Consider the following 54,415-nt stretch of genomic DNA (forward strand, 5'->3'; position numbering starts at 1 on the left):
CACCGACCGCTCACGCCGCTGCCGCCGCCACGACGACAACGCAGTCAGAGCCTCACTCCACGAAGCATCACGATCGATCGCCAGATCCCCAGCCAGGGTGTCCAGATCTCCGCCTTCTACCGCCTCCCAGAAGAGCGCATCCGCCGCGTCCGGGGCGCCGGCAGCACCGCCGGCCTCAGGCCCCGATGACTCCAGCCAGTAACGCTCGCGCTGGAAGGCGAACGTCGGCAGATCCACCCGCCGAGCCCCGGGGAAGAGCGCCCGCCAACGCACGTCCCCACCATGGACAAACGCTCCGCCGACTGCAGTCACCAGCGCTTCGGCCTCCGGGCGGTCCTTGCGCTGGGTGGGTACCAGGAGATGGCCGGGATCGTCCACGCACCCCTGTGCCATGGCGGTCAGCGTGCCGTCGGGGCCGATCTCCAGGAACCGGGTGACGCCGTGCTCCTCCAGCCGACGGATACCGTCGGCGAACCGGACAGCCTCCCGTACATGCCGCACCCAGTACTCGGGAGAGGCCAGATCCTCTGCGGTGGCCAACTCGCCCGTGACATTGGAAACGACCGGGATACGCGGCTGCTCGTACGTCACGCTCTCCGCGACCGTACGGAACTCGGCCAGCATGGGCTCCATCCACGGCGAGTGGAACGCATGACTCACCCGCAGCCGCTTCACTTTCCGACCCTCAGCCTCGAAATGCTTCGCCAGCCGAGTGACCGTGTCCTCATAACCCGAGACAACGACCGACTGCGGCCCGTTCACCGCCGCGATACTCACCCGCTCTACATCCAGAAGCGGCAGCACCTCGGCCTCCGACGCCTGGAGCGAGACCATCACCCCACCCGCCGGCAACGCCTCCATCAACCGGCCACGCGCCGCCACCAGACGACACGCATCCTCCAGCGACCACACCCCCGCCACATGCGCAGCCGCCAACTCACCGATCGAATGCCCCACCACATAGTCCGGCCTGACACCGAACGACTCCACCAGCCGGAACAACGCCACTTCGACCGCGAACAACGCAGGCTGTGTAAAGCCCGTCCGATTCAACGCATCCGCGTCATCACCGAAGACGACATCCCGCAGCGGCAACTCCAACTCACCATCAAAATACGCACACACCGCATCAAACGCCTCCGCGAAAACCGGGAACGCGTCATACAACTCCCGCCCCATGCCTGCCCGCTGCGCACCCTGCCCCGCGAACAGAAACGCCATCCGCCCACTCAGGGCACGGCCCCGCACAACAGCCGCGCTTGGCTCACCCTCGGCGAGAGCGCTCAGTCCCCGCACGGCGGACTCGTGATCGTGTGCTAGGACCACCGCACGGTGCTGAAAAGTCGCCCTCGTAGTGGACAGCGAGAAACCCACGTCATAGGGCTCGTATTGGTCACCGTCCATGCGTGTCAACAGTTGGACCGCCTGTGCTCGCAAGGCAGCCTCGCTGGTCCCTGACACCACCCACGGCACTACAGGCAGCGAGAAGCGCCCCGCCTCCTGCGCCGCATCATCAGCCACCGGAGCCTGCTCGATGATCGTGTGCGCGTTGGTGCCACTGATCCCGAACGACGACACACCCGCCCGACGAAGCCGATCGCTCTCCGGCCACTCCACGGCCTCGGTCAGCAGCCGGACATTCCCCGCCGACCAGTCCACATGCGACGACGGCTCATCCACATGCAACGTCCGCGGCAGCACACCATGCTGAAGCGCCAGCACCATCTTGATCACACCAGCCACACCCGCAGCCGCCTGCGTATGACCAATGTTCGACTTCACCGACCCCAGCCACAACGGCCGGTCCCCATCCCGGTCCTGCCCGTACGTCGCCAGCAGCGCCTGCGCCTCGATCGGATCACCCAACGACGTACCCGTACCGTGCGCCTCCACCACATCAACATCCGAGGCCGAAAGCCCCGCCCCCGCCAACGCCTGCCGGATCACCCGCTGCTGCGACGGACCATTGGGCGCCGTCAAACCATTCGACGCACCATCGGAGTTGATGGCCGTCCCCCGGATGACAGCAAGCACCGGGTGCCCGTTCCTCCGAGCATCGGACAGCCGTTCGACAAGCAGCATCCCGGCACCCTCCGACCACCCCGTGCCGTCCGCGTCCTCCGAGAACGCCTTGCACCGGCCGTCGGCGGAGAGTCCACGCTGGCGGCTGAACTCGTAGAACATCGAAGGTGTGCACATGACGGCGACGCCTCCCGCCAACGCGAGATCGCACTCGCCCGACCGGAGTGCCTGAGCCGCCCAGTGCAAGGCCACCAGGGACGACGAGCACGCCGTGTCCACTGTGACGGTGGGCCCCTCGAAGCCCAGCGTGTAGGCGATACGGCCCGAGGCCACCGAGGTGGCGTTACCGGCCAGCAGCAGCCCTTGGACACCGTCGGGGATCTCACCGGCGCCCACCCCGTAGCCCGAGGTCGCCGCGCCCACGAACACGCCCGTGCTGCTGCCGCGCACCGAAGCCGGCTCGATGCCGGCCCGCTCGAGCGCCTCCCACGAGATCTCGAGGAGCAACCGCTGCTGCGGGTCGGTGGCCAACGCCTCCCGCGGGCTCATCCCGAAGAACGCCGGGTCGAAATACCCCGCGTCATGCAGGAAGCCGCCTCCACGAGCGTAGAAAGTCCCCCGGCTCTCGGGGTCGGGGTTGTAGCCGCCCTCGATGTCCCAGCCCCGGTCGGTGGGGAGGGCGGAGATCGCGTCGCCCGCTCCCCTGAGCAACTGCCAGAAGTCTTCGGGTGTACGTATGTCGCCGGGAAAGCGGCAGCTCATCGCAACGATGGCAATGGGGTCGTCAGCGGTGTCCCGCCCTGAGACGGCTCCTCTCACCTCCGCCTCCGACTCGCCCTCACCGAACAGCTCGCTCTGCAGATGGTGAGCCAGCACCACCGGTGACGGGTGATCGAACACGAGGGTCGCGGAGAGCCGCATCCCAGTGGCCGCGTTGAGGCGGTTGCGCAGCTCGACAGCGGTGAGCGAGTCGACGCCGAGCCCCCGGAAGTCGCGTGCGGCCTCGATCGACTCTGGGCCGGGGTGTCCCAGTACGAGCGCCGCCTGGGTGCGTACGAGCTCCAGGAGCGAAGCTTCCCGCTCGCCCTGCGGCAACGCGGCAAGGCGGGCTCGAAGGGCATCGCCCGCGTTCTCGCCCGACGCTCTGGAGGCCGCCGTGCGCCGTGCCGGGATGCCCAACAGACCACGCATTATCGCTGGGAGGACTGCTCCCGACTGCTGGGAGCGCAGCACCGCGTGATTCAGCTGGACCGGGACGACCAGGGGTACGGCGGAGCGGCAAGCGGCATCGAACGCTGCCATACCCCGTTCCATGTTGAAGGGGATCATGCCGCCGCGTTCCATACGCTGAAGGTCCGCCTCGCTGAGCTCGCCCGTCATCCCCGCGCCCGATGCCCACGGACCCCAGGCCAGCGAAGTCGCCGGAAGACCAAGATCCGCACGTCGGCACGCCAAGGCATCCAAGTAGGCGTTCGCCGCCGCATAGTTGCCCTGCCCGGCACTGCCGAGCGTCCCCGCCACCGACGAGAACGCCACAAACGCAGACAGATCTGCACCCACCGTCAACTCATGCAGATTCAGCGCACCATCCACCTTCGGCGCCAGCACCGCATCCATCCGCTCCGCCGTCAACGACGACAACACCCCGTCGTCCAGCACCCCAGCGGTGTGCACCACCGCGGTCAGCGGATGCTCAGCAGGAATCCCCTCCAGCACAGAGGCCAGCGCTTCGCGGTCGGCCGCGTCGCAGGCGGCGACGGTGACTTCGGCACCGAGCGCGGCCAGTTCCTCGCGCAGTTCGTCGGCGCCCGGCGCTTCCGGGCCCCGACGACTCGCCAGCAGAAGATGCCGCATGCCGTGCTCGGCCACCAGATGCCGGGCCACCAGCGCGCCCAGACCCCCCGTACCGCCCGTGACCAGTACCGTTCCCTCGGGATCGAGAGCCATCGGCACGGTCAGCACGACCTTGCCCACATGCCGAGCCTGGCTCAGGAACCGGAAGGCCTCCGGTGCCCGGCGCACATCCCACGCCGTCAACGGCAACGGCCGCAGCACGCCCCGCTCGAACAGGTCGAGCAACTCGACCAGTATCTCCCCGATCCGCTCAGGACCGGCTTCGATCAGGTCGAACGCCTGGTAGCGCACGCCCGCGTGCTCGTCCGCCACCTGTTGCGATTCACGGATGTCGGTCTTGCCCATCTCCAGGAACCGCCCGCCACGCGGCAGCAACCGCAGCGATGCGTCAACGAACTCCCCCGCAAGGGAGTCCAGCACCACGTCCACACCTCGGCCGCCGGTCACGCCCAGGAAGGACCCTTCAAAGTCCAGGTCACGTGACGACGCGATATGCGCCTCGTCCAGTCCCGACCCGCGCAGCCTTCCCCACTTCCCCGGGCTTGCCGTACCGAATACCTCAGCACCCAGATGCCGCGCCAACTGCACCGCGGCCATCCCCACACCGCCCGCGGCCGCATGCACCAACACCGACTCCCCGGCCCGGAGCCCACCCAGATCCACCAGCGCGTAATACGCCGTCAAGAACACGACTGGCACAGAGGCCGCCTGCGCGAACGACCAGCCTTCCGGCATCCGGACGACGGTCCGGGCGTCGGCCACAGCCGTCGGGCCGAATGCCTGGGGGAACAGCCCCATGACCCGGTCGCCGGGGGCAAGACCGTGGACGCCGGCGCCGATCTCGGTGATGACTCCGGCGCCCTCCAGGCCGAAAGCACCCGCATCCCCCGGGTACATCCCCAGCGCGTTCAGCACATCGCGGAAGTTCACCCCGGCAGCACGCACAGCGATCCGGACTTCGCCGGGCTCGAGGGGCCGCTGGTCGATCGGTACGAGCGCCAGCTGATCCAGTGTGCCCTTGGCCGTGATGTCGAGCCGCCACCCGTTGCCGGCCTCTGCAGGAACGGGCAGCTCATCTCGCTGCACGTTGCTGCTCAGCCTCGGCACGTAGGCCGTGCCTGCCCGCACTGCGAGCTCCGGTTCACCGGACGCCAACGCCGCGGGCAGCGCGGCCAGCGATTCCTCTGTGCCGTCCACATCCACGAGCACGAACCGGTCGGGGTGCTCAAGCCGGGCGGCCCGCACGAGGCCCCAGACCGCGGCCTGCGCCGGGTCGGACTGCCGCTGCTCTGCCGACACGGCGTTCCGGGTCACCACGACGAGCCGGGAGTCGGCAAAGCGCTCCGCCTTCGACCACTCCTGTACGCGGGCCAGGGTCTGGTACGTCGCGGCACGCACCGCCGCGGCGGGATCGGCGGGCTCGTCACTTGCCTCGTCCAGCCGCAGGACGACGAACGAGGGAACGTCCTTTGGCAGAACGGAGCCAAGCGTCTCCATATCGACGCTCGCTTCTGCCGCCGCCTCAGGCGCCGGGATCCAGTCGATGCGGTGCAGCGCGTCCGAGTACGAACCCGCCGTCGTGGCGCCGCCGAGCAGCTGCGCGGACACCGGCCTCAGCGTGAGCGACGAGATCGCCGCCACGGGTCGCCCCTCCGCGTCAGCCAGCTCGAGCGACAGGCTGCTGCTCCCGGTTGTCGACACACGGGCGCGCAACAGGGACGCCTCGGATGCATACAGCTCCGCCCCTTCCCAGGAGAACGGCAGGCGTCCCCCGGCAAGGTCCTCGCCGGCTCCCAGGCCCAGCACATGCAGGACCGCGTCCAGCAGCGCGGGGTGCAGGCCGTAGCGCGACGTCTCGATGTCTTCGGGGAGCTCCACCGTGGCGAAGAGATCGCCACCCCGCCGCCATGCGGCTCGTAGGCCGCGGAAGGCAGGACCGTACTCGAACCCGGTGGCTGCCAGCGTCTCGTACAGGCCCTCTACCTCGACCGGTTGGGCTCCTGCCGGTGGCCAGACCGCGAAGTCGAACTTCTCCCGGCGCTCCCGGCGGTCGCTCGCTCCGAGTACACCGATGGCGTGCCGGGTCCATTGTTCGTCGGTGGAACCGGGGCTCCGGTCGCGGCGGGAATGGAGGGTGAGCGCCCGGTCGCCGGAGTGGTCGGGTTCCTCAATGCGCATTTGCAGCTGGACCGCGCCATGTTCAGGGAGCACCAGAGGTGCTTCGAGAGTCAGTTCACCAACGTGGTCGCAGCCGACCTGGTCGGCGGCGCGCAGGGCGAGTTCGAGGAAGGCTGTGCCGGGAAACAGGATCGAGCCCTCGACGACGTGATCCGCCAACCACTGCTGGGTCTTCGCGGAGACCCGCCCGGTGAACACCACAGTAGTGGAATCGGCGAGGGTCATGGCGGCCGCGAGCAGAGGGTGTCCGGCTGCCTCCAACCCGGCCGAGCCGAGGTTGCCGACGTCCGTGTGCGCGAGCAGCAGCCAGAAACGCTGGTGCTGGAAGGCATATGTCGGGAGGTCGACGTGCTGAGCGCCGGTACCGGCAAAGAGCGGGGCCCATTCGACGGTGACACCGTGAGCATAGGCGTGGCTGATGGCGGTGAGGAGGTTGGTCGTCTCCGGGCGGTCCTTGCGCAGGGCGGGTACGAGGAGATGGTCAGTCCGCTCCAGACATCCCTGTGCCATGGCGGTCAGCGTGCCATCGGGGCCGATCTCCAGGAACCGGGTCGCGCCGTGCTCTTCCAGCCGACGGATACCGTCGGCGAACCGGACGGCTTCCCGCACATGCCGCACCCAGTAGTCCGGGGACGTCAGATCCTCTGTGGTGGCCAACATGCCCGTGACATTGGAAACGACCGGGATACGCGGCTGCTCGTAGTTCACGCTCTCCGCGACCGTACGGAACTCGGCCAGCATCGGCTCCATCAACGGCGAGTGGAACGCATGACTCACCCGCAGCCGCTTCACCTTCCGGCCCTCGGCCTCGAAATACGCGGCGACCTGCGCAACGGCAGATTCCTCACCGGAGACGACAACCGACTGCGGCCCGTTCACTGCCCCGATACTCACCCGCTCCGGGTCGAGGAGCGGCAGTACTTCCGCCTCCGACGCCTGGAGCGACACCATCACCCCACCCGCCGGCAACGCCTGCATCAACCGGCCACGCGCCGCCACCAGACGACACGCATCCCCAAGACCCATCACACCGGCCACATGCGCGGCCGCCAACTCGCCAATCGAATGCCCGAGCAGGAAGTCGGGCCTGACACCGAACGACTCCACCAGCCGGTAAAGCGCGATCTCAACCGCGAACAGCGCAGGCTGCGTAAACCCCGTCCGATTCAACGCATCTGCATCATCACCGAAGACGACATCCCGCAGCGGCAACTCCAACTCGCCATCGAAATACGCACACACGGCATCAAACGCTTCCGCGAAAACCGGGAACGCGTCGTACAACTCCCGCCCCACACCTACCCGCTGCGCACCCTGCCCCGCGAACAGCAGAGCCAGGCCCCCTTCCGGGCGCGCCTCGCCGGTGGCGACATTCGCATGAGCCTCGCCCCGGCTGAGTGCGCGCAAGCCGTCAAGCAGTGTTTCCGCGTCACCCCCAAGTACGACGGCACGGTGTTCAAACACCGAACGAGTGGCGGCCAGTGACAAGCCCACGTCGAGAGTGTCCAGCTCCGTACGGGCCTCCGCGTACGCAAGCAGCCGCTTGGCCTGTGCTCCCAGCGCCGCCTCGCTTCGCCCGGACAGCACCCAGGGCACCAGCGGAAGGCCTGCCGTGTCAGCTACCTGGGCCGCTTGGTCGGCCACCGGAGCCTGCTCGATGATCGTGTGCGCGTTGGTGCCACTGATCCCGAACGACGACACACCCGCCCGACGAAGCCGATCGCTCTCCGGCCACTCCACGGCCTCGGACAGCAACCGGACATTCCCCGCCGACCAGTCCACATGCGACGACGGCTCCTCCGCATGCAACGTCCGCGGCAGCACACCATGCTGAAGCGCCAGCACCATCTTGATCACACCAGCCACACCCGCAGCCGCCTGCGTATGACCAATGTTCGACTTCACCGACCCCAGCCACAACGGCCGGTCCCCATCCCGGTCCTGCCCGTACGTCGCCAGCAGCGCCTGCGCCTCGATCGGATCACCCAACGACGTACCCGTACCGTGCGCCTCCACCACATCCACATCGGAGGTGGACAGCCCCGCGCCCGCCAACGCCTGCCGGATCACCCGCTGCTGCGACGGACCATTCGGCGCGGTCAGACCATTCGACGCGCCGTCCTGGTTCACCGCAGAGCCGCGTACGACCGCCAGCACCCGATGACCGTTCCGCCGCGCATCCGACAACCGCTCCACCACCAGCACACCGACACCCTCGCCCCAGCCCGTGCCATCCGCACCCGCACCGAACGCCTTGCACCGGCCATCCACAGCCAGCCCACGCTGACGGCTGAACTCCACGAACGCCCCCGGCGTGGACATGATCGTGACACCACCGGCCAGGGCGAGATCACACTCCCCCGAACGCAGTGACTGCGCGGCCAAATGAAGCGCGACGAGCGAGGACGAGCACGCTGTATCCAACGTCACCGCCGGTCCCTCCAGGCCCAGCGCATAAGCCACCCGGCCCGACACGACGGCGCCCGAGCTGCCGGTGAGGAGGTGCCCCTGGATGTCCTCGGGCATATCACCGGCGCCCGACCCGTAGCCCTGATAGCCGCAGCCCACGAAGAGACCACTTCGGCTGCCCCGCAGCGAGACCGGGTCGATCCCCGCCCGCTCGACGGCCTCCCAGGACACCTCGAGAAGCATCCGCTGCTGCGGATCCATGGCCAGCGCCTCGCGCGGTGATATCCCGAAGAATCCGGGGTCGAACTCGCCCGCGTCGTCGACGAATCCGCCCTCGCGGACATAGCTGGTGCCCGGCAGGCCAGATACGGGGTCGTAGAGCGCGTCGATGTCCCAGCCGCGGTCCTCCGGGAAAGGCGTGATGCCGTCGCCGCCCTCGGTGACCAGCTTCCAGAGGTCTTCCGGCGAGCGTACGTGTCCCGGGTAGCGGCAGCTCATCGCCACGATCGCGATCGGCTCCCCGTCCCCCTGAACCGGGTGGGCGAGCGCCGCTTCGTGCCGCTCCCGGCTCTCTCCCAGCAGTTCGGCACGCAGATGGCCCGCAAGCGCCGACGGGGTCGGATAATCGAACACGAGCGTCGGCGAGAGGGAGAGAGCGGTCGCCGCGGCCAGGGCGTTGCGCAGTTCCACGGCGGTGAGCGAGTCGACGCCGAGGTCCTGGAACGTGCGTGCTATCTCAACGGATTCGGGGCCCGGATATCCAAGTACAGTCGCGGCGTGCTCGCGTACGAGGCGGAGTAGCCGCTGTTCCTGCTCGGCCGGGGTGCGCAGCCCGGCGAGAAGGCTGCGGATGCCCTCGGTCGCGGTATGTCCCGGGGGGCGTTCCGCTGTCGCTTCGGGCAGCTTGCTGAACAGAGCGCTACGGCCGGCGGGAAACCGGGTCCAGTCGATGTCGGAGACGACCAGATGCGTCTCCTCGTCGTCGAGTGCCTGGCGCAGCGCGACAAGCGCGGGCTCCGGGTCCATGGGCGGCAGTCCTGCCCGGATGAGCCTGGCGCGTACGGCAGCGTCTTCGGCCATGCCACTGTGCGCCCAGGGGCCCCAGGCGATGCTGGTGGCGGGCAGACCGTGGGCGCGACGGTGCCTGGCGAGCGCATCCAGGTAGGCGTTGCCCGCCGCGTAGTTGGCCTGGGCGACGGATCCGAGGGTGCCTGCGATGGAGGAGAAGAGCACGAACGCGGACAGGTTGTGCTCACGGGTCAGGTCGTGGAGGTTCGCCGCGGCTTCGGCCTTGGGGCGCATCACATTGGCGAAGCGCTCGGCGTCCATCGCGGAGAACGCGCCGTCGTCAAGGACGCCCGCCGCATGGAAGACGCTGCTCAGCGGGTGTTCCTCGGGGATGGAGGCAAGCAGTTCCGCGAGTGCGGCGCGGTCGGCGACGTCGCACGCGGCGATGGTGGTCCGGGTGCCGTACTCGGCCAGTTCGGCGAGGAGTTCCTGGGTGCCCGGCGCGTCGGGGCCTCGCCTGCTGGTGAGCAGCAGGTACTCGGCACCTTCGCGGGCAAGCCGGCGAGCGACGTGGGCGCCGATGGTGCCGGTGCCCCCGGTGATCAGGGTGGTGCCGCGGGGGGTCCAGGCGCGCGCGGTCTTGTCAGGCTGTGGGGCACGTACCAGCCTGCGGGCGAACAGGCCGGAGGCGCGGATGGCGTATTCGTTGCCGCTTCCGACGTTGCGGTCGGGGTCCGTGAGGAGAGAGCAGAGGCGGGTGAGGGCCCGGTCGTCGAGCTGTTCCGGCAGGTCCACGAGGCCGGTCCAGTGGTCGGGGTGTTCGAGGGCCGCAACGCGCCCGAGGCCCCAGAGAGTGGCCTGCTGGGGGGTGCCGAGCGGGTCGGAGCGGCCAATGGTCACAGCGCCTCGGGTGGCGGCCCACACCCTTGCGGGTGCACTCTCGCGGGCGAGAGCCTGAACGAGTGCGGTGGTCAGTGCGAGCCCGGAGGGGACTTCGGGGTGGTGGGGGTGGCGTCCCTCGCTGAGGGCAAGCAGCGACAGGATGTTGGCGCCGTCTTGTTCTCGTGCCTTGCTGACCACCTGGGCGATGTGCTCGCGGTCGGCACCCGGTGGGAGGGATACGGTCACGACGGTGGCGCCATGGCTGGTGAGTGCGGCCTTGATGGCGTGTACGGGCCGGTGGTCGTCCAGCTCTTCGGGCATGACCAGCGTCCAGGTGGCGGGCGTGACCGCGGCGGAACGGTGGTCCGCCGGTTCCGCGGCGGGACGGTGGTATACCGGTTCTGCGGCGGGACGGTGGTCCACCGGTTCCCACTGCTCGTGGTAGCGCCATGACCGCGCGGTGGAGTGCTGCTGCTGGTCGCGGTGGTACGCGGCGAGCGCGGGTACGACAGGTTCGAGGAGGGAGCGGTCGAGGCTGAGGCCGGCGGCGAGTTCCGGCACGTTCTCCTGTTCGACGGCGGTCCAGAACGCGGAGTGTGCGGGCTGACGGCCGGGCGCGTCCGCGGCTGGCTGCGCGGTGAGCCAGTATCGAGTGCGCTGGAATGCGTACGTGGGCAGGTCGACACGGCGCGCGCCGGGCAGGATGGCGGCCCAGTCGAGGCGGGCACCGGCCACATGGAGCTTGCCGATCGCGGTGAGGAGGCTCGCGTCTTCAGGCGTGTCCTTGCGGAGTACGGGGGTCCGCAGGCTGTCGCCGTCGGGAAGACAGGCAGCCGCCATCGCGGTCAGGGTGGCATCGGGGCCGATCTCCAGGAACCGGGTGACGTTGCGCTCGGCGAGAGTGCGGACGCCGTCGGCGAAGCGTACGACTTCCCGCACATGCCGCACCCAGTACTCGGGAGAGGCCAGATCCGTGGCGAGCTCACCGGTCACATTCGAGACCACCGGAATACGCGGCTGCTCGTACGTCACGCTCTCCGCGACCGTACGGAACTCGGTCAGCATCGGCTCCATCAACGGCGAGTGGAACGCATGACTCACCCGCAGCCGCTTCACCTTCCGACCCTCAGCCTCGAAATACGCGGCGACCTCCGCAACGGCAGAATCCTCACCCGCAATGACCGTCGCCGAAGGCCCGTTCACCGCCGCAACGCTCACCCGCTCCTCGTCCAGGAGCGGCAGCACCTCGGCCTCCGACGCCTGGAGCGAGACCATCACCCCACCCGCCGGCAACGCCTCCATCAACCGACCGCGAGCCGCCACCAGCCGGCACGCGTCGTCAAGGGTCAGTACCCCGGCCACATGAGCTGCCGCCAGCTCGCCGATCGAATGGCCCATGAGGAAGTCGGCTTTGACGCCCAGCCGTTCGAGGAGCCGGAACAGGGCCACCTCGAAGGCGAAGAGCGCGGGCTGGGTGTGCGCCGTCCGGTTCAGCAGCTCGGCGTCGTCGCCGAAGACGGTCTCGCGGAGCGGCGGGTCGAGTTCGCGGTCGATGAGCGCGCAAGCGGCATCGAAAGCTTCGGTGAACGCGGGGAACGTTTCGTACAGCTCGCGCCCCATGCCGAGGCGCTGCGAACCCTGGCCGGTGAAAAGGAACGCGGTCTTGCCGCGTACGGGTGAGCCGGTGACCGCACTCGCGGAGGCCCCCTTCCCGTCGGCGAGTAGGGCCAGTCGATTGCGCAGCTCGGCCGGATCGGCGCCGAGTACGACCGCGCGGTGCTCGAAGCCCGACCGGGTGGTGGCCAGCGAGTACGCCACATCCCGCGGGTCCAGGCCAGGGTGTGCGTCCACATGGGAGAGCAGGCGCCTGGCCTGAGCCCGCAGCGCGGGCTCGCCGCGGGCGGAGAGCACCCAGGGGATACGCGGGAGGGGTGCGGCAGTCCGGTCGGGGGCCTCCTCCCTTGCGTCCTGCTCATCGGCGACCGGGGCCTGTTCGAGGATGGTGTGGGCGTTGGTGCCACTGATGCTGAAGGAGGAGATGGCTGCGCGACGCGGCCGTTCGCTCTCCGGCCAGGCCACAGGCTCGGTCAACAGCCGTACGTTGCCTGCCGACCAGTCCACGTGGGTGGAGGGCTGCTCCGCGTGCAGGGACTGCGGCAGTACGCCGTGCTGGAGGGCGAGCACCATCTTGATCACACCGGCCACACCGGCGGCCGCCTGTGTGTGTCCGATGTTCGACTTCACGGAGCCGAGCCAGAGCGGCCGGTCCTCGTCCCGGTCCTGCCCGTAGGTGGCAAGGAGTGCCTGCGCCTCGATGGGGTCGCCGAGCGTCGTCCCCGTGCCGTGTGCCTCGACCGCGTCGATGTCGGACGCGGACAGACCGGCCCCCGCAAGCGCGGAGCGGATCACGCGCTGCTGGGCAGGGCCGTTGGGGGCGGTGAGGCCGTTGGACGCGCCGTCCTGGTTCAGGGCGCTGCCGCGTACGACGGCCAGCACCGGGTGCCCGTTGCGGCGCGCGTCGGACAACCGCTCGACGAGGAGCATCCCGGCGCCTTCACCCCAACCGGTGCCGTCCGCGCGGTCGGAGAACGGCTTGCACCGGCCGTCGCCGGCGAGGCCGCCCTGACGGTCGAACTCCACGAAAGCGGCGGGGGTGGACATGACCGCGACACCGCCCGCGAGCGCGAGGTCGCACTCGCCCGCCCGGAGGGCCTGCGCGGCCAGGTGCAGCGTCACCAGGGAGGACGAGCAGGCTGTGTCAACAGTGACGGCCGGGCCTTCGAGACCGAGGGCGTAGGCGACGCGGCCTGAGACGACGCTCCCCGTGTTGCCGGTGAGGATGTGCCCTTCGATGCCCTCGGGTACGTCCCCGCGCAGGCCGGAGCCGTACTCCTGGTTGCTGCACCCCGCGAAGACCGCGGTCCTGCTGCCGCGCAGCGTCGCCGGGTCGATACCCGCCCGTTCGAGTGCCTCCCAGGAGATTTCGAGGAGCAGCCGCTGCTGCGGGTCAGTGGCCAGCGCCTCGCGTGGGCTCATGCCGAAGAACTGCGGATCGAACTCGTCAGCCGTGTGGACGAAGCCACCCCGCGTTGTGGCCACGTCGAGTGCGTCCAGGTCCCAGCCCCTGTTGGCGGGGAACTCGGACAGGGCATCCACGCCCCCGGCAAGCAGCTCCCAGTACTTCTCAGGCGTGTGCACCGCGCCAGGGAAGCGGCAGCTCATGGCGACGACGGCGATGGGTTCCCCGGCGGCGGCGACGAGTTGCTGGTTCTGTTTGCGCAGCCGATCGTTCTCCCGGAGCGATGCCCGGAGGGCTTCGACGATCTGATCCGCGGACGTGGCCATTGGTCAGCTCCGTAATTCTGGCTTCGTCGTTTGTGGCTTCGTCGGGACGGGTGGTGCTCAGCCGTCGTTCGTGCCGAACGCCAGGCGCACGAGGTCGTCGACCTCCATGCCGGCTATGGCGTCGGAGGTGGCGTCGGCCTCGGCGGAAGATGGTCCGGTGCGTGCCAGCGCCAGCAGGGCGTCGAGCAGGCCGGCTTGCCGCAGCCGCGCGACAGGGACCGTGGCCAGTGCCTCGCGTACCGCCGCCTCTTCCTGCGGTGTCTCGTCCTTCGGTATCTGTTGGCCGGGGATGAGTTCGGCGCACAGGCGGTCGGCGAGGGCCAGTGGGGTGGGGTGGTCGAACACGAGCGTGGCCGGCAGCGGGGTTCCGGTCGCGGTGCCGAGCCGGTTGCGCAGCTCGACCGCGGTCAACGAGTCGAAGCCGAGGTCCTTGAACGACTGCTCGTCGCCGACCTCTGCCGCGGAGGCATGGCCGAGTACGGCGGCGACCTGGGTGCGCACCACGTCGAGTACGGCCTGGTGTGCGTCGTCGCGCTCCAACGCCGCGAGCGTACGGGCCAGCATGTCGGCCGAGCCCGGCCCGGCCGATGCTGCCGGGCCCGCCGCCGTACGACGGTTGGCAGTCCGGACGAGGCCGCTCAGCAGTTGCGGTACGGGTCCGCCGGAGCTCAGAGCACGGGTGTCGACCACCATCGGCAGCAGGACCGCCTCGGGTCGGCCGAGCGCCGCGTCGAACAGGGCCAGCCCGCGGTCCGTGGGCAGCGCGGGCAGGCCCGCGCGTGCCATCCGGCGCAGGTCTGTTTCGGTGAGCCCGCTGGTCATGCCGGTCGTCTGGGACCACGGACCCCAGGCGAGCGACGTGGCGGGCAACCCGGCAGCCCTGCGCTCTGCGGCGAAGGTGTCGCAGAAGGCATTGGCGGCGGCGTAGTTGGCCTGGCCGGGAGCGCCGAACACGCCGGCGGTCGAGGAGAAGATGATGAACGCGGCCAGGTCCGCGTGGCGGGTGAGGTCGTGCAGGTGGGTGGTGGCGTCGGTCTTGGGCCTCAGGACCGCGCGCAGCCGCCGCGGTGTGAGCGACGCGACGACGGTGTCGTCGAGCACGCCCGCCGTGTGTACGACCGCGGTGAGCGGATGCTGCTTCGGTACGGAGTCGAGCAGGCTTCGCAGGGCGTCCCGGTCCGCGGTGTCGCACGCGGTGACAGTGGTGTCGGCGCCGAGGGCGGCCAGCTCGTCCAGCAGTTCGTCGGCGCCGGGCGCCTGCGGGCCCCGACGGCTGGCGAGCATGAGATGGCGTACCCCGTGCTCGGCCACCAGGTGCCGGGCCACCAGAGCACCCAGACCGCCCGTACCGCCGGTGATCAGTACCGTCCCCTCCGGGTCGAGCGCGACCGGCATCGTGAGGACGACCTTGCCCACATGCCTGGCCTGACTCAGGAATCGGAACGCATCCGGAGCCTTCCGCACATCCCACGCCGTCACCGGCAACGGCTCCAGCACACCCCGCTCGAACAGATCGCGTACCTGGGCGAACATCTCCTTGATCCGGTCGGGCCCCGCCTCGATCAGGTCGAACGCCTGGTAGCGCACGCCCGCGTGATCAGCGGCCACCTGCCCGGGCTCACGGATGTCGGTCTTGCCCATCTCCACAAACCGGCCGCCCCGCGGCAGCAATCGCAGTGACGCGTCAACGAACTCCCGCGCCAGGGAGTCCAGCACCACATCCACACCCCGGCCACCGGTCGATTCCAGGAACGACCGCTCGAAGCCCAGATCACGCGAGGACGCGATATGCGCCTCATCCAGACCCGACCCGCGCAATGTTCCCCACTTGCCGGGACTCGCCGTACCGAACACCTCAGCACCCAGATGCCGCGCCAACTGCACCGCAGCCATACCAACCCCACCCGCGGCAGCATGAATCAGCACCGACTCGCCCGCCTGCAACCCGCCCAGATCCACCAGCGCGTAATACGCCGTCAGGAACACCACCGGCGCGGCCGCCGCCTGCGCGAACGACCACCCCTCCGGGATACGGATGACGGTGCGTTCGTCGGCCACCGCCACCGGCCCGAACGCATGCGGGAACAACCCCATCACCCGATCCCCCGGGGCAAACCCGACGACACCGGGGCCCGTCTCGGTGACCACGCCCGCACCTTCCAGACCGAAGGCCCCCGCGTCACCCGGATACATGCCGAGGACGTTCAGCACATCACGGAAGTTCACCCCGGCAGCCCGCACAGCGATCCGTACCTCACCCCGCTCCAGCGGCCTCGCCGCTTCCTCGTGCGGAACGAGAGCGAGGTGATCGAGCGTGCCCCTCCCGGTCATGCCGAGACACCAGAATGCCCCTTCGCCGGGTCCGCGCAGCCCGCTGCCGGAAGGGATCGCGGCGACGCGCGGCAGGTGCACGGTGCCGCCACGGACGGCGAATTGGGGCTCCTCCGTCGCGAGCGCCGCAGGAAGCACGGCGTACGAGGCGTCCTGGTCGTCGATGTCGGCGAGGACGAAGCGGCCGGGGTGCTCGGACTGCGCGGAGCGCACCAGGCCCCAGATCGAGGCGGCCGCGGGATCGTGGTGGGTCGTGCCGGGGGCGTTCACGGCCCCCCGGGTGAGGAGGACGAGCCGGGCCGAGGCGGGTCGGTCCGCCAGCCATCCCTGGATCAGTTCCAGTGCGCCGGTCGCCGCCTCATGGGGGTCGGAGGCGGAAAGCTCCACGAGGACGGTGCCGCTGTTCTGGTCGAGGTCGGCCGGACTGGTCAGCCGGGTCATGGGCACGCCCGCGGCGTCCAGGTCGGCGGCGAGTCCCTCGCTGTCCAGAACGAGGATCCGCGTCGGCTTCCCGGCAGACGTCGCGTCCACCGGGGCCGAGAGCCAGTCGAGTTGATAGAGGGAGTCGGAGGCCTGCGCGGAGACGGCGATGCGGTCGGGCGAGACCTCACGCAGTGTCAGCGCCTCGACTTCGGCCACGGACCGGCCGTCGGCGTCGGCGAGAACCAGGGACACGGTGTCGGTTGCGGACAGGTCGAGGCGGATCCGCAGCTGAGTCGCCCCGGTTGCGTGGATCTCCACCCCGCGCCAGGAGAACGGAAGCCGTCCGGCGGCTGTGTCCTGCATCGGCAGGAACGTGGTCGCATGCAGGGCGGCGTCGAGCAACGCCGGGTGCATCGCGAAGCGGCTCGCGTCCTGCCGTGCCTCCTCGGGCAGGGCCACCTCGGCGTGGACCTGGTCGCCGTGCCGCCAGGCGGCACGCAGCCCTTGGAAGAGGGGCCCGTAGTCGAATCCGCCCGCGCTCAGCCGCTCGTAGACGTCCTCCACCACAAGCGGTACGGAGCCGGTGGGCGGCCATATGGGCAGGACGGGCTCGGCGGCCTCGGCGGGCTCGGGAGTGGCGGCGGTGAGCATTCCGGTTGCGTGCAGCGTCCACGGCTCGTGGGGGTCCGTCTTGGCGTTGCGTGCGTGGACGGTGAACGGCCGGCGGCCCGAGCCGTCGTCGGCGCCGAGAACTGCCTGCAGGGCCATCGCGCCCTGCGCGGGAAGGATCAGGGGGCTGACCAGGGTCAGGTCCTCGACGCGGCGGCAGCCCGCACTGTCTCCTGCCAGGACGGCGAGTTCGAGAAAGGCCGTGCCGGGGACGACGACGGTGCCTGCCAGGGCGTGGTCGGCGAGCCACGGCTGGTCGCGAACCGAGAGCCGACTGGTGAACAGATGGCGCCCGTCGGTGAGTTCGACGGTGGCACCGAGCAACGGGTGATCTGCCGGGGCGAGTCCCGCAGCGCCGAGGCCCGAGGCGGCGCCGGGAGTCGGCCAGTAGCGCTGCCGCTGGAAGGGGTAGGTGGGCAGGTCGACCGGCGTATGTCCCGGGTGCGCGTTGGCGACGGCGGACCAGTCGAGGTCCGCGCCGTGCACGTACGCGCGGGCGAAGCCGTCAAGCAGCGAGCGGGACTCGGACGCCCGGTCGCGGACGAGCGGGATGACCGCCGTGCCGGTGGTATCGGAGGGCAGGCAGGCGGTGGCCATGGCGGAGAGGGTGCCGTCGGGACCGATTTCGATGTACCGCTGCACGCCTTTCCCGGCGAGCAGGCGTACGCCGTCGTGGAACCGGACGGCCTGCCGGACATGGCGTACCCAGTAGTCGGCGCGGTCCAGCTCGATGGCGACCTCGCCGGTCAGATCGGACACGACCGGGATGCGCGGCTCGTGGTACGTCACCGCCTCGGCGACCGCGCGGAACTTGTCGAGCATCGGGTCCATGTGCGGTGAGTGGAACGCGTGGCTGACCTGGAGCCGCTTGGTTCTGCGGCCCTCGGCGGCCAGCCGTTCGGCGATCTCTGTCACGGCGCTCTCGTCACCGGAGATCACGACGGAGTCCGGTGCGTTGACGGCGGCGACACAAACCTGCTGCTCGCGCCCTTCCAGCAGCGGCAGCACGTCGGCCTCCGTCGCCTGGAGCGCGACCATGGCCCCGTTCGCCGGGAGCGCCTGCATGAGGCGGCCACGGGCCGCGACGAGGGCGCACCCATCAGCCAGGGAGAACACGCCGGCGATGTGCGCGGCGGCCAGCTCGCCGATGGAGTGGCCGAGCAGGTAGTCGGCGCGCAGGCCGGCGGACTCGGCGAGGCGGTGGAGTGCGACCTCCATGGCGAACAGTGCGGGTTGGGTGTACGCGGTCAGGTGGAGCAGTCCGTCGGTGTCGTGGAACATGACGTCGCGCAGCGGCCGGTCGAGGTGGTCGGCGAAGTGTCCGCAGATCTCGTCGAGGGCTTCGGCGAACACCGGGAAGGAGCTGTGCAGTTCGCGGCCCATGCCCGGGCGCTGGGCGCCCTGCCCGGTGAACAGGAAGGCGGTGCGGGCGCCGGGCCGGACCACGCCCTCGACGGCACCGGCCGCCGTCTTCTCGCCGGCGGCGAGTGCGTCCAGGGCAGCGTGGAGCGCCGCATCTGTGGTGCCGTGGGCGACTGCGCGGTGCTCGAAGGACGCCCGGGTGGTGGCCAGGGCGTGGCCGATGGCCGCGGCAGGCAGATCCTTGTGGTGTCCGGCGTGGGTGCGTAGTGCCTCGGCGAGGGAGCGGAGAGCGTCGGGGCTGCGCGCGGACAGCGGCCATACGACAGGCAGTTGGACTGCGTCGGTATCCTCCCGCGGGCCTGCGGGCCGCTCGACGGCGGGCTGCCCGCCGTCGACCGGTTCTGCCGCCTCTGCCAACTCTGCCGGTTCCGGGGTCTGTTCGAGGATGATGTGGGCGTTGGTGCCACTGAAGCCGAACGAGGACACACCGGCCCGCCGGGGGCGCCCCTGCTCGGGCCAGGCGACGGGGGCCGCCAGCAGTTCGACGGCGCCTTCCTCCCAGTCCACATGCGACGAGGGCGCGTCGACGTGCAGCGTCTGCGGCAGCAGGCCGTGGCCCATGGCCAGCACCATCTTGATCACGCCGGCGACCCCGGCCGCAGCCTGGGTGTGCCCGATGTTCGACTTCACAGAGCCGAGCCACAGCGGCCGTTCCTCGTCGCGTCCCTGACCGTAGGTGGCGAGGAGCGCCTGCGCCTCGATCGGGTCGCCGAGGGTGGTCCCGGTGCCATGTGCCTCGACGGCGTCGACGTCGCCGGTGGAGAGCCGGGCGTCGGCGAGCGCCTCTCTGATCACCCGCTGCTGAGAGGGGCCGTTGGGCGCCGTGAGACCGTTGCTCGCCCCGTCGGAGTTGATCGCGCTGCCACGTACGACGGCCAGCACCGGATGTCCGTTGCGCCGGGCGTCCGACAGCCGCTCTACCAGCAGCATGCCCGCGCCCTCGCCCCAGCCGGTGCCGTCGGCACCGTCGGCGAACGCCTTGCAGCGGCCGTCGGCGGACAGTCCGCGCTGGCGGCTGAACTCCAGGAACGCCGCGGGGGTCGACATCACGGTGACACCGCCCGCCAGCGCGAGCGAGCACTCCCCGGCCTGGAGGGCGCGTACGGCCCAGTGCAGAGCGACAAGAGAGGAGGAACACGCGGTGTCCACGGTCACGGCAGGCCCTTCGAGGCCGAAGGAGTAGGCGATCCGGCCTGAGACGACGCTCGCTGCGTTCCCCGTTCCCAGGTAACCGCCCACGCTCTCGGCGGCGTTGCCCAGGACGGTGGTGTAGTCCTGCCCGTTGGTGCCGGCGAATATGGCCGTTCGGCTGCCGCGCAGGGACAGCGGGTCGATCCCGGCCCGCTCGAACGCCTCCCAGCAGACCTCGAGCAGGATCCGCTGCTGCGGATCCATGGCCAGGGCCTCGCGTGGCGAGACTCCGAAGAAACCCGCGTCGAAGCGGTCGACGCCGGTGAGGAAGCCGCCCTTGCGTGTGTACGTCGTGCCCTCGTGCTCCGGGTCGGGGTCGTACAGGGCTTCGGTGTCCCAGCCTCGGTCGTCGGGGAACTCGCCGATGGCGTCGCCCCCGGAGGCCAGGAACTCCCAGAACTGGTCCGGTGTCCGGACGCCGCCCGGGAAGCGGCAGCTCATCGCGACGATTGCGACGGGCTCGCCCGCGGCCGTTCTGTCGGGTCCGGAAGCCGCGGATGTGTGGCCGGTTTCGAGCAGTTCCTCGAGCAGGTAGGAAGCGACGGCCGATGGCGTGGGGTGATCGAAGGCGAGCGTGGCCGGCAGCCGCAGCCCGGTGCGCCGGCCGAGCGCGTTGCGCAGTTCGAGGGAGGTCAGCGAGTCGAGGCCGAGATCGCCGAAGGCGCGGCGTGCGTCGACCCGGCCTGCCGAGGTGTGGCCGAGCACGGTGGCGATCTCGGTACGTACGAGGTCGAGGACCGCGGCGTCCCGTTCTGTCTGGGGAAGGGCGGCCAGCGAGCGGGCCGTCGAGGACCCGGCGCCCGCGCGCGATCCGGCCGCCGGGGCGGCGGTCCGCCTGGCGGGCCGGCCGGCGAGCCCCCGGAGCAGGGCGGGAACCTCCGGGTGCCGCCTGCGTATCGCGGCGACGTCGAGCGGGACGGGGACGGGTGCCACCTGGCCAAGGACCAGACAGCGGTCGAGGAGTGCGAGCGCCGCCTCGGTAGGCAGGGCACCGATCCCGCCGCGGTCCATCCGCCGCAGGTCCGCCTCGTCCAGACGGGCGCTCATCCCGCTGCGCTCCGCCCACATGCCCCAGCCGATCGCCATGGCCGGGCGGCCTTCGGCGCGGCGCCGGTGGGCGAGCGCCTCCAGGAAGGCGTTGGCGGCCGCGTAGTTGCCCTGGCCCGGGCCGCCGAACGTGGCAGCGGCCGAGGAGAACAGTACGAAGGCCGACAGGTCGAGATGGCGGGTGAGCCGGTCGAGGTTGACCGCGGCATCGGCTTTGGGGCGCAGTACGGTGGCGATGCGCTCGGCGGTGAGGGAGGAGATCACGCCGTCGTCGACCACTCCGGCGGCGTGCACGACCGCGCCCAACGGGTGCTCTTCGGGGACGGTGGCCAGCAGGTCGGCCAGGGCTCCGCGGTCGGCGACATCGCACGCGGCGATGGTGACCCGGGCTCCCAGTTCACGGAGTTCCGCGCCCAGTTGTTCGGCGCCCGGCGCCGCTGCCCCCCGTCTGCCGGCGAGCAGCAGGTGCCGTACGCCGTGTGTCGTGACCAGGTGCCTCGTCACGGCGGCGCCCACGGTTCCGGTGGCGCCCGTCACCAGGACGGTGCGGTGCGCTTCGAAGGTTGCCCCGGCCGCGGATTTGGTGGGCGTGGGTTCCGCGGGCGCGTGGTCCTCGGGCGCGGGTTCCTCGGAAGGCGCGGGCAGCCGGGCGAGGCGGGCGCCCATGACGCGCTCTGCACGGACGGCGATCTGTGTCTCCCCCGTGCGCACCGCGTCGGCGACCGCCGCGCCGGGTGTGTCGTTCCCGTCGGTGTCCACCAGGACGAACCGGTCGGGGTTCTCCGACTGCGCGGAGCGCACCAGGCCCCACACGGCCGCGGCGGGGAGGTCCCGTACGGTCTCGCCCGGACCCGTGGCGACGGCGCCCTGGGTGAGCAGGACCAGACGTGAGGCGGCGAGGCTCGGGCGGCCGAGCCAGCTCTGAAGCAGCGCGAGCGCGTCCGCCACCGCCTCGCGCGCAGCGTCGGCCGGTTCGTCGGATTCCGCTGTCCGCCATGGCACGACGACGATGTCGGGGACGCGGTCGTCCCCTTCCACGGCCCTGGCGAGAGCGTCCAGTTGGGCGTGGAGCGGGCTCGTTTCCGTGCCGGACCCGGGGGCATTGTGGCCGAGGACGGTGAGCGTGTACGGCGGCTGCCGCGGCGCGCGCGGGGAGACCGCCGGAAGCTCGGTCCACTCGACGGTGAAGAGGTCGTTCCGGCGGGCGGATGTCTGCGGCAGTTCGGCCTCGGTGACGGGCACGAGCGTGACGGAGCCGATCGAGGCGACAGGGTCGCCGAGCCCGTCGGCGAGGTACACGTCCACGCTGCCGTCGTCGGCGGATACGAGCCGGGCGCGCACCGATTCGGCGGCCGCCGCGTGCAGCGCGCAGTCACGCCAGGACACGGCGACGGCTCCGGAGTGCCCCGCCGCCGGGAGCGCCTGGAGCACCGTGTCGAGCAGCGCCGGGTGCAGTGCGAACCGGGCTGCGTCGCCGCGGTACGCCTCGGGCAGCTCGACCTCGGCGAACACCGTGTCACCGCGCAGCCATACGCTCCGCAGCCCGTCGGACGCGGGGCTGCTCGGGGACTCGTCGCATTCCCGCGCCGCGCGGAACACGTCCAGGTCCACGGGCCGGGCGTCGGCAGGAGGCCAGCTGCCGAGGTCGTGGGCGGGCCGCTGCGGCGCATGCGGGGTGAGCACGCCGTGGGCGTGCCGTGTCCACGCCGCCTCGCAGTCCTGCTCGGCGGTGGGGCGGGAGTGCACAGTGAGGGTGCGGTGTCCGTCCTGCTCCACAGGGGCGGCGAGCACCACCTGGATCTCTGCGGCGGACTTCTCGTGCACTACGAGGGGGGCGTCCACGGTCAGTTCGGCAAGGTGGTCGCAGCCGGCGAGGGCGCCGAGGTGGATGGCAAGGTCGAGGTATGCGCTCGTGGGGAGCGCGACGCCGCCGTCGACCGCCCGGTCGGCGAGCCAGGGGTGTGTGGACACTGACAGGCGTCCGGTGGAGACGACGGCACTGCTGTCCGCCAGTGTGACGGCCATCGGGAGCAGCGGGTGTTCTCCCTGGCGCGGTGCCGCGGCCGCCTCGGGGTCCAGCCAGTAGCGCTCGCGCTGGAAGGCGTAGGTGGGCAGGTCGACGTGGTCCGCGCCGGGGAAGAGCCGGACCCAGTCGGGACTCGCGCCGCGCGTGTGCAGCGCGCTCAGCGCGGCGACGACGCTGCGGGCCTCGTCCCTGTTCTTGCGCAGGGCCGGTACGAGGAGGTGGTCGGTGTCCGCGTCGAGGCAACCCTGAGCCATCGCGGTGAGGGTGGTGTCGGGGCCGAGTTCGAGGAAGCGGGTGACCCCTTGCTGTTCCAGCCACCGGATGCCGTCCGCGAAACGTACGGCCTGGCGCACGTGCCGTACCCAGTAGTCGGCGGTCCCCAGGTCGGTGGCCGGCTCTCCGGTCACGTTGGAGATGACCGGCACACGCGGCTGACGGAACGTTACGCCCTCGGCGATCACGCGGAATTCGGCGAGCATGGGTTCCATCAGCGGGGAGTGGAAGGCATGGCTCACCCGAAGCCGCTTCGCCTTGCCACCCTGCTCTTCGAAGCGCCGGACGAGCGGTGCGAGAGCGTCTTCCTCACCGGCCACGACGGTCGTCCCCGGCCCGTTCACCGCGGCGACGCTCAGCCGGTCGCGGGCGTCGGCGTCGGCGTCGGCCAGCAGCGCCAGCACATCGGCTTCGCCGGCCCGGAGAGAGAACATCGCGCCTCCGGCCGGAAGCGCCTGCATCAGCCTTCCGCGGGCCGCCACGAGCCGGCAGGAGTCCTCCAGCGACAGCACCCCGGCGGCGTGCGCGGCGGCCAGCTCCCCGATGGAGTGGCCGAGCAGGAAGTCGGGCCGGACGCCCCAGGACTCGACAAGCCGGAAGAGCGCCACCTCGAAGGCGAAGAGCGCGGGCTGCGTGAAACCGGTCCGGTCCAGAAGGTCTGCGTCCTTACCGAAGACGACATCCCGGAGCGGTTGTTGCAGCTCTGCGTCGAGGTGGGCGCAGACCTCGTCGAAGGCTTCCGCGAAGGCGGGGAACTCCTGGTGGAGGCCCCGGCCCATGCCGAGTCGCTGCGCGCCCTGGCCCGCGAAGAGGAACGCCGTCCTGCCGCGGTCCGCCGTCCCCCGGATCACGCCGGTGTCGTCACCCTGCGCGAACTGGGCGAGGCCGCAGAGCAGTTCCCCGCGGTCCCCACCCACTACCGCCGCGCGGTGCTCGAACGCGGTACGGGCCCTGGCCAGCGAAGAGCCGATGTCCGCGGGTCCGACGGTCTCGGGCAGGTCCCCGACATGGGCCACCAGACGCGCTGCCTGGGCCCGGAGGGCCGGCTCGCTGCGGGCGGAGAGCACCCAGGGCACCACGGGAAGCGGTGCCACCGGGCTCTGGGCCGGGGCGGCGAGCTCCCCGCACCGGTCGGTCGCCGCGGCGTCGGAGCCGGCATCTTCCCACCCGGTTCCGGCGGGCGGGGCCTGTTCGATCACGGCGTGGGCGTTCGTACCGCTGACCCCGAAGGCCGAGACCCCGGCGCGCCGCGGTCGGCCGGTGTCCGGCCAGTCCACCGCTTCGGTGAGCAGCCGGACGTTCCCTTCGGACCAGTCGACATGCGTGGACGGCCGCTCGACGTGCAGCGTGCGCGGCAGCACCCCGTGCTGCATCGCCTGCACCATCTTGATGACTCCGGCGACACCGGCCGCGGCCTGCGTGTGACCGACGTTGGACTTGACCGTGCCGAGCCACAGCGGCCGACGGGCCTCCCGCTCCTGGCCGTAGGTGGCGAGGAGCGCTTGAGCTTCGATCGGGTCGCCGAGGGTCGTCCCGGTGCCGTGCCCCTCCACGGCGTCAACATCGGATGCGCCCAGGTCCGCGGCGGCCAGTGCCGCCCGGATGACCCGCTGTTGGGACGGCCCGTTGGGGGCGGTCAGACCGCTGCTCGCCCCGTCCTGGTTGACGGCAGTGCCCCGTACGAGACCGAGCACGGTGTGGCCGTTGCGCTGGGCGTCGGAGAGCCGTTCCAGCAGCAGGATGCCGGCCCCCTCGCCCCAGCCCGTGCCGTCGGAGCTGTCGGAGAACGCCTTGCACCGGCCGTCGGCGGAGAGTCCGCGCTGCCTGCTGAACTCCAGGAACGTGACCGGCGTGGACATCACTGTCACACCTCCGGCGAGGGCGAGGGTGCACTCCCCCTGGCGCAGTGCGTTGCAGGCCAGGTGCAGGGCGACCAGCGACGACGAGCAGGCGGTGTCCACCGTCACCGCCGGGCCTTCGAGGCCGAAGGTGTAGGCGACGCGGCCCGAGGCGATGCTGGCCGCGCTGCCGTTGCCCAGGTGCCCTTCGAGGCCGGCGGGCGGCTGGGTGAACCGCGAGCCGTAGTCGTTGTACATGACGCCGACGAAGACGCCGGTGGGGCTGCCCTTGAGCTCCTGTCGCTGCAGGCCTGCCCGTTCGAACGCCTCCCAGGACGTTTCGAGGAGGAGGCGCTGCTGCGGATCGGTCGCCAGCGCCTCGCGGGGCGACATGGCGAAGAAGTCCGGGTCGAAGTCGGCGGCGTCGTGGAGGAATCCGCCTTCACGGGTGTAGCAGGTGCCGGGGTTGGCGGGGTACGGGTGGTACAGCGACTCGACGTCCCAGCCGCGGTCCTTCGGGAAGGGCGTGATGCCGTCGGTGCCGTCGGCGACCAGCTTCCAGAGGTCTTCGGGCGAGCGTACTTGGCCGGGGTACCGGCAGCTCATGGCCACGATCGCGATGGGCTCGCGTTCCCGGGCCTCCATCTCGCGCAGACGCCTGCCGGTGCGGTGCAGATCCGCGGTCACCCGCTTCAGATAGTCGCGGAGCTTTCCCTCGCTCACAGCTCAGCTCCCTTCCCAGGACCGCACTCGGCGGACCGGCCTGCCTCACGCTGGCGACCACGACGCTCGAATCCTTCGCTCACTGATCGCATTCTGTGGGCGTCGACCGGCCCTTCGGGGCGGCGGCCGGTGACTCTAAGAGAACCCCTAGGACGAGCTCGGCCTGCCTCGACCGGCGATTCCCTAGAGTTCCCCCGCCGCGCTGGCTCGCTGCGTGCTCTTCGTGCTGGGGTGAGGGCCGATCGGCCTGTGGCCCGAACAACGCGCCACCGCAGGGCCGTAGGAGAGGGGAGGCATGAAGGTGCCGCAGGAAACTTCCGATGCCGTACGCGAGGAGTCCTCACCGATGACGGCACTCGACGTCACGGCGCCACCGGAGATCGATCTGGACGGGGGCGCCTCGCTGCTCGCGTGGCTCCGCCGGATGCGGGACGAACAGCCGGTGTGGCGGGACGACAAGGGCAATGTCCACGTCTTCCGGCACCGGGACATCCAGCGGATCGTCTCCCAGCCCGCCGCGTTCTCCTCCGACACAGTGACATCTCTGTCGGGCGGCGAGCGTGAACCTCCGGGCGGCACGCTGCTCCTGCTCGACCCTCCTCGGCACGGGAAGATGCGCCGCCTGGTCAGCCAGGCGTTCACGGCGAAGATGATCAGCGATCTCACACCGCAGATCACCGATGTGGCGACCGGGCTGCTCGACGACATCGACTCGGACCGCTTCGACCTGGTGGAGGCGCTGGCCAACCCGCTGCCCGTCATCGTGATCGCCTCGATGCTGGGGGTGCCGATCTCCGACCGGCATCTCTTCCAGGGCTGGGCGGACGACCTGCTGACGATCGACCCCACGGCCCCTGACGGCCCTGCCGCCTTCGGCCGGCTGGTCGGGGAGCTGGACGCGTATCTGCGCGCGCATGTCACGGCCCGCCGCCGCGCCCCGCACGACGATCTCATCGGCACCCTGGTACGCGCCGAGGTGGACGGCGAGCGGCTCAACGACGACGACGTGGTCAGCTTCGCCGCGCTCCTGCTGCTCGCCGGGCATGTCACCACGTCCGTGCTGCTCGGCAATATGCTCCTCAGCCTGAACACCGAGCCGCAGCGCTGGGGCGAACTGCGTACCGACCGTTCGCAGATCCGGGCCTACATCGAGGAAGTGCTGCGCTGCCGCCCCCCGTTCCTGAAGATCGAGCGGGTGCCGACCGCCGACACGGAGATCGCTGGGGTGCCGGTCGCCGCGAACACGATGATGCATCTGTGGCTGCTGTCGGCCAACCGCGACGAGCGGGTCTTCGATGATCCGGACCGCTTCGTGCCGCTCCGGCCGAACGCCCGTCAGGTGGCTTTCGGCCACGGCATCCACTACTGCCTGGGCGCTCCACTCGCCCGGCTCGAGGGGCAGATCGCGCTCAACCTGATGCTCGACCGGTTCTCCGCGGTCCGGCTGGACCGCGACGCGCAACTTTCCTACTACGAGAACAGGGTCAACGTCTTCGGTCTGCGGCGACTGCCCCTGGCGTCCCAGCGGGCGTGACCCCGCCGCCCCGAGTCCGGGGCGCACAGTCACGCGCGGCCGCTGTCCCCATCCCAGTCGGAGGAGTCATGGTTTCCGAGCCTGCTCAGGATCCCGCCTACATACCCAAGCAACCGGTGGTCCCCTACAAGCGCACCTGCCCGTTCGATCCGGCAGCCGAGTACAGCCGGCTGCGCGAGGAGGATCCGATCAGCCCGGTGTCGTTCGACCTGTCACCGGGCCGCAAGGACGGGTGGCTGATCACGCGGCACGAACATGTGCGGCAGATCATGACCGACCACCGGTTCAGCCACCGCAACGAGCTGCTGGCGCTGGTGCACTCGCCGCCCTTCGAGGTGGAGAACTACGATCCGCAGCCGTCCGCGCCGGGCAACTTCGTCCGCATGGACGCACCGGACCACACCCGTTACCGGCGGCTGCTGACGGGCTTCTTCACCGTCCGCAGAATCCAGGAGTACGAGCCCAGACTCGAAGCGATCATCGACGGCGTGCTGGACGAGATGGCGGAGATGGAACCGCCCGTCGACCTGGTCAAGGCGTTCGCTCTGAAGATCCCGGCCAGGTCGACCTGCTCGGTCATGGGCGTGTCGGAGAGCGACCTGGTCACTCTGGCCGAGCACTTCGATGTGATCATGCGTATCGACTACACCCTGGAAGAGTTCATCCACCACAACACGGGTCTGAACACGACTCTGGAACGGATGATGCGCGAGCGGTTCGCCGCCGAGCCGGGTGACGACCTCCTGAGCCGACTCATCGCCACCGGCGAACTGACCGAGGAGGAGATGGCGAACATCGCGTGGATCGCCATCGGCGGGGCCCTGGACACCACCCCGAACATGCTGGCGCTGGGTACGTTCGCGCTGCTCGAACATCCCGAAGAACTGGCCAAGCTGCGGGCGAATCCGGAGCTGATGGGCAGCGGGGTGGAGGAGTTGCTGCGCTATCTGACCATCTCTCACTTCGGAGCGAGCCGGACGGCGCTGGAGGACGTCGAGATCGAGGGCGTGAAGATCGAGAAGGGACAGACTGTGGTGCTGTCCCTTCCGTCGGCGAACCGCGACGCCGAGTACTTCGAGGACGCGGACACGCTCGATGTGACCCGCCCCGCGCGCAGACACCTGGCTTTCGGCTTCGGTATCCACCAGTGCCTGGGGCAGCACCTGGCGCGGGCGACCCTGCGAATCGCGTTCCAGAAGCTCTTCGACCGGTTCCCCGATCTGAGGCTGACGGTGCCGGCGTCACAGGTGCCGCTCCGGGAGAAGGCCATGCACTACGGCGTGTACGAACTGCCGGTGACCTGGGGTTAGTTCCCGTCCGACAGGCCCCGTTCATGCGGCAGCCCCCCACCGATCGGTGGGGGGCTGCCGCATGAACGGCCCCTTCGCGCGGGGCCGTTCCGTTCCCCGGTCAGGCCGTCACGACCCGCCGAGCTCGTTCTCGATGAAGTCGAACAGCTCGTCGTCCGACGCCTTCTCCAGCCTGCTCTCCAGCCCCGGATCCTGATCTTCTGACAGGCTGTCGAGCCGGGCCATGAGCCCCTGCAGCCGACTGCGCAGCGACGCCCTGGCCTCCGTGTCGTCCATGATCGGTTCGATCTGCGCCTCCCACGCGTCGAGCCGGTCGAGCACCGAGCCGTTGCCCAACTGCTCCTCCACCGCGGGTGCCAGCCTGCCGAGCAAGTGGTCGGCCAGTCCGGTGGGTTCCGGGTAGTCGAACAGGAGAGTCGCGGGCAGCCTGGTCCCGGTCACGGTGCCGAGCCGATTGCGCAGCTCGACCGCGGTCAGCGAGTCGAAGCCCAGCTCCAGGAAGCCGCGGTCGGGGTCGACAGCGTCGGCCGAGGCATGCCCCAGGACCAGAGCGGCCTGGCTCAGGACGGCATCGAGCACCGTCTGGCGCCGGTCTGCTTGCGGCAGCCCGGCGAGCCGGGTGCCGAGCTGCTCGGCTTCCGCGGCGGGGGCAGGACGGCCGGCGGAGGACCGGGGCAGTTTCCGCGCCAGTGACCGCAGCAGATGCGGAACGTCTCCGGCAGCGGCACGCAGCGCCGCCATGTCGAGCCTGGCCGGGGCAAGGAACGGCTCGCCCGTGGCGAGCGCGGCATCGAGCAGGGCCAGTGCCTGGTCCGACGGCATGGGGCGAACGCCGCCCCTGGCCATCCGGTGGAGGTCGGCCTCGTCCAGTTTGGTGGTCATGCCGCTGCGCTCGGCCCACAGGCCCCAGGCAAGGGACACGGCGGGCCGGCCCGCCGCCCGCCTGGCGTGGGCGAAAGCGTCGAGGAAGGCATTGGCCGCCGCGTAGTTGCCCTGGCCGACCCCGCCGAAGGTACCGGCGAGAGAGGAGAACAGGACGAAAGCCTCCAGGTCGAGGTCGCGCGTCAGCTCGTCCAGGTGGAGTACGGCGTCGGCCTTGGCACGCAGCACCGCGTCCATGCGCTCCGCGGTCAGAGAGCCGATGACGCCGTCGTCGAGGACGCCCGCGGTGTGGACCACGGCGGTGAGCGGACTCTCGGGGGATACGGAGGCCAGCAGCCGGGCGGTCTCGGCCCGGTCGGCGACGTCGCAGGCGGCGAGTTCGACGTTCGCGCCCAGTTCGCTCAGTTCCTTCTCCAGTTCGCGCATCCCTGCGGCCCGTGGCCCTCTGCGGCTGGCGAGCAGTAGGTTCCGCACGCCGTGCGCCGTTACCAGGTGACGGGCGACGAGGCGGCCGAGCACGCCACTGGCCCCGGTGATGAGCACCGTGCCTCCGGCGCCGGCCGCACCGAGGCCCCCGAACGGCTCGGCCGCCGGGGCCCGTACCAGGCGCGGCACACTGGCCGCCCCCTCACGCAGAGCGATCTCGGGTTCACCGGTCGCCAGGGCGGCGGACAGCGAGGCGACGGACTGGGCCGTTCCGTCGTGGTCGAGGAGAGCGAAACGGCCCGGGTTCTCGGCCCTGGCGGTGCGGATCAGGCCCCAGACGGCGGACTGCGGCAGCCCGGGCACAGCGGCGCCGGTCCTGGTCGCCACGGCGTTGTGGGTGCACATCACGAGCCGCGACCCGCTGAATCTGTCGTCCTGAAGCCATGCCTTGGCGACGTCCAGTCCGTGGTGCACGGCCTGGCGGGTGGCTTTGGCGGTGTCGCCCTGGGCCTGCGGGCAGTTGACGAGCACCGTTGCGGGCACCGGGGCCCCGGCGGTGACGGCCGCGGTCAGTTCGGCCAGGTCCTCGTACCGGCCGCCGTCGGCGTCGGGCGCGTGCGGTACGGCACCGATGCCGACCACCGCGTACGGCTCGCGCGCGCTGCCGGCCAGCGGCAGTTCCTCCCACTCCATCCGGTACAGGCTGTCGGATTTCGGTCCGGCGGCGGCCAGCACCGCGGGGTCGACCGGCCGCAGTACGAGCGCCGGTATCGCGGCGAGCCAGGCACCCGACGCGTCCGCCAGCTGCACGCCGAAGGTGTCCTCTTGCTGCCGGACGAGGTGGACCCGCAGGGTGTCCGGGCTCACGGCCGGCGCCGCGGTGACCTGCCGGAAGCTGAACGGCAGCACGGCGCGTTCCGTGTCGGGTGCGGCAAGCGCGACCGTGTGCAGAGCGGCGTCCAGCAGCGCCGGGTGCAGGACGAAGCCCGCGTCATGGTGCTGCTGGGGCAGTGTCACTTCGGCGAACACCTCGTCGCCCTTGCGCCAGGCGGCGCGCAGGCCGCGGAAGGCCGGTCCGTAGGCGAAGCCGTTCGCGGCCGTCCGCTCGTAGAGGTGCGATACGTCGACCGGGTCCGCGCCCCGCGGGGGCCAGGCGCTGAGGTCGGCGAGGGCCTGGGCCGCGGGCGGGCCCTCGGCCAGGGTGCCGTCGGCGTGCCGGGTCCAGGGGGTGTCCTCCTGGTCCGCGCGTGTCGCGGGTCGCGAGTGCACGCTGACCGTGCGTCGGCCCGACTCGTCTGCGTCACCGACGGTGAGTTGAAGCTGTACCGTGCCGTCCTCCGGCAGCACGAGCGGGGCCTCGATCGTGAACTCTTCGACGTGGCCGGCGCCGATCCGTTCGCATGCCTGCAGCGCCAGCTCCAGGAAACCCGTGCCGGGGAAGAGCAGCGTGCCGTCCACAGCGTGGTCGGCCAGCCACGGCTGGCGCCCTACGGAGAGCAATCCGTTGAACAGGGCGCCGTCGGAACCGGCGAGCGGCACGGCGGCCCCGAGCAGCGGATGGCCCGCCGCTTCCAGTCCCGCGGCGAACATGTCCTCCAGGTTCGCGGCGGCCTCCAGCCAGTACCGCTGCCGCTGGAACGGGTACGTCGGCAGCAGCACGCGCCGGGCGCCCGAGTGCTCGAAATAGGCGTCCCAGTCAGGGCCGTGGTCCCGCAGATGCAGATGGGCCAGCGCCGTGGTGACCGACTCCGGCTCGCCCTGGTCGCGGCGCAGCAGGGCGACGAGCGCGACCCCGTCCGCTGTCAGGCACTCGTCCGCCATGGCCGTGAGCACCCCGGAGCCGAGCTCCACGAATGTCGTCGCACCCATCTCTTCCAGGGTCCGGGTCCCGTCGTGGAACCGGACGGCCTGACGCACGTGGCGCACCCAGTAGTCGGGGCTGCACAGCTCGTCCGTGGTGGCCTGGCGTCCCGTGACGTTGGAAATGACCGGCACGGTCGGCGGCTCGTAGCTCAACTCGGCTGCGACGGCCGCGAACTCGTCGAGCATCGCGTCCATGTGGGCCGAGTGGAAGGCGTGGCTGACGCGCAGACGCTTGGTCCTGTGTCCCGCGGCGGCCAGTTGGCCGGCGACCTCGGTGACGGCGTCCTCGTCCCCGCTGATGACGGTGGCGGCCGGTCCGTTGAGGGCCGCGATCACCACCCCGCCCTCGTACGGTTCGAGGAGCGGCAGCACGTCCTCCTCGGCGGCCTGCACGGACACCATGGCGCCGCCGGCCGGCAGGGCCTGCATCAGCCGGCCGCGTGCGGCGACCAGGCGGCAGGCGTCGTCCAGGGACAGCACCCCCGCGACATGCGCCGCGGCGAGTTCGCCGATCGAGTGGCCGAGCAGCACGTCCGGACGCACCCCGTAGCTTTCGAGCAGCCGGAACAGGGCGACTCCGAGGGCGAAGAGACCGGCCTGGGTGTACACGGTCCGGTCGAGCAGGTCCGCCTCGGGCGTACCGGGCTCGGCGAACAGCACATCGCGCAGCGGCCGGTCGAGGTGGGTGTCAAGGTGCGCGCAGGCCGCGTCAAGAGCGTCGGCGAAGGCGTCGAAGGTCGCGTAGAGGCTCCGGCCGGTCTCCGCTCGCTGTGATCCCTGCCCGGGGAAGAGGAAGGCCAGCTTGCCGGGGCGGGCGCGGTCCACGGAGACCCGCGGGTGCTCGTGGCCTTCGGCGAACGCCCCGAGCGCGTCGGTCAGTTCGGCAAAACCCGTACCGAGGATCGCTGCCCGGTCCTCGAACCCGGCGCGCGAGGTGGCCAGGGACATCGCTATGTCGGCAGGCGCGAGCCCCTCGTTGTGCGTGATGTGCTCCAACAGCCGCTGGGCCTGTGCCCGCAGCGCAGTGGCACCGCGCGCGGACAACAGCCAGGGGACGACGGTTGCCGAGGCGGACCGCTCCGGAGTACAGCGCTGCGGCGTCCCGCCGGACTCGGTGACATCCGGCTCCGGCTCCTCGAGGATCACATGCGCGTTCGTACCGCTGATACCGAAGGCGGAGACCCCGGCTCTGCGCGGGCCGTTGCCCGACGGCCACTGCTGCCGCTCGTTCAGCAGCCGCACATTCCCCGCCGGCCAGTCGATGTGCGGTGACGGCTGCTCGGCGTGGAGCGTGCGCGGGAGCACGCCGTGCTGCAAGGCCTGCACCATCTTGATCACCCCTGCGACACCGGCCGCCGCCTGGGTGTGCCCGATGTTCGACTTGATCGCGCCGAGCCACAACGGGCGGTCCTCGGGCCGTCCTTGACCATAGGTGGCGATGATCGCCTGGGCCTCGATCGGGTCGCCGAGCCGCGTGCCGGTACCGTGCGCCTCGACGACGTCGACGTCCCATGTGGACAGGCCCGCGTTGGCCAATGCCTGCCGGATGACGCGCTGTTGGGACGGCCCGTTGGGTGCCGTCAGGCCGTTGGACGCGCCGTCCTGGTTGACGGCCGTGCCCTTGACGACGGCCAGCACCGTGTGTCCGAGCCTGCGTGCCTCGGACAGCCGCTCCAGCAGGACGACGCCGACACCCTCGGCCCAGCCGGCGCCGTCGGCGTCCGCCGAGAACGCCTTGCAGCGCCCGTCGGGGGCAAGCGCCCGCTGCCTGCTGAACTCGATGAAGGTCTGGGGGGTCGAGATCACCGTCACGCCGGCCGCCAGTGCGAGCGTGCACTCGCCGGACCGCAGGGCCTGGGTCGCCAGATGCAGCGCGACCAGCGACGACGAGCACGCTGTGTCCACCGTGACGGCCGGTCCCTCCAGCCCGAAGGTGTACGCGATACGGCCGGAGGCGACGCTGCTCGCGCTGCCCGTGGCCAGATATCCCTCCAGGCCTTCCGGCGCCGTGTGCGCCCGGGAACCGTAGTCGTTGTAGTTCGAACCGACGAAGACCCCGGCCTCGGTGCCGCGGAGCATGACCGGGTCGATCCCCGCCCGTTCGATCGCCTCCCAGGAGGTTTCCAGAAGGAGCCGCTGCTGGGGATCGATCGCGACCGCCTCGCGCGGCGAGATCCCGAAGAACGCTGGATCGAAGTGGTCCGCGTCGTAGAGGAACCCGCCGTCGCGAGCGTAGAAGGTGCCGGGCTTGTCCGGGTCCGGGTCGTAGAGCCGCTCGATGTCCCAGCCCCGGTTGGTGGGGAAGCCCGAGATGGCATCGGTGCCCTCGTCGAGCAGCCGCCACAGCTCCTCGGGCGAGTCGGCCTTCCCCGGATAGCGGCAGCTCATCCCGACGATGACGACCGGATCGTCGTCCATCGATACGACAGGTGCGGTCGGATCCACGATCTCTGGCGTCGTCCCGAAGAGCCCGTCATACAAGAACGCCGTGAGCGCGTCCGCCGTCGGATGGTCGAAGACCAGCGTGACGGGCAGCCGGAGCCAGGTTGCCTCGGAGAGCCGGTTGCGCAACTCCACGGCGGTGAGCGAGTCGTAGCCCAGTTCGCGGAACGCCCTGTCGGCGGGGATCGCGTCAGGCCGGTCGTAACCGAGTACGGCGGCGGCCGCCTTCCGTACGTCGTCCAGCAGCGCCGCACGGCGCTCGGTGGGCGACAGTTCGCGCAGGCGGACGACGAACGGCGGTGCGTCGTCCCGCACAGCAGCCTCCTTGGTCCCGCCGCTGTCCGTAGCCTGGGCCTCGGGCAGCTCGCGCAGGGCGGCCACCAGCCGGGCTGTGGCCTTTTGCCAGTCGACGTCCGCGACGATCAGGAACGTCTCGTCTTCGTCCAGGGCGGTCTGCAGGGCGGCGATGGCCAGGTCGGGATCCATCGGCGGCACCCCGTCACGGCGGAGCCGCTGTGCCAGCTCCTCGTCCACCATGCCGCCGCCGCTCCAGGCGCCCCAGGCGATCGAGGTCGCGGGAAGACCCTCGTCGCGGCGCTGAAGGGCGAGCGCGTCCAGGTACGCGTTCGCCGCCGCGTAACTGCCCTGTCCGGGGCCGCCGAGCGTGCCCGCCATGGAGGAGAACAGGACGAACGCGGACAGGTCCAGGTGCCGTGTCGCCTCGTGCAGCGCGAGCGCGGCACCCGCCTTCGGCCCCAGTACGCCCTGGGCCCGGTCCGGGGTGAGCATGTCGATCACACCGTCATCGATGACTCCGGCGGTGTGCACCACAGCCGTGAGCGGCTGGTCCTCGGGCAGACTCCCGACGAGCGCCTCCACCGCCGCGCGGTCGGCGACGTCGCACGCCACCACGGTGGCACTCGAGCCGAGTTCCGCCAGTTCCCCGACCAGCACAGAGGCGTCCGGCGCCGCGGAGCCTCGACGGCTGACGAGCACGAGATGCTCGGCGCCGTTGCGGGCGAGCCAGCGGGCGACGTGCCCGCCCAGTGCGCCCGTGCCACCGGTGACCAGGACGGTGCCGTGGGGTCGCCAGCCGTCGCCGGCCGGCCGGTCTCCCGTGAGCGACCGCAGCATCCTGCGGGCGAAGACCCCGGAAGCACGCAACGCCACTTGGTCCTCGCCCAGGTCCTGCGCAAGCAGCGCGACCAACCGTCGGCCGGCCCGTTCGTCCAGCTCGCTCGGCAGGTCGACGAGGCCGCCCCACCGCTGCGGGTACTCGAAGGCCGCGATCCTGCCGAGCCCCCACGCCATCGCCTGCATCGGGTGGTCGAGGGCATCGGCACGGTTGACCGACACCGCACCACGGGTCGCGCACCACAGCGGGGCGTCGATCCCGGCGTCACCGAGAGCCTGCAGAAGTGACGTCATCAGGACCAGACCTGCGGGAAGCGAGTCCGTGGCGGTCCACGGCTGCTCCTCCAGTGCCACGAGGGACAGCACTCCGGTGATCGTGTCGGCCGTCTCGGCCGTCTCGGCCTCGGCCCGCAGCCGGGTGGCGAGCCATTCCCGGTCGGAGTCCGCTGTGCCGACGATCAGGGTCCTGGTGCGCGCGGCGCCCGACCGGAGCGCGCGGACGGCGTCCTGGACGAGGTGGGCGTCCTGGTGGCCTTCGGGGACGACGACCAGCCAGGTGCCGTCCAGGCTGGTACGCGCGGGCTCCGGCTGGGGGCGCCACGCAATGGAGTACCGCCATCCGTCGACCGTGCTCCGTTGCTGCTGCTGTCTGCGCCACAGCGAGAGCGCGGGCAGGAGCTCACGCAGCGCGCGCCGGTCGGACAGGCCCAACGTCCCTGCCAGACCCTCCAGGTCCTCGCGTTCGACGGTGTCCCAGAATCCGGCGTCGACGAGTCCCGAAGCGGCCGTCTCGGCCGTGGACTTGCGTGACTCCAGCCAGTAACGCCGGTGCTGGAAAGCGTAGGTGGGCAGATCCACCACCCGCGGCCGGTGGTCGGCGAACGCCGGGGACCAGTCCACCTCCACACCCTGCACGAACAAGTCGCCCAGCGAGGTGTAGAACCGCCCAAGGCCGCCCTCATCACGGCGCAGAGTGCCGGTCACGACCGCTGCCGCGCCGACGGCCTCGACCGTCTCCTGGACCGGCACCGTGAGGACGGGATGCGGGCTGACCTCGATGAACACCCGGTGGTCCTCGGCCAGAAGCCCCCGGACCGCGGGCTCCAACCGGACTGTCTGCCGCAGATTGGTGAACCAGTACCCGGCATCAAGCTCCGCCGTATCCAGCCAGTCCCCCGTCACCGTGGAGAAGAACGGCACCCCACCCGAACGAGGACACACCGGCGCCAGAACATCCAGCAACTCATCCCTCAAAGACTCCACATGCACCGAATGCGACGCGTAATCCACCTCGACCCGCCGTGCCCGGATGGCTCGTTGCTCACACGCGGCGATCAACTCGTCCAGCGCGTCCGCATCACCCGAAACGACCACCGATGACGGGCTGTTGACCGCCGCCACCGACAACCGCCCCGACCACTGGCCCAGCAGCTCCTGCACCTCGGGCTGAGGCAGGGCCACCGACACCATGCCGCCCTCGCCGGACAGCGAACGGATGGCCTTGCTGCGCAACGCCACGACCCGAGCCCCGTCCTCCAGGCTCAGCCCGCCCGCGACACAGGCCGCCGCGATCTCCCCCTGGCTGTGCCCCACCACCGCGGCAGGCTCCACCCCATACGAACGCCACACCTCCGCCAGCGACACCATCACCGCCCACAACACCGGCTGAACCACATCCACCCGGTCAAGACCCGGCGCACCCTCAACCCCACGCAACACCGACGTCAACGACCAGTCGGTGAACCGCCCCAACGCCCCCTCACACTCCGCCAACCGCGCAGCGAAAACCGGCGAAGAATCCAACAACTCCACCGCCATCCCCACCCACTGAGACCCCTGACCCGGAAAGACAAACACCGTCCTGCCCGGATCGGTCACCGCACCTGGTGAGGTCACCGACCGCAGCCCGGCAGTCAGTTCGCCGCTCTCCGACCCCACCACAACGGCCCGGTGCCCGAACACCGACCGCGACGCCACCAGCGAATGCCCCACCTCAACCGGCGACAGCCCAGCACCCTCCACCCACGACGCCAACCGACCCGCCTGAGACACCAACGCCGCCGGGGAGCGCCCAGAAACCACCCACGGCACCACAACACCCAACGACGGCGCAGACTCCCCCCCGTCAGCCTGCTCCGTCGACCCCACCTGCTCGACAATCACATGCGCGTTGGTCCCACTCACGCCGAAGGACGAGACACCGGCACGCCGCGGACGTCCCGGCTCCTCCTCCCACGGCCGCGCCTCGGTCAACAACTCCACCGCACCCGCCGACCAGTCCACGTGCGGTGACGGCTCATCCACATGCAGCGTCGCGGGCAGCTCGCCATGCCGCATGGCGAGCACCATCTTCATCACACCCGCCACACCCGACGCCGCCTGAGTGTGCCCGATGTTCGACTTGACGGAGCCGATCCACAGGGGCCGGTCCTCGTCCCGGTCGCTGCCGTAGGTGGCGATCAGCGCCTGCGCCTCGATGGGGTCGCCGAGCGTCGTCCCCGTACCGTGCGCCTCCACCACATCCACATCACCCGCCGACAGACCCGCATTCGCCAACGCCGCCCGGATCACCCGCTGCTGCGACGGACCATTCGGCGCCGTCAGACCATTCGACGCACCATCCTGATTGACCGCCGTACCACGTACGACAGCCAGCACGGTGTGTCCATTGCGCCGGGCATCCGACAGCCGCTCCACCAACAGCACGCCGACGCCCTCGGCCATGCCCATTCCGTCGGCCGCCGCTGCGAACGGCTTGCACCGCCCGTCCCGCGCGAGCCCCCGCTGACGGCTGAAGCCCACCAGCCCGATCGGTTCGCTCATCACAGCCGCAGCCCCGGCGATCGCCAAGGAGCACTCCCCCGAGCGAAGCGCCTGTATGGCCAGATGCAGCGACACCAGTGAAGACGAGCAGCCCGTGTCCAGTGTCACCGCGGGCCCTTCCAGCCCGAGCGTGTACGAGACACGACCGGAGGCGATGCTCGTCACCGTGCCGGTGATGAGGTGCCCCTCCAGCCCCTCGGGTGCTTCCACGTTGCCATACCCCTGGTAGGCCGCCCCGAAGAACACACCGGTCTGGGTGCCCCGCAGCGTCCGGGGGTCGATACCCGCACGCTCCAAGACCTCCCAGGAGGTCTCCAGGAGCAACCGCTGCTGCGGGTCCATCGCCAGAGCCTCGCGTGGCGAGATCCCGAAGAACTCGGGATCGAAGTCACCGGCTGCGTCGAGGAACCCGCCCTCGCGGGCGTAGCACGTGCCTGTGCGGTCGGGGTCCGGGTCATACATGCCGTCCAGGTCCCAGCCCCGGTCGGAGGGAAACGCGGACACGGCGTCGACCCCGTCCCGAACCAGCCGCCACAGATCCTCGGGCGACCGCACATCACCCGGATAGCGGCAGGCCATGGATACGATCGCGATGGGGTCGTCATCGGCCGGAGCGCCGGCAGTGACAAGCGCGGGGGCAGCCGGTGCGGACAGAGCGCCGCTCTCGCCGACGAGCGTGGTCTCCAGATGCCCGGCAAGCGACTTCACGCTCGGGTAGTCGAAGACAACGGTGGCGAGGAGCCTCACTCCGGTTGCCGCGTTGAGCCGGTTGCGCAGCTCAACCGCGGTGAGGGAGTCGAAGCCCAGCTCGCGGAAGGCACGGCCGACCGCGATCTCCGCCGTGTCCGCGTGGCCGAGCACGGCGGCGACCTGCTTGCGTACGAGGTCGGACAGCAGCCGCTCGCGTTCCGTCGGAGCCAGCTCGACGAGCTGGGATCGGAGCGACGCGGAAGTACTCTCGGCAACCCCCGTGTCGGCCTCGTCGGCTTCGAGCGCCCGCAGCACTTCCGGCACCTCGTGCAGCAGCGGGCGGGGATGCGCGGCGGTGAAGACGGGGACGAAACGTTCCCAGTCGATGTCCGCCACGGCGAGGAACGTCTCATCGTGGTCGAGCGCCTGCTGAAGCCCAAGAGCGGCCAGGTGGGGCGACATGAACGGGATGCCGCGCCAGCGCAGTTGGTCCCGCACCACATCGACGGCCATACCGCCGCCCTCCGGGCTCCAGATGCCCCACGCGATCGATGTCCCCGCCAGACCACGTGCGCGGCGGTGAGCGGCGAGCGCGTCGACATAGGCATTCGACGCGGCGTACGCGCCGTGGTCACCACTGCCCCACGTACCGGCGACGGACGAGTACAGCACGAAGGCGTCAAGGCCGTCGCGGTCGAACAGGGCGTCGAGGTTGCGGGCGCCGAGCAGCTTGGCGCGGGCCCCCTCGGCGAACTCTTCGAGCGTGGTGTCGACGAGTGGCACGAGAAGGCCGACCCCGGCAGTGTGCACGACGGACCGGATGGGCGGACCGTCGGCCTCGACCTGCGCGACCAGCCCGGCGAGCGCGTCGGCGTCCGTCACATCACAGGCGGCGATGGTGACTCCGACGCCCAGTGCCATCAGCTCGTCACGCAACTCGACCGCACCCGGGGCGTCGAGGCCGCGCCGGCTGGTCAGCAAGAGGTGCTCGGCGCCACTACGGGCGAGCAGTCGGGCGGTGTGCGCACCGAGGCCACCTGTACCGCCAGTGACCAGGGCTGTTCCGCTCGTACGCCACGGCACGCCCGGCTCTCTGTCCAGCGGGGCACGGGTCAGGCGGCGGGCGAACAGTCCGGCGCCGCGGACGGCGAGCTGGTCCTCGTCACCGCCCGTCGCGAGGATCCCGGACAGCAAAGCCGTACCCCGGTCGTCCAACTCGGCGGGCAGGTCGACAAGACCGCCCCACTGCTTGGGGTGCTCCAGGGCGAACACCCGGCCGAGGCCCCAGACCGCCGCTTGGAGGGGGTGTCGCACCGCGTCGTCGTCGGATGAACCCGTGTCAGCGGACTCGGTGGTGAGCAGCCACAGCGGAGCCTCGACTGCTGCGTCGAGGAGCGCCTGCATCAGGGCGACGGACTGGATGAGTCCTACGGTGACCTCGGGGCGCTCGGGCAGGGGTCGCTCATCAAGGGCGAGGAGCGAGATGACGCCACCGGGGACGCCTGCCGTGATGGACTCGCGCAACTGGTCAGCCACGACTCGGCGATCGTTCCGCGAGCCCTGGAGGACAAGAGGTACGGCTTCGGCCCCGCTGTCCCGAATGGTCTTGAGCGTGGACCGTACGAGGTCGTCGTTCTCCTGACCGGCGGGGACGACGATCAGCCAGGTCCCCTCCAACACCCTCTGCTCCGGCTCCGGCTGGGGGCGCCACACGATGCGGTAACGCCACGCGTCCACCGTGCTCCGCTGCTCCCGCTGCCGCCGCCACGACGACAACGCCGGCAACACCTCACGCAGCGCCCCCTGGTCGGAAAGACCCAACGTCCCCGCCAGACCCTCCAGATCCTCGCGCTCCACGGCCTCCCAGAACCGCGCATCCACCGGATCAACAACCCCGGCCCCCGAAGGACGACCGGACTCCAGCCAGTAACGCCGGTGCTGGAAGGCGTAGGTGGGCAGATCCACGACCCGCGGCCGGTGGTCGGCGAACGCCGGGGACCAGTCCACGTCCACGCCGTGCACGAACAAGTCGCCCAGCGAGGTGTAGAACCGCCCAAGGCCGCCCTCATCACGGCGCAGGGTGCCGGTCACGACCGCTGCCGCGCCGACGGCCTCGACGGTCTCCTGGACCGGCACCGTGAGGACCGGATGCGGGCTGACCTCGATGAACACCCGGTGGTCCTCGGCCAGCAGGGTGCGGAGTGCGGGTTCCAACCGGACTGTCTGGCGCAGATTGGTGAACCAGTACCCGGCATCAAGCTCCGCCGTATCGAGCCACTGGCCCGTCACCGTGGAGAAGAACGGCACCCCACCCGAACGAGGACACACCGGCGCCAGAACATCCAGCAACTCATCCCTCAAAGACTCCACATGCACCGAATGCGACGCGTAATCCACCTCGACCCGCCGTGCCCGGATGGCTCGTTGCTCACACGCGGCGATCAACTCGTCCAGCGCGTCCGCATCACCCGAAACGACCACCGATGACGGGCTGTTGACCGCCGCCACCGACAACCGCCCCGACCACTGGCCCAGCAGCTCCTGCACCTCGGGCTGAGGCAGGGCCACCGACACCATGCCGCCCTCGCCGGACAGCGAACGGATGGCCTTGCTGCGCAACGCCACAATCCGAGCCCCGTCCTCCAGACTCAGTCCCCCCGCGACACAGGCCGCCGCGATCTCCCCCTGGCTGTGCCCCACCACCGCGGCAGGCTCCACCCCATACGAACGCCACACCTCCGCCAGCGACACCATCACCGCCCACAACACCGGCTGAACCACATCCACCCGGTCAAGACCGGGCGCACTCTCAACCCCACGCAACACCGACGTCAACGACCAGTCGGTGAACCGCCCCAACGCCCCCTCACACTCCGCCAACCGCGCAGCGAAAACCGGCGAGGAATCCAACAACTCCACCGCCATCCCCACCCACTGAGACCCCTGACCCGGAAAGACAAACACCACATCGGCATCCCCCTCCAGAGCCTCTACATCCCCACAGACAGCACCCGCAGGCATCTCACCGTCAGCCAACCCACGCAGTCCGGCAACCAACGCCCCCCGGTCACCGCCGACCACCACAGCCCGGTGCTCAAGACCCGCACGCGACACCACCAGCGAATGCCCCACATCCGCCGCCGACAGCCCAGCGCCCTCCACCCACGACGCCAACCGACCCGCCTGCTCCTGCAACGCCGCCGGGGAACGCCCGGAAACCACCCACGGTAGCGCGACCGGGGCCGCCGCCTCTTCTTCGGAGTTACCCTCCTCGGGCTCCTCGTCGGCAGGTTCCGCCCCCGGCGCCTGTTCGATCAGGACGTGCGCATTGGTCCCGCTGCCGCCGAACGACGACACGCCCGCCCGCCTCGGCGCGCCCGTCTCGGGCCACAACACCTCGTCCGTCAACAGGCGGACGTTCCCCGTCGACCAGTCCACATGCGGTGACGGCTCATCCACGTGCAGCGTCGCCGGCAGCACGCCGTGGCGCAGCGCCTGCACCATCTTCATCACTCCGGCGATGCCGGAAGCGGCCTGTGCATGCCCGATGTTGGACTTGAGCGAGCCGATCCACAGCGGCCGGTCCTCGTCCCGCTCCTGCCCGTACGTGGCGATCAGCGCCTGCGCCTCAATCGGATCGCCCAGCGTCGTCCCCGTACCGTGCGCCTCCACCACATCCACATCACCCGCCGACAGACCCGCATTCGCCAACGCCGCCCGGATCACCCGCTGCTGCGACGGACCATTCGGCGCCGTCAGACCATTCGACGCACCATCCTGATTGGTGGCGCTGCCACGGATCACCGCGAGCACTTGGTGGCCACTACGGCGGGCGTCCGACAGCCGTTCCAGCAGCAGCACGCCGACGCCTTCACCCCACCCGGTGCCGTCGGCGGCGGCCGAGAACGGCTTGCACCGCCCGTCCTTTGCCAGCCCTCGTTGACGGCTGAACTCCACGAAGTTCCGCAACGAGGACATGACGGTGGCCCCGCACGCGAGCGCCATGGAGCACTCTCCGTGCCGCAGCGCCTGGACAGCCAGATGCAGGGCGACCAGGGACGACGAGCACATGGTGTCGACAGTGACCGCCGGCCCCTCGAGACCGAAGCTGTACGCAAGCCGTCCGGAGAGCACAGCCGCCGATCCGCCCGTCAGCAGATGGCCCTCGACGCCCTCCGGCGCGGTGTTCCCGTCGGCGGCAGCGGCGTAGCCCTGGTTGCTCGATCCGACGAAGACACCGGCTCCGCTGCCGCGTACCGATGTCGGGTCGATACCCGCGCGTTCGAAGACCTCCCAGGAGGTCTCCAGGAGCAGCCGCTGCTGCGGGTCCATCGCCACGGCCTCACGCGGCGAGATCCCGAAGAATCCGGCGTCGAACTCCGAGGCGTCGTAGAGGAAGCCGCCCTCGCGTACATAGCTGCTGCCCGCCCGGTCGGGGTCCGGGTCGTACATGCCGTCCAGGTCCCAGCCGCGGTCGGTCGGCATGGCCGCGATGGCATCGGTACGTTCGGCCACCAGTCGCCACAGGTCTTCGGGAGAGCTCACTCCTCCCGGGAGACGGCAGGCCATGGCGACGATCGCGATGGGATCCTGCTCCCGCGACTCCACCTCCTGCAACCTGCGGCGGGTCTGCCGCAGATCCGTGGTGACCCGCTTGAGGTAGTCGCGGAGCTTGTCCTCGTTGTCCATGTAGCGTCAGCCCTTCAAGAAACCTGCGGTCGGTGTACGTACCGGGTCAGCCGATCCCCAGTTCCCTGTCGATCAGGTCGAACATGTCCTCGTCGCTCGCTTCCGTGAGTTCGTCGTCGACGGCCTCAGCTTGCGGTGGCGCTTCGCCCTCCCAATGGGTGAGCAGGCTGCGCAGCCCTTCGGTGAGTGCCCGCCGAGTGGCGTCGTCGTTGGCCCCTCGCAGTGCCTTCTCGACCTGTTGCAGCTCGCGGATCACGAGGGTTCCGGGAGCCGCATCCGGTTGCGGGAGCAGCAGTTCGTCCCGCAGGTACTGGGCGAGCGCGGTCGGTGTGGGGTGGTCGAAGACAAGCGTGGCGGGCAGTGTCAGCGCGGTGGCCGCATTGAGCCGGTTGCGCAGTTCCACCCCGGTCAGCGAGTCGAAGCCCAGCTCGCGGAAGGCCCGCGCGGGCCTGACCGAGTCGGTCGAGGAGTGACCGAGCACTGCGGAGGCGTGGCTGCGGACGAGGTCCAGGAGCATGCGCTTGCGCTTGGGCTCCGGAAGTGCGGCCAGCCTGCCGGGCAGGTCCGATCCCTTGTCGGCAGCGTCTGCCTTCTCCTCCTGGCCCGCGAGAAGTTCCCTTACCTCCGGCAGTTCGTCCAGAAGCGGGCGGGGCCCGCTCGCCGTGTACGCGGGGAGGAAGCGGTCCCACCGGATGTCGGCGACGACGAGTGTGGCCTCCCCGTGCTCGACGGCCTCGCGCAAGGCGTGGACGGCAAGGTCAGGAGCCATCGCGGGAACACCCCGGCGACGCAGCTGCTCGGCCACGGCCTCGTCGACCATGCCGCCTCCCGCCCAGGCTCCCCAGGCGATGGACGTGGCCGTCCGGCCCTGGGCCCGGCGCCATTCGGCGAGCGCGTCGAGGTGGGCGTTGGCTGCCGCGTAGGGGCCTTGACCGCCGTTGCCCCACACTCCGGCGCCGGAGGAGAACAGGACGAAGGCCTCCAGCGGGTGGTCGGCCAGCAGCTCGTCGAGGTGAAGGGCGCCGGAGACCTTGGCGTGTACGGCAGCCATGGCATCGTCGAGGGAGGTCTCGGCGAGCGGGCGGGCTTCGCCGACGACGCCCGCGGTGTGCACGACGGCGGTCAGCGGGGGCTCGTCGGAGAGCGAGTCCAGCAGCTTGGCCACTGCGGCGCGATCGGTCACATCGCATGCGGTCACGGTGACGCGCGTGCCCAGTGCGGTCAGCTCGGCAGACAATTCGGATGCGCCGGGGGCCTCGGGCCCGCGCCTGCTTGCGAGTACGAGGTGTTCCGCCCCGTCGGCGGCGAGCGACCTCGCCACGTGGGCGCCCAGGGCTCCGGTGCCGCCGGTGACGAGAACCGTGCCGCGCGGCTGCCATGGCTCCGCCCTTGCCGCCGTATCGAGGGGAGCATGCACCATGCGCCGGGCGTAGACACCGGAGGCGCGTACGGCGTACTCGTCCTGGCTGCCGCCATCACCGCTGAGCAGGGATACGAAGCGGCGCAGCGCGTGGTCATCCGGGGTCCCCGGCAGGTCGATCAGGCCACCCCACCGATCGCGGTGGTCGAGGCCGAAGACGCGGGCCAGACCCCAGATCGCGGCCTGGGCGGGGTTGCGGAGGCGGTCGGGCTCCCGGTCGGTTTCCAGTCCCCGCACGGGCGGGCAGACGGAGACTGCGCCCTGAGTGACCCCCCACAGACGGGCGTTCAGGTCTGGGTCGGCGAGCGCCTGAGCAAGCGCGATGGTGCCGAGCAGACCACCGGCGACCCCCGCGTGGCCGTCGGCGTCCTGGTCGTCGAGCGCGAGCAGCGACACGACGTTGACGGAGCCGGCGGCTTCACTGTGCAGCGCGGCCAGATGTTCCGCCAGTTCAGCGCGGCTGGTGGACGTGGATACGGGCATGAGGCGGGCTCGGTTGCCGAGGCCGCGGGATGTCGCCTGTACGAGGTCGTCGTTCTCGTGACCGGCGGGGACGACGATCAGCCAGGTGCCGTTCAGGCTGGTACGCGCGGGCTCCGGCTGGGGGCGCCACACGATGCGGTAACGCCACGCGTCCACCGTGCTCCGCTGCTCCCGCTGCCGCTGCCACGACGACAACGCCGGCAACACCTCACGCAGCGCCCCCTGGTCGGAAAGACCCAACGTCCCCGCCAGACCCTCCAGATCCTCGCGCTCCACGGCCTCCCAGAACCGCGCATCCACCGGATCAACAACCCCGGCCCCCGAAGGACGACCGGACTCCAGCCAGTAACGCCGGTGCTGGAAAGCGTAGGTGGGCAGATCCACCACCCGCGGCCGGTGGTCGGCGAACGCCGGGGACCAGTCCACGTCCACGCCGTGCACGAACAAGTCGCCCAGCGAGGTGTAGAACCGCCCAAGGCCGCCCTCATCACGGCGCAGGGTGCCGGTCACGACCGCTGCCGCGCCGACGGCCTCGGCGGTCTCCTGGACCGGCACCGTGAGGACGGGATGCGGGCTGACCTCGATGAACACCCGGTGGTCCTCGGCCAGCAGGGTGCGGAGTGCGGGTTCCAACCGGACTGTCTGGCGCAGATTGGTGAACCAGTACCCGGCATCAAGCTCCGCCGTATCGAGCCACTGGCCCGTCACCGTGGAGAAGAACGGCACCCCACCCGAACGGGGACACACCGGCGCCAGAACATCCAGCAACTCATCCTTCAGAGACTCCACATGTACGGAATGCGACGCGTAATCCACCTCGACCCGCCGTGCCCGGATGGCTCGTTGCTCACACGCGGCGATCAACTCGTCCAGCGCGTCCGCATCACCCGAAACGACCACCGATGACGGGCTGTTGACCGCCGCCACCGACAACCGCCCCGACCACTGGCCCAGCAGCTCCTGCACCTCGGGCTGAGGCAGGGCCACCGACACCATGCCGCCCTCGCCGGACAGCGAACGGATGGCCTTGCTGCGCAACGCCACAATCCGAGCCCCGTCCTCCAGGCTCAGCCCGCCCGCGACACAGGCCGCCGCGATCTCCCCCTGGCTGTGCCCCACCACCGCGGCAGGCTCCACCCCATACGAACGCCACACCTCCGCCAGCGACACCATCACCGCCCACAACACCGGCTGGACCACATCGACCCGGTCAAGACCGGGCGCACTCTCAACCCCACGCAACACCGACGTCAACGACCAGTCGGTGAACCGCCCCAACGCCCCCTCACACTCCGCCAACCGCGCAGCGAAAACCGGCGAGGAATCCAACAACTCCACCGCCATCCCCACCCACTGAGACCCCTGACCCGGAAAGACAAACACCGTCCTGCCAGCCGAGCCCGATACACCGCCGATCGTCACCGCAGGATCAGGACGCCCATCCGCAACCGCCCGCAGCCCCGCGACCAAATCACCGCCCTGCGCCCCCACCACAACAGCCCGGTGCCCGAACATCGACCGCGACGCCACCAGCGAATGCCCCACCTCAACCGGCGACAGCCCAGCACCCTCCACCCACGACGCCAACCGACCCGCCTGAGACACCAACGCCGCCGGGGAACACCCAGAAACCACCCACGGCACCACAACACCCAACGACGGCGCAGACTCCCCCCCGTCAGCATGCTCCGTCGACCCCACCTGCTCGACAATCACATGCGCGTTGGTCCCACTCACGCCGAAGGACGAGACACCGGCACGCCGCGGACGTCCCGGCTCCTCCTCCCACGGCCGCGCCTCGGTCAACAACTCCACCGCACCCGCCGACCAGTCCACGTGCGGTGACGGCTCATCCACATGCAGCGTCGCGGGCAGCTCGCCATGCCGCATGGCGAGCACCATCTTCATCACACCCGCCACACCGGAGACGGTCTGGGTGTGCCCGATGTTGGACTTGAGCGAGCCGATCCACAGGGGCCGGTCCTCGTCCCGGTCGCTGCCGTAGGTGGCGATCAGCGCCTGCGCCTCGATGGGGTCGCCGAGCGTCGTCCCCGTACCGTGCGCCTCCACCACATCCACATCACCCGCCGACAGACCCGCATTCGCCAACGCCGCCCGGATCACCCGCTGCTGCGACGGACCATTCGGCGCCGTCAGACCATTCGACGCACCATCCTGATTGACCGCCGTACCACGTACGACAGCCAGCACGGTGTGTCCATTGCGCCGGGCATCCGACAGCCGCTCCACCAACAGCACGCCGACGCCCTCGGAGAGCGCAAAGCCGTCTGCCGCCGCCGCGAACGGCTTGCACCGCCCGTCCCGCGCGAGCCCCCGCTGACGGCTGAACCCGATGAACGGCCCAGGATCAGCCATGATCATGGCGGCACCGGCGACGGCGAGCGAGCACTCACCCGAGCGGAGAGCTTGCACGGCCATGTGTAGAGCGACCAGCGACGACGAGCATGCGGTGTCCACCGTCACCGCCGGCCCTTCCAGCCCGAGCGTGTACGAAACACGGCCGGACGCGACACTGGTGGCCGCCCCTGTCGCGAGGTACCCCTCGATCTGCTCGGGGTCGGCCGCCCGCAGCCGGTTGCCGTACTCCTGGTCGGTGACACCCATGTAGACGCCGGTCGCGCTGCCGCGAAGGGACTTGGGGTCGATGCCCGCGCGCTCGAAGACCTCCCAGGAGGTCTCGAGGAGCAACCGCTGCTGCGGGTCCATCGCCAGAGCCTCACGCGGTGAGATCCCGAAGAACTCGGCGTCGAAGTCACCGGCGTCACGCAGGAAGCCGCTCTCCCGGACGTAGCTCCCGCCCGGCCGGTCGGGGTCGGGGTCGTACATGCCGTCCAGGTCCCAGCCCCGGTCGGAGGGAAACGCGGACACGGCGTCGACCCCGTCCCGAACCAGCCGCCACAGATCCTCGGGCGACCGCACATCACCCGGATAGCGGCAGGCCATGGACACGATCGCGATGGGTTCATCGCTCGAGGGAGGGGAAGTGGGCACCGCGGCCGGCTTCGCGGCGGTTTCCTCCTCGCCGAGTGTCTGAACGCCGACGTACTCGGCGAGAGCGGCCGGGCTCGGATGGTCGAACACGACGGTCCTGGGCAGCCGCAGGCCAGTGGCCCGGCCCAGCCGGTTGCGCAGCTCGACGGCGGTCAGGGAGTCGAAGCCCAGCTCCTTGAAGGGGCGTTGGGGGTCCACCGAGGCCGTCTTGTCGTGCCCGAGCACGGAGGCGACCTGTTCACGGACGAGAGCCAGCAGCGCTGCGGCGCGTTGCCGGACGTCAAGTCCGGCCAGCCGCTTGGCGAGCACCGACAGGACGGGCCCTCGCTCCTCGCCCTCACCATCGCCGTCCGCCGTGAGCTGGGGGATCTCCGTGAGCAGTCGACTGCGCCGTACCGAGGTGAAGACGCTGTCGAAGCGCTGCCAGTCCACATCGGCGACCGCGATCGTCGTCTCGTCGTGGTCCAGCGCCTGCTGGAGTGCCGTGATCGCTGTCTCCGGGGCGATGACGGGCACTCCGCGGCGCCGCAGCACGTCCTGGATCGACTCCGCGATCATGCCGCCGCCCGCCCAGGGGCCCCAGGCGACCGACAGCACCGGTAGCCCGTCGGCCCGGCCCCGTTCCGCGCGGGCGTCGAGGAGCGCGTTGGCCGCGGCGTACGCCCCGTGATCGGCGACTCCCCACGTGCCGGATATGGAGGAGAAGTAGACGACGGTGTCGAGTCGTCCGGGATCGAGTACCGAGGACAGGTGGTCGGCTCCGGAGACCTTGCCCGCGAGTGCCGCCGCGAGGTCTTCCGGTCCGGTGTCCGCCAGCGTGGCCAGGGCGCTGACCCCGGCGGCGTGCACGACGGCGCAAATCGGGTCCCCATCGTGCTCGATCTGCCGCACGAGGGCTGCCACCGCCTGCTGGTCGCCGATGTCGCAGGCCGCGACGGTGACGCGGACTCCCTGGTCGCGGAGTCCGGCGCTCAGTTCGGCCACACCGGGTACGTCGGCGCCGCGACGGCCCGTGAGGACGAGATGTTCCGCGCCCTTGGATGCGAGCCAGCGGGCGATGTGAGCGCCCAGTGCCCCCGTGCCGCCGGTGACCAGGACGGTGCCGCGTGGGCGCCAGGAGCGCCGTGGGGTTGTGCCTGCGACCGGTGCGGGAACCAGTCGACGCCCGAGCACGGCAGAACCCCGGACGGCGAGTTGGTCTTCGTCGTCACCGGCTGCCAGGACCTGCGCAAGCAGCGCCGCTGAACGGCCGTCAGCCTGGCTGGGCATGTCGACGAGGCCGCCCCAGCGCTCCGGGTGCTCCAGCGCGGCGACCCGGCCGAGTCCCCAGATCCCGGCCTGGTCCGGGTTCGCAGGCGCCTCGTCCTCACCCGTGCCGATGCCCGTGCCGATGCCAGTGCCGATGCCAGTGGCGATACCGGTCGCGATACCGGTGGCGACCGCACCCTGGGTGACGCACCACAGCGGCGCGTCGATCCCCGCGTCTCCGAGTGCCTGGACCAGGGCGAGAGTGAGCGAGAGGCCGGCGGGAACGCAGGGGTGCTCGCTGTCCGGCCGTTCGTCCAGGGCCAGCAGGGACAGCACACCGGTGAACGGTCCGGCCTCGGCGCGCAGCCGGTCCGCGAGCCCGGCCCTGTCGTCCACAATCAGCGGCTGCGCGCGCGTGCCCGCCGCCTCCAGAGCGTCGAGGGCGCCGCAGACCAGCGTGTCGTCCTCGTGCCCGGCCGGAACCACGACGAGCCAGGTGCCATCGAGTTGCCGGACAGCCGGTTCCGGGAGGGGCCGCCAGGCGATGCGGTAGCGCCATCCGTCCGCCGTACCGCGCTGCCGCCGATCCCTGTGCCACGACGAGAGCGCAGGGAGCACCTCACTCAGCGCCCCGGCGCCGGGAAGCCCGAGGGTACCTGCCAGCGCCTCTCCGTCCTGGCTCTCGACAGCTGCCCAGAACGCCTCTTCTTCAGGGGAGGCGGCCTCCGCCGCAGCTTCGGGCTCCAGCCAGAAGCGCTGCCGCTGGAACGCGTACGTCGGCAGGTCCACGACTCGCGGACGGCGGCCGGCGAACACCGGCGCCCAGTCCACGTCCACGCCGTGTGCGTACAACTCGCCCAGCGAGGTGTACAACCGACCCGGCCCACCGTCGTCGCGGCGCAGCGTTCCGGTCACCACCACGTCGGCGGCGGCGTCCTCGACGGTCTCCTGAAGCGGCACGGTGAGGACAGGGTGCGGGCTGACCTCCACGAACACCCGGTGGCCCGCGTCCGCGAGTGCTTGGACGGCGGGGGCGAACTCGACGGTCCGCCGCAGGTTGGCGTACCAGTACCCGGCGTCCATCTCCGCCGTGTCCAGCCAGTCCCCGGTGCTGGTCGAAAAAAGCGGCACGGAAGAGGTCCGCGGGGCGATCGGCGTCAGGACGTCGGTCAGCGTGTCCTCGATCGCCTCCATTTGCGCCGAATGCGAGGCGTAGTCGACCTCGATCCGCCGTGCCCGGACACCACGCCGCTCACACTCCTCCACCAGCCGGCCCAGAACGTCATCATCACCGGAGACCACCACCGATGACGGGCTGTTGACCGCCGCTACCGATATCTGTCCGTGCCATGACTCGATCAGCTCCTCCACTTCGGGCCGGGGCAGCGCCACCGACACCATTCCGCCCTGTCCCGACAGCGAACGGATGGCCTTGCTGCGCAACGCCACAACCCGAGCCCCGTCCTCCAGACTCAGCCCGCCCGCGACACAGGCCGCCGCGATCTCCCCCTGGCTGTGCCCCACCACCGCGGCAGGCTCCACCCCATACGAACGCCACACCTCCGCCAGCGACACCATCACCGCCCACAACACCGGCTGAACCACATCCACCCGGTCAAGACCCGGCGCACCCTCAACCCCACGCAACACCGACGTCAACGACCAGTCGGTGAACCGCCCCAACGCCCCCTCACACTCCGCCAACCGCGCAGCGAAAACCGGCGAAGAATCCAACAACTCCACCGCCATCCCCACCCACTGAGACCCCTGACCCGGAAAGACAAACACCACTCCCCGCCCGGGGTCGGTGGGAACGGATCCGGTGGCGGTACCGGACCGGGGGTCGCCGTCAGCCACGGCGTGCAGGTCCGCGAGCAGCGCGGCCCGGTCGTCGCCGACGAGCACTGCCCGGTGTTCGAGTGCTGCGCGGGTCGCAAGGAGGGAGTGCGCCACTTCGTACGGTGCCGCATCGGGGCGGGATTCGAGGTGGGCGGCAAGCAACTGCGCCTGCGCACGCAGCGCGTCCGGGGACCGTCCGTGCACCACCCAGGGCACGACCGTTCGGTGGGGGGCACCGTCCTGCTCGTCGCCGGTTGCCTCGTACGACGGTTCCGCCGGCGACTGTTCAACGATCACATGGGCATTGGTGCCGCTGATGCCGAACGACGAGATGCCGGCCCGTCGCGAATGCCCGTCCTCTTCCCACGGCTGGGGCTCGGTGAGTAGCCGCACCGTGCCCGCCGACCAGTCCACGTGCGGTGACGGCTCGTCGAGGTGCAGCGTTTCCGGCAGGACGCCGTGTCGCAGGGCGAGCACCATCTTGATGACACCGGCGACACCGGCGGCGGCTTGCGTGTGCCCGATGTTGGACTTGAGCGAGCCGAGCCACAGTGGCCGGTTCTCGTCCCGGTCGCTGCCGTACGTGGCGAGGAGCGCCTGCGCCTCGATGGGGTCGCCGAGCGTCGTCCCCGTACCGTGCGCCTCGACCGCGTCGACGTCGGACGGCCGCAGACCGGCAGTTGCGAGCGCGGCGCGGATAACCCGCTGCTGCGACGGACCGTGGGGGGCGCTGAGACCGTTCGAGGCGCCGTCCTGGTTGATGGCGCTGCCGCGGATGAGCGCGAGTACCGGGTGGCCGTTGCGCCGGGCGTCCGACAGGCGTTCCAGAAGCAGGATCCCAACGCCCTCGCCCCACGCCGTTCCATCGGCGTCGGCGGCGAACGGCTTGCACCGCCCGTCCGGCGCGAGCCCCTGCTGACGGCTGAACTCCACGAACATGCCGGGCCGGGCCATCACCGTAGCCCCACCGGCCAGCGCGAGTGTGCACTCCCCGGCGCGCAGCGCCTGCGCGGCGAGATGCAGCGCCACCAGGGACGAGGAGCACGCCGTGTCCACAGTGACGGCCGGTCCTTCGAGTCCGAGCGTGTAGGCGACCCGACCGGAGGCCACGCTCGCGGTTGTTCCGGTCAGGACGTGGCCCTCGACCTTCTTGCCGGCCTGGTGGAGGCGGGGGCCGTACTCCTGAGCCATGGCTCCGACGAACACGCCCGTGCGGCTGCCACGTACAGATGTCGGGTTGATGCCCGCCCGTTCGAGCGCCTCCCAGGAGGTCTCCAGGAGCAGCCGCTGCTGCGGGTCCATGGCAAGTGCCTCGCGCGGCGAGATCCCGAAGAATCCGGCGTCGAAGGACGCGGCGTCGAGGAACCCGCCCTCGCGTACGTAACTCGTGCCCGAACGTTCGGGGTCGGGGTCGTACAGCCCGTCGAGATCCCAGCCACGGTCGGTGGGGAACGGCGACACCGCGTCCACCCGATCCCGCAGGATCTGCCACAGGTCTTCGGGCGACCGTACGCCGCCGGGGTAGCGGCAGGTCATCGCGACGATGGCGATCGGCTCATCGGCGTCTGTCACCGGGAGGTGCGTGTGCTCGACGTCGTTCGTGCCGCCCATGAGCTCCGCGTCGATGTAGTGGGCGAGTCGAGCGGGTGAGGGATGGTTGTACAGCGCGGTGGACGGCAGCTGCATTGAGAGAACGAGGTTCATCCTGTTGCGCAGTTCCACGGATGTCACCGAGTCGAAGCCCAGATCCTTGAACGTCCACGTGGCGTTGATCCCGGACGGATCCCGGTGGCCAAGCACTGCGGCAGCGTTGTCCCGTACGAGATCGAGTGTCGGTCGGCGCGTTCCGAGGGCGTCGGTCTTCCCGTCGGCCGGCTGACAGGGCTCGTCGGAAGCGGGCTTGCGGGGGTGCTCGGCAGTGGTATTTATCCAGTGCCGCTCCCGCTGGAAGGCGTAGGTGGGCAGATCCACGACCCGCGGCCGGTGGTCGGCGAACGCCGGGGACCAGTCCACGTCCACGCCGTGGACGAACAAGTCGCCCAGCGAGGTGTAGAACCGCCCAAGGCCGCCCTCATCACGGCGCAGGGTGCCGGTCACGACCGCTTCCGCGCCGACGGCCTCGACCGTCTCCTGGACCGGCACCGTGAGGACCGGATGCGGGCTGACCTCGACGAACACCCGGTGGTCCTCGGCCAGCAGGGTGCGGAGTGCGGGTTCCAACCGGACTGTCTGGCGCAGATTGGTGAACCAGTACCCGGCATCAAGCTCCGCCGTATCCAGCCACTGGCCCGTCACCGTGGAGAAGAACGGCACCCCACCCGAACGAGGACACACCGGCGCCAGAACATCCAGCAACTCATCCCTCAAAGACTCCACATGCACCGAATGCGACGCGTAATCCACCTCGACCCGCCGCGCCCGGACTTTGCTCCGCCTGCATACGCCGATCAGCTCGTCCAACGCGTCCGCATCACCCGAAACGACCACCGATGACGGGCCGTTGACCGCCGCCACCGATATCTGCCCGCGCCAAGGCTCGATCAGCTCCTCCGCCTCGGGCCGGGACAGCGCCACCGACACCATGCCGCCCTGTCCCGACAGCGAACGGATGGCCTTGCTGCGCAACGCCACAACCCGAGCCCCGTCCTCCAGACTCAGCCCGCCCGCGACACAAGCCGCCGCGATCTCCCCCTGGCTGTGCCCCACCACCGCGGCAGGCTCCACGCCGTACGAACGCCACACCTCCGCCAGCGACACCATCACCGCCCACAACACCGGCTGAACCACATCCACCCGATCCAGACCCGGCGCACCCTCAACCCCACGCAACACCGACGTCAACGACCAGTCGGTGAACCGCCCCAACGCCCCCTCACACTCCGCCAACCGCGCAGCGAAAACCGGCGAAGAATCCAACAACTCCACCGCCATCCCCACCCACTGAGACCCCTGACCCGGAAAGACAAACACCGTCCTGCC

6 protein-coding genes are annotated in these 54,415 nt (G+C 70.5%); 2 read left to right on the forward strand and 4 right to left on the reverse strand.

Translation table 11 applies throughout. The features are described from left to right. A partial coding sequence (locus tag ACH492_RS38235) for a type I polyketide synthase (protein ID WP_398993782.1) occupies positions 1-13,698 on the reverse strand: 13,698 nt, incomplete at its 3' end. 57 nt (positions 13,699-13,755) lie between these two features. Then, complete coding sequence (locus tag ACH492_RS38240; protein ID WP_398993784.1) at positions 13,756-25,641, reverse strand: SDR family NAD(P)-dependent oxidoreductase; 11,886 nt, start codon at positions 25,639-25,641, stop codon at positions 13,756-13,758. A gap of 295 nt (positions 25,642-25,936) precedes the next feature. On the opposite strand from ACH492_RS38240, the gene ACH492_RS38245 reads away from it, so the two are divergent. Both ACH492_RS38245 and ACH492_RS38250 read left to right on the forward strand, forming a co-directional pair. After that, complete coding sequence (locus tag ACH492_RS38245) at positions 25,937-27,175, forward strand: cytochrome P450 (RefSeq protein ID WP_398993786.1); 1,239 nt, start codon at positions 25,937-25,939, stop codon at positions 27,173-27,175. Positions 27,176-27,243: 68 nt separating this feature from the next. After that, positions 27,244-28,485 carry a cytochrome P450 gene (locus ACH492_RS38250; protein WP_398993788.1) on the forward strand — a complete coding sequence of 414 codons (1,242 nt, stop codon included), beginning with the start codon at positions 27,244-27,246 and terminating at the stop codon, positions 28,483-28,485. Between the two features lie 108 nt (positions 28,486-28,593). Here ACH492_RS38250 and ACH492_RS38255 read toward each other — a convergent pair whose 3' ends face one another. Together ACH492_RS38255 and ACH492_RS38260 are read right to left on the reverse strand one after the other, a co-directional pair. Continuing rightward, on the reverse strand, positions 28,594-43,434 hold the full coding sequence (locus ACH492_RS38255; protein WP_398993789.1) for a type I polyketide synthase: 14,841 nt from the start codon (positions 43,432-43,434) through the stop codon (positions 28,594-28,596). A gap of 46 nt (positions 43,435-43,480) precedes the next feature. Then, positions 43,481-54,415, reverse strand: a 10,935-nt coding sequence (locus ACH492_RS38260; protein WP_398993791.1) for a type I polyketide synthase, incomplete at its 5' end; no start/stop codon positions are given.

This window comes from Streptomyces sp. NPDC019443, assembly GCF_044389785.1.
Lineage (GTDB): Bacteria > Actinomycetota > Actinomycetes > Streptomycetales > Streptomycetaceae > Streptomyces.

Coding starts and splice junctions, on each gene's coding strand:
- ACH492_RS38250 (WP_398993788.1), top strand. CDS start 27,244: ATGGTTTCCGAGCCTGCTCAGGATCCCGCCTACATACCCAAGCAACCG.
- ACH492_RS38255 (WP_398993789.1), bottom strand. CDS start 43,434: ATGGACAACGAGGACAAGCTCCGCGACTACCTCAAGCGGGTCACCACG.
- ACH492_RS38245 (WP_398993786.1), top strand. CDS start 25,937: ATGAAGGTGCCGCAGGAAACTTCCGATGCCGTACGCGAGGAGTCCTCA.